This is a genomic window from Streptomyces sp. NPDC018026, from assembly GCF_044327745.1.
GTDB classification, from domain to species: domain Bacteria; phylum Actinomycetota; class Actinomycetes; order Streptomycetales; family Streptomycetaceae; genus Streptomyces; species Streptomyces rubrogriseus.
Map to the genome: position 1 here is coordinate 1 of NZ_JBIRFY010000008.1, position 55229 is coordinate 55229.

Annotated in this window: 50 protein-coding genes and 3 pseudogenes; 29 read left to right on the forward strand and 24 right to left on the reverse strand. The window is 73.4% G+C overall.

The window, feature by feature from the left end; all coding sequences use genetic code 11:
• From ACH4D3_RS24125 to ACH4D3_RS24135, 3 genes and pseudogenes are all read right to left on the reverse strand, one after another.
• On the reverse strand, positions 1-208 hold a 208-nt coding region (locus tag ACH4D3_RS24125), incomplete at its 3' end, for a transposase family protein (RefSeq protein ID WP_398325372.1).
• A 154-nt stretch (positions 209-362) separates the two neighbouring features.
• Positions 363-911, reverse strand: coding sequence for a hypothetical protein (locus ACH4D3_RS24130; RefSeq protein ID WP_398325375.1), 549 nt, complete (start codon positions 909-911; stop codon positions 363-365).
• 22 nt (positions 912-933) lie between these two features.
• Positions 934-1109 (reverse strand): annotated as a pseudogene (locus ACH4D3_RS24135) (IS5/IS1182 family transposase); the annotation flags it as partial.
• Between the two features lie 232 nt (positions 1110-1341).
• On the opposite strand from ACH4D3_RS24135, the gene ACH4D3_RS24140 reads away from it, so the two are divergent.
• Together ACH4D3_RS24140 and ACH4D3_RS24145 are read left to right on the forward strand one after the other, a co-directional pair.
• A complete protein-coding gene (locus ACH4D3_RS24140; protein WP_398325378.1) occupies positions 1342-1722 on the forward strand; it encodes a VOC family protein in 381 nt (126 codons plus the stop codon).
• Between the two features lie 216 nt (positions 1723-1938).
• A complete protein-coding gene (locus tag ACH4D3_RS24145; RefSeq protein ID WP_398325381.1) occupies positions 1939-3333 on the forward strand; it encodes an MFS transporter in 1395 nt (464 codons plus the stop codon).
• Positions 3334-3376: 43 nt separating this feature from the next.
• Here ACH4D3_RS24145 and ACH4D3_RS24150 read toward each other — a convergent pair whose 3' ends face one another.
• The 4 genes from ACH4D3_RS24150 to lnt all read right to left on the reverse strand — a co-directional run bounded on the left by ACH4D3_RS24150 (position 3377) and on the right by lnt (position 8354).
• Positions 3377-5281, reverse strand: a complete 1905-nt coding sequence (locus ACH4D3_RS24150) for a helix-turn-helix domain-containing protein (protein ID WP_398325384.1) — start codon at positions 5279-5281, stop codon at positions 3377-3379.
• A gap of 56 nt (positions 5282-5337) precedes the next feature.
• Positions 5338-6138: a 3-hydroxybutyrate dehydrogenase gene (locus tag ACH4D3_RS24155; RefSeq protein WP_398325387.1), complete on the reverse strand. Its 801-nt coding sequence runs from the start codon at positions 6136-6138 to the stop codon at positions 5338-5340.
• 54 nt (positions 6139-6192) lie between these two features.
• Positions 6193-6672, reverse strand: a complete 480-nt coding sequence (locus ACH4D3_RS24160) for an NUDIX hydrolase (RefSeq protein WP_398325390.1) — start codon at positions 6670-6672, stop codon at positions 6193-6195.
• Between the two features lie 68 nt (positions 6673-6740).
• Positions 6741-8354 (reverse strand): apolipoprotein N-acyltransferase, encoded by a 1614-nt coding sequence (lnt, locus tag ACH4D3_RS24165; RefSeq protein ID WP_398325393.1) that lies wholly within the window; start codon positions 8352-8354, stop codon positions 6741-6743.
• Positions 8355-8644: 290 nt separating this feature from the next.
• Between lnt and ACH4D3_RS24170 the strand changes: the two are divergent.
• Positions 8645-9645 (forward strand): annotated as a pseudogene (locus ACH4D3_RS24170) (O-antigen ligase family protein).
• A 56-nt stretch (positions 9646-9701) separates the two neighbouring features.
• Here ACH4D3_RS24170 and ACH4D3_RS24175 read toward each other — a convergent pair.
• Together ACH4D3_RS24175 and ACH4D3_RS24180 are read right to left on the reverse strand one after the other, a co-directional pair.
• Positions 9702-10244, reverse strand: a complete 543-nt coding sequence (locus ACH4D3_RS24175) for a hypothetical protein (protein WP_398325396.1) — start codon at positions 10242-10244, stop codon at positions 9702-9704.
• 80 nt (positions 10245-10324) lie between these two features.
• A complete protein-coding gene (locus ACH4D3_RS24180; RefSeq protein ID WP_398325399.1) occupies positions 10325-11110 on the reverse strand; it encodes a glutamate racemase in 786 nt (261 codons plus the stop codon).
• Positions 11111-11149: 39 nt separating this feature from the next.
• Here ACH4D3_RS24180 and ACH4D3_RS24185 point away from each other — a divergent pair, with 39 nt between their 5' ends.
• Positions 11150-12412: a glycosyltransferase gene (locus ACH4D3_RS24185; protein ID WP_398325402.1), complete on the forward strand. Its 1263-nt coding sequence runs from the start codon at positions 11150-11152 to the stop codon at positions 12410-12412.
• A gap of 19 nt (positions 12413-12431) precedes the next feature.
• On the opposite strand, the gene ACH4D3_RS24190 is transcribed toward ACH4D3_RS24185, so the two are convergent.
• Positions 12432-13739 (reverse strand): TerD family protein, encoded by a 1308-nt coding sequence (locus tag ACH4D3_RS24190; RefSeq protein WP_398325405.1) that lies wholly within the window; start codon positions 13737-13739, stop codon positions 12432-12434.
• A gap of 295 nt (positions 13740-14034) precedes the next feature.
• Here ACH4D3_RS24190 and ACH4D3_RS24195 point away from each other — a divergent pair, with 295 nt between their 5' ends.
• The 4 genes and pseudogenes from ACH4D3_RS24195 to ACH4D3_RS24210 all read left to right on the forward strand — a co-directional run bounded on the left by ACH4D3_RS24195 (position 14035) and on the right by ACH4D3_RS24210 (position 18210).
• Positions 14035-14478: a DUF6643 family protein gene (locus tag ACH4D3_RS24195; RefSeq protein WP_385350639.1), complete on the forward strand. Its 444-nt coding sequence runs from the start codon at positions 14035-14037 to the stop codon at positions 14476-14478.
• A gap of 39 nt (positions 14479-14517) precedes the next feature.
• Positions 14518-14757: pseudogene (locus ACH4D3_RS24200) on the forward strand (MOSC N-terminal beta barrel domain-containing protein); the annotation flags it as partial.
• Positions 14758-15057: 300 nt separating this feature from the next.
• A complete protein-coding gene (locus tag ACH4D3_RS24205) occupies positions 15058-15666 on the forward strand; it encodes a hypothetical protein (protein WP_398325408.1) in 609 nt (202 codons plus the stop codon).
• Positions 15667-15774: 108 nt separating this feature from the next.
• Positions 15775-18210 carry a right-handed parallel beta-helix repeat-containing protein gene (locus tag ACH4D3_RS24210; RefSeq protein ID WP_398325411.1) on the forward strand — a complete coding sequence of 812 codons (2436 nt, stop codon included), beginning with the start codon at positions 15775-15777 and terminating at the stop codon, positions 18208-18210.
• Positions 18211-18294: 84 nt separating this feature from the next.
• On the opposite strand, the gene ACH4D3_RS24215 is transcribed toward ACH4D3_RS24210, so the two are convergent.
• Positions 18295-20652, reverse strand: a complete 2358-nt coding sequence (locus ACH4D3_RS24215) for a hypothetical protein (RefSeq protein WP_398325414.1) — start codon at positions 20650-20652, stop codon at positions 18295-18297.
• A gap of 257 nt (positions 20653-20909) precedes the next feature.
• On the opposite strand from ACH4D3_RS24215, the gene ACH4D3_RS24220 reads away from it, so the two are divergent.
• Together ACH4D3_RS24220 and ACH4D3_RS24225 are read left to right on the forward strand one after the other, a co-directional pair.
• Complete coding sequence (locus ACH4D3_RS24220) at positions 20910-21734, forward strand: DeoR/GlpR family DNA-binding transcription regulator (RefSeq protein WP_398325417.1); 825 nt, start codon at positions 20910-20912, stop codon at positions 21732-21734.
• A 131-nt stretch (positions 21735-21865) separates the two neighbouring features.
• Positions 21866-22339: an SRPBCC family protein gene (locus ACH4D3_RS24225; RefSeq protein WP_398325420.1), complete on the forward strand. Its 474-nt coding sequence runs from the start codon at positions 21866-21868 to the stop codon at positions 22337-22339.
• Positions 22340-22373: 34 nt separating this feature from the next.
• Here the strand turns inward: ACH4D3_RS24225 and ACH4D3_RS24230 are convergent, their stop codons facing one another.
• Positions 22374-23492 carry a PLP-dependent cysteine synthase family protein gene (locus ACH4D3_RS24230; RefSeq protein WP_398325423.1) on the reverse strand — a complete coding sequence of 373 codons (1119 nt, stop codon included), beginning with the start codon at positions 23490-23492 and terminating at the stop codon, positions 22374-22376.
• Positions 23493-23769: 277 nt separating this feature from the next.
• Here ACH4D3_RS24230 and ACH4D3_RS24235 point away from each other — a divergent pair, with 277 nt between their 5' ends.
• Both ACH4D3_RS24235 and ACH4D3_RS24240 read left to right on the forward strand, forming a co-directional pair.
• Positions 23770-24093, forward strand: coding sequence for a hypothetical protein (locus ACH4D3_RS24235; protein WP_361013119.1), 324 nt, complete (start codon positions 23770-23772; stop codon positions 24091-24093).
• Positions 24094-24278: 185 nt separating this feature from the next.
• Positions 24279-24827 carry an ATP-binding protein gene (locus ACH4D3_RS24240; protein WP_398325426.1) on the forward strand — a complete coding sequence of 183 codons (549 nt, stop codon included), beginning with the start codon at positions 24279-24281 and terminating at the stop codon, positions 24825-24827.
• A gap of 149 nt (positions 24828-24976) precedes the next feature.
• Here the strand turns inward: ACH4D3_RS24240 and ACH4D3_RS24245 are convergent, their stop codons facing one another.
• Genes ACH4D3_RS24245 through ACH4D3_RS24255 form a run of 3 tightly spaced genes read right to left on the reverse strand, consistent with a single transcriptional unit; the run spans position 24977 to position 28583 of the window.
• Positions 24977-27544, reverse strand: a complete 2568-nt coding sequence (locus ACH4D3_RS24245; RefSeq protein WP_398325429.1) for an ABC transporter permease — start codon at positions 27542-27544, stop codon at positions 24977-24979.
• Complete coding sequence (locus ACH4D3_RS24250; protein WP_398325432.1) at positions 27541-28302, reverse strand: ABC transporter ATP-binding protein; 762 nt, start codon at positions 28300-28302, stop codon at positions 27541-27543. The genes ACH4D3_RS24245 and ACH4D3_RS24250 overlap by 4 nt, the downstream gene beginning before the upstream one ends.
• The gene (locus ACH4D3_RS24255; RefSeq protein WP_102929345.1) at positions 28299-28583 is read right to left on the reverse strand and encodes an SHOCT domain-containing protein; all 285 of its coding nucleotides are present in this window, start codon (positions 28581-28583) and stop codon (positions 28299-28301) included. The genes ACH4D3_RS24250 and ACH4D3_RS24255 overlap by 4 nt, the downstream gene beginning before the upstream one ends.
• Positions 28584-28759: 176 nt before the next feature.
• Here ACH4D3_RS24255 and ACH4D3_RS24260 point away from each other — a divergent pair, with 176 nt between their 5' ends.
• The 5 genes from ACH4D3_RS24260 to ACH4D3_RS24280 all read left to right on the forward strand — a co-directional run bounded on the left by ACH4D3_RS24260 (position 28760) and on the right by ACH4D3_RS24280 (position 31744).
• Positions 28760-29347: a TetR/AcrR family transcriptional regulator gene (locus tag ACH4D3_RS24260; protein WP_398325435.1), complete on the forward strand. Its 588-nt coding sequence runs from the start codon at positions 28760-28762 to the stop codon at positions 29345-29347.
• 43 nt (positions 29348-29390) lie between these two features.
• Positions 29391-29978 (forward strand): DUF4865 family protein, encoded by a 588-nt coding sequence (locus ACH4D3_RS24265; protein WP_398325438.1) that lies wholly within the window; start codon positions 29391-29393, stop codon positions 29976-29978.
• Complete coding sequence (locus tag ACH4D3_RS24270; RefSeq protein ID WP_398325441.1) at positions 29975-30883, forward strand: phosphotriesterase; 909 nt, start codon at positions 29975-29977, stop codon at positions 30881-30883. The genes ACH4D3_RS24265 and ACH4D3_RS24270 overlap by 4 nt, the downstream gene beginning before the upstream one ends.
• A 67-nt stretch (positions 30884-30950) precedes the next feature.
• Positions 30951-31352 carry a tautomerase family protein gene (locus ACH4D3_RS24275; protein WP_398325444.1) on the forward strand — a complete coding sequence of 134 codons (402 nt, stop codon included), beginning with the start codon at positions 30951-30953 and terminating at the stop codon, positions 31350-31352.
• Positions 31346-31744 (forward strand): VOC family protein, encoded by a 399-nt coding sequence (locus ACH4D3_RS24280; protein WP_398325447.1) that lies wholly within the window; start codon positions 31346-31348, stop codon positions 31742-31744. The genes ACH4D3_RS24275 and ACH4D3_RS24280 overlap by 7 nt, the downstream gene beginning before the upstream one ends.
• Positions 31745-31787: 43 nt before the next feature.
• Here the strand turns inward: ACH4D3_RS24280 and ACH4D3_RS24285 are convergent, their stop codons facing one another.
• A complete protein-coding gene (locus tag ACH4D3_RS24285) occupies positions 31788-33026 on the reverse strand; it encodes an ROK family protein (protein ID WP_398325450.1) in 1239 nt (412 codons plus the stop codon).
• 37 nt (positions 33027-33063) lie between these two features.
• Positions 33064-33714 carry an alpha-ketoglutarate-dependent dioxygenase AlkB family protein gene (locus ACH4D3_RS24290; protein WP_398325453.1) on the reverse strand — a complete coding sequence of 217 codons (651 nt, stop codon included), beginning with the start codon at positions 33712-33714 and terminating at the stop codon, positions 33064-33066.
• 150 nt (positions 33715-33864) lie between these two features.
• Here ACH4D3_RS24290 and ACH4D3_RS24295 point away from each other — a divergent pair, with 150 nt between their 5' ends.
• The gene (locus tag ACH4D3_RS24295) at positions 33865-34998 is read left to right on the forward strand and encodes a methyltransferase (protein WP_398326375.1); all 1134 of its coding nucleotides are present in this window, start codon (positions 33865-33867) and stop codon (positions 34996-34998) included.
• Positions 34999-35121: 123 nt separating this feature from the next.
• Here ACH4D3_RS24295 and ACH4D3_RS24300 read toward each other — a convergent pair whose 3' ends face one another.
• A complete protein-coding gene (locus tag ACH4D3_RS24300) occupies positions 35122-36003 on the reverse strand; it encodes an SIS domain-containing protein (protein WP_398325456.1) in 882 nt (293 codons plus the stop codon).
• A gap of 128 nt (positions 36004-36131) precedes the next feature.
• On the opposite strand from ACH4D3_RS24300, the gene ACH4D3_RS24305 reads away from it, so the two are divergent.
• The gene (locus ACH4D3_RS24305; protein WP_398325459.1) at positions 36132-36911 is read left to right on the forward strand and encodes a DeoR/GlpR family DNA-binding transcription regulator; all 780 of its coding nucleotides are present in this window, start codon (positions 36132-36134) and stop codon (positions 36909-36911) included.
• Between the two features lie 40 nt (positions 36912-36951).
• Here the strand turns inward: ACH4D3_RS24305 and ACH4D3_RS24310 are convergent, their stop codons facing one another.
• Positions 36952-37956 carry a hypothetical protein gene (locus ACH4D3_RS24310; RefSeq protein WP_398325462.1) on the reverse strand — a complete coding sequence of 335 codons (1005 nt, stop codon included), beginning with the start codon at positions 37954-37956 and terminating at the stop codon, positions 36952-36954.
• Positions 37957-38146: 190 nt separating this feature from the next.
• Here ACH4D3_RS24310 and ACH4D3_RS24315 point away from each other — a divergent pair, with 190 nt between their 5' ends.
• The 3 genes from ACH4D3_RS24315 to ACH4D3_RS24325 all read left to right on the forward strand — a co-directional run bounded on the left by ACH4D3_RS24315 (position 38147) and on the right by ACH4D3_RS24325 (position 41595).
• Positions 38147-38380 carry a heavy-metal-associated domain-containing protein gene (locus ACH4D3_RS24315; RefSeq protein ID WP_398325464.1) on the forward strand — a complete coding sequence of 78 codons (234 nt, stop codon included), beginning with the start codon at positions 38147-38149 and terminating at the stop codon, positions 38378-38380.
• 81 nt (positions 38381-38461) lie between these two features.
• Positions 38462-40723, forward strand: a complete 2262-nt coding sequence (locus ACH4D3_RS24320; RefSeq protein ID WP_398325467.1) for a heavy metal translocating P-type ATPase — start codon at positions 38462-38464, stop codon at positions 40721-40723.
• Between the two features lie 194 nt (positions 40724-40917).
• On the forward strand, positions 40918-41595 hold the full coding sequence (locus ACH4D3_RS24325; RefSeq protein ID WP_398325470.1) for a phosphatase PAP2 family protein: 678 nt from the start codon (positions 40918-40920) through the stop codon (positions 41593-41595).
• Here the strand turns inward: ACH4D3_RS24325 and ACH4D3_RS24330 are convergent.
• Together ACH4D3_RS24330 and ACH4D3_RS24335 are read right to left on the reverse strand one after the other, a co-directional pair.
• Positions 41568-42020: a phospholipase gene (locus ACH4D3_RS24330; protein ID WP_398325472.1), complete on the reverse strand. Its 453-nt coding sequence runs from the start codon at positions 42018-42020 to the stop codon at positions 41568-41570. The two genes, ACH4D3_RS24325 and ACH4D3_RS24330, sit on opposite strands and share 28 nt — an antisense overlap.
• Positions 42021-42148: 128 nt before the next feature.
• Positions 42149-43264 (reverse strand): Gfo/Idh/MocA family protein, encoded by a 1116-nt coding sequence (locus tag ACH4D3_RS24335; RefSeq protein ID WP_398325475.1) that lies wholly within the window; start codon positions 43262-43264, stop codon positions 42149-42151.
• Positions 43265-43473: 209 nt separating this feature from the next.
• Here ACH4D3_RS24335 and ACH4D3_RS24340 point away from each other — a divergent pair, with 209 nt between their 5' ends.
• Both ACH4D3_RS24340 and ACH4D3_RS24345 read left to right on the forward strand, forming a co-directional pair.
• Positions 43474-44076, forward strand: a complete 603-nt coding sequence (locus ACH4D3_RS24340; protein ID WP_398325478.1) for a Dps family protein — start codon at positions 43474-43476, stop codon at positions 44074-44076.
• An 11-nt stretch (positions 44077-44087) separates the two neighbouring features.
• Entirely contained in the window at positions 44088-45161 is a 1074-nt protein-coding gene (locus ACH4D3_RS24345) for an ABC transporter permease (protein ID WP_398325481.1), read from the forward strand.
• Positions 45162-45173: 12 nt separating this feature from the next.
• Here the strand turns inward: ACH4D3_RS24345 and ACH4D3_RS24350 are convergent, their stop codons facing one another.
• Positions 45174-45410 (reverse strand): helix-turn-helix domain-containing protein, encoded by a 237-nt coding sequence (locus ACH4D3_RS24350; RefSeq protein ID WP_398325484.1) that lies wholly within the window; start codon positions 45408-45410, stop codon positions 45174-45176.
• Positions 45411-45540: 130 nt separating this feature from the next.
• On the opposite strand from ACH4D3_RS24350, the gene ACH4D3_RS24355 reads away from it, so the two are divergent.
• A complete protein-coding gene (locus ACH4D3_RS24355; RefSeq protein WP_398325487.1) occupies positions 45541-46743 on the forward strand; it encodes a cysteine desulfurase-like protein in 1203 nt (400 codons plus the stop codon).
• A 107-nt stretch (positions 46744-46850) separates the two neighbouring features.
• Here ACH4D3_RS24355 and yicI read toward each other — a convergent pair whose 3' ends face one another.
• The gene (gene yicI, locus ACH4D3_RS24360; RefSeq protein WP_398325489.1) at positions 46851-49121 is read right to left on the reverse strand and encodes an alpha-xylosidase; all 2271 of its coding nucleotides are present in this window, start codon (positions 49119-49121) and stop codon (positions 46851-46853) included.
• Between the two features lie 284 nt (positions 49122-49405).
• On the opposite strand from yicI, the gene ACH4D3_RS24365 reads away from it, so the two are divergent.
• Genes ACH4D3_RS24365 through ACH4D3_RS24380 form a run of 4 tightly spaced genes read left to right on the forward strand, consistent with a single transcriptional unit; the run spans position 49406 to position 53939 of the window.
• A complete protein-coding gene (locus ACH4D3_RS24365; RefSeq protein WP_398325492.1) occupies positions 49406-50692 on the forward strand; it encodes an ABC transporter substrate-binding protein in 1287 nt (428 codons plus the stop codon).
• A gap of 24 nt (positions 50693-50716) precedes the next feature.
• The gene (locus tag ACH4D3_RS24370; RefSeq protein WP_398325494.1) at positions 50717-51670 is read left to right on the forward strand and encodes a carbohydrate ABC transporter permease; all 954 of its coding nucleotides are present in this window, start codon (positions 50717-50719) and stop codon (positions 51668-51670) included.
• Positions 51671-51675: 5 nt separating this feature from the next.
• Positions 51676-52503, forward strand: coding sequence for a carbohydrate ABC transporter permease (locus ACH4D3_RS24375; RefSeq protein WP_102931575.1), 828 nt, complete (start codon positions 51676-51678; stop codon positions 52501-52503).
• Between the two features lie 56 nt (positions 52504-52559).
• Positions 52560-53939 (forward strand): GH1 family beta-glucosidase, encoded by a 1380-nt coding sequence (locus ACH4D3_RS24380; RefSeq protein ID WP_398325496.1) that lies wholly within the window; start codon positions 52560-52562, stop codon positions 53937-53939.
• Between the two features lie 46 nt (positions 53940-53985).
• Here the strand turns inward: ACH4D3_RS24380 and ACH4D3_RS24385 are convergent, their stop codons facing one another.
• Positions 53986-55227 (reverse strand): ROK family protein, encoded by a 1242-nt coding sequence (locus ACH4D3_RS24385; RefSeq protein ID WP_398325499.1) that lies wholly within the window; start codon positions 55225-55227, stop codon positions 53986-53988.
• Positions 55228-55229: the final 2 nt, after the last annotated feature.

Sequence of the window (55229 nt, forward strand, 5' to 3'; positions counted from 1 at the left end):
AGCGGCGCACGGAGAGAGTGATCAGCACCGGGCGTCCACCAGCAGCGACGTCGGCCAGTCTGCGGAGATACCGGCTGTGCACCCGAGCGGACTCACGCCCGCAGTCCGGACACGCAATCATCAAATCGCGGGTACGGGCGGCGATACGGACCACCCCGCCCGCCGACCACACCCGTTCCAGCCGCACCACATCCAGATGCGGAGCCATAGTTCGTACGAGGTCATCACACACTCGCCGACACTGCCGCTACCCGTGACGGTGCGTCACCGGCGCACGGAGGCACAACCCCGCTTCACGAAAATCTTGCCAGGGCCGTGAACGTACCCAGTCCGGTACAGACGAACGTGCCCGGCGCGGACCCTCAGGGGACCCGCCGGGGAGGCAGTCCCGCTTTGGCACGCCAGTGGTCGGCGTCGTGTGGATCGGCCAGCCAGCCGGTCAGACGTTCAGCTCCGGCCCGGAATGCCTCGGACAACGAGGTCCCCTCGCCAACCACTTGCCTTACGGCGTCGATGTCATGGGTGGCGTGATCGGTCTCGCACCAGCAGGCCACGTTCACGGCCGTGTCGACCGCGAGCCGGCCTGGATCGGTCCACACCACCTGGAGCAAAAGCTCCACCTGGTCGCCTCCCTCGGCGTGCTCGATGACATCCAGCCCAAGGACGACCGGAGTCCCCAGCTGTGTGGCCGGGAAGTCCGCGTGTTCCAGCGCCCACTCCCAATCCGCCGTGTCTCTACCTGCACGAGCCGTGTCGACCGTTCCAGCCGCCCGATTCAAGGAGTCCACATCCGCAGCCTTCAGGAGAGGGAAGAGTGCGGTCACAGGGACGTCGTCAAAGGCACCTCGCATCATGAGGTGATCATCCCTGTCTCGGGTTCGCACCACGATCCCTTCCGAGACCTCCCGCACAGCAGCTCACAGCTTGCCGCCTGAGCACGTTCATCCGTAGACGGTTGGGCAAGTGAACCTTCAATCCCAGCTTGCCACGATCGGTCGGATTCGGGCCCATCAGTGGATCCCTTTTGCAGCCCGGACGCTGACCGAGTCGATCGCGCACCGCGACCGGTCCAGCTCGCCTCGGGCGCCGAGCTCGTCAAGGACTACGCGAAGCGTCAGTAGACCGTGGGCCAGGCCGGCCCCAACACCGGTGCGCCCAGTGTTCGGCCCCCGTTCTGCGGACGCTTTAGCGTGCTCAGCCTTCTGCGCCGGGTCTCCCGGTCCCGTTCTCGGGCGGTCGGTAAGGTCCAGAGGTCAGCCTTGAAGAGGATCTGCGGCGGAGCATCCGGAGGTAGTTGGCGGTATGCGTGGACGACCCAGTCATGAGCCCGGTACTCCTCGCATGTCGAGACACGACTGGTGGGGCGTCGTACTTGAGGCGCCCGATCCGCCGGCGCTCGCCCACTTCTACTCGGATCTGCTGGGCTGGGAGATCACCAAGGAAGAGCCTGATGGGGCGACGGTCGCGCCCTCGGAAGGTGTGGGCTACGTAGCCTTCCAGCTCTCGGACGGCTACGTCCCTCCGGTCTGGCCCGCTCAGGAGAACTCCCAGCGGATCACGATGCACCTGGACTTCGAAGTCGTCGATCTGCGGGCCGCCGTAGCCCATGCCCTGGAACTCGGCGCGCGGGAGGCCGGGTATCAGCCGCAGGACAACGTCAGGGTGATGCTCGACCCCGCTGGTCATCCCTTCTGTCTCTATGTGGATGACGACAGCAGCTGACAGGGTGACCGAAGCTGGCGGTGCGTGATGAGGCAGCGGGGCGAGACTTCGCTCTACCGCCCACTGGTAGACGCCAAGTCAGCTGAGGACGCATGGGTACTGCGCGCATAGCTTGCCTCCGAACTATGGTGTCCCACCACATACGCCTCTGACCTGCGTCTTCCTACGGTGTGGCGACACGCAACCGTCCCCGCAGATCCCCAGGAAGTGGTGCCGATGTCGTCGCCCGCAGCCACCCCACCAGCACCGAACAATCTCAAGCGCATCGTCGCCGCGTCCCTCATCGGCACCACCATCGAGTGGTACGACTTCTTCCTCTACGGTTCCGCCGCCGCGCTCGTGTTCAACGAGCTGTTCTTCCCGGACTCCGACCCGCTGGTCGGGACGCTGCTGTCGTTCCTGACCTATGCCGTCGGGTTCGCCGCGCGACCGGTCGGAGCCCTGGTGTTCGGGCACTACGGTGACCGGCTCGGGCGTAAGAAGCTGCTGGTGCTGAGCCTGTTGATGATGGGCGGGGCGACGTTCGCGATCGGGCTGCTCCCCACCCACGCGACCGTCGGCACGGCCGCTCCCGTGCTGTTGACCGTGCTGCGGCTCGTCCAGGGTTTCGCCCTCGGCGGTGAGTGGGGCGGCGCCGTGCTGCTCGTGTCCGAGCACGGGGACGCGCGGCGGCGCGGGTTCTGGGCGTCGTGGCCGCAGACCGGGGCACCGGCCGGGCAACTGCTCGCGACCGGTGTGCTGTCGCTGCTCACGGCCGTGCTGTCGGACGCCGCGTTCAACAGCTGGGGCTGGCGCATTCCGTTCCTGCTCTCCGGGGTCCTGGTCATGGTCGGTCTGTGGATTCGTCTCTCTGTCGACGAATCGCCGGTCTTCAAGCAGGCCTTGGCGCAGGCGGAGTCGCGGAAGACGAAGGCCGAGCCGCTTCCGCTGGTCGCCGTGATGCGGCACCACTGGCGCGACGTGCTGATCGCCATGGGCGCGCGGATGGCGGAGAACATCAGCTACTACGTCATCACGGCCTTCATCCTCGTCTACGCCACGTCCGCGGCCGGCGTCTCCAAGCAGACCGCGCTCAACGCGGTGCTGATCGCCTCGGCCGTGCACTTCGCGGTCATCCCGGCCTGGGGAGCGCTGTCGGACCGGATCGGCCGGCGCCCCGTGTACCTGCTGGGTGCGGCCGGTGTCGGGCTGTGGATGTTCCCGTTCTTCATGCTGATCGACTCCGGTCGCTTCGGCGCTCTGCTGCTCGCGGTGACCGTGGGGCTGGTGCTGCACGGCGCCATGTACGCGCCCCAGGCGGCCTTCTTCTCCGAGATGTTCGCGACCCGGATGCGCTACTCGGGGGCTTCGATCGGCGCCCAGTTCGCCTCCGTGGCGGCCGGTGCTCCGGCGCCGCTGATCGCCACCGCGCTGCTGTCCGAGTACGACAGCTCGACGCCGATCTCCCTCTATGTCATCGCGGCGGCAGTGCTGACGCTGTTCGCCGTGGGCGTGGCCCGGGAGACCCGGCACCGGGACCTCGCGGAGGTGGATGCCGTCAACGCCGACGCCGACGTCGACGTCGACGCGCCGGTGTCCGACTCCCGTGGGCAGCAGGCGCGCACCGTCTGAGCCGCCTCCGTCACCGGCCCCCGTGCGCCCGTGCGTGCGGGGTTCAGGGCCGTGCCGGGGCCGACAACCGGTGGAGTCTGAGGGCCAGTTGTATCTCCAGCGCGCGGTCGGGGCTCTGCCAGTCGTCACCCAGGAGCCGGCCGACGCGCTCAAGGCGCTGGGCGACGGTGTTCACATGGACGTGCAGGGCCTCCTTGGTGCGGGCCGGGCTCATCCCGCAGGCGAAGTACGCGTCGAGGGTGCGCACGAGTTCCGTGCCGCGCCGCTCGTCGTAGGCGACGACCTGACCGATGGTGCGCTCGACGAACCCCGGCACGTTCTGGTCCCCGGCCAGCAGCAGGCCCAGGAAGCCGAAGTCCTCGGCCGCCGCGCCGTCCCCGCCACGGCCCAGCAGGCGCAGGGTGTCCAGGCAGCGTCCGGCCTCGGTGTAGGCGGCGGCCACGGCTTCGGGACGGGCGGCGAGATCCCGCACGGGCGCGGAGGCGCCGACGGTGACGGCCTCGTGGACCGCGCGGCCCAGGTGCCGGGCGGTGCGGCGGGCCAGATCGGTGGCACTGTCGCCGTCCGTCAGCGGGAGCAGCAGTACGGTGCCGCCGTCCCGGGCGGCGGCCAGGCCGTGCCGGGTCGCGGCGAGGTGGGAGGCCGCGGCCCACAGGCGCCGGCGCGCGTCCGCCTCCTGGTCCGCGTCGGCCTCGGTGGCGTCGAGGCGGGCGGCGAGGACGACGTGGGCGGCGGACAGGTCGGCGTGCAGCCGTCGGGCCCGGTCGTCCAGCAGGCGCGGATCGCGGTCGCGGGCGTCGAGCAGGTCGTCCAGGAGCTCGCCGCGGACCCGCTGTTCGGCCTCGGCGGCGGAGCGGCGGGCGAGCAGCAGCAGGGAGGTGACCATCGCGGCGCGTTCGAGGGTGAGCTGGTCGACGGGGTCGAGCCCGGGGTGGCCGCGCAGGACGAGGGCGCCGAACAGTTCGTCACCGGCGGCGACGGCGGCGATCCAGTCGTCCTTGTGCCGCACCACGTGTCCGTCGGCGCGGGACGCCTCCAGCGCGTGCTCAGGTGCCGCGGTGGCCTCGGTGAACTCCACGGTGCCGTCCAGGACCTGCGAGACGGCGGCCGCCACGTCGTGCACCCCGCCGCCGCGCAGGACGAGCTCGGCGAGCCGGTCGTGGACGTCGGAGGCGCGCTCGATGACGCCGCTGCGGTCCCGGATGATCTCGTTGGCCCGCTCCAGGCCCGCGAGGGCCGAGCGGGTCTCGGCGAGCAGGTTGGCGGTGTCGATGGCGGCGGCCGCGAGGGCGGCGAAGGAGCCGAGCAGGGCGATCTGCTCGCGTTCGAAGACCCTGGCCCGCCGGTCCGCGGCGAAGAGCACGCCGATGACGTGGTGGCCGAGCATGAGGGGTACGCCGAGGATGGCGACCAGGCCCTCGTCGCGCACCCCGGCGTCGATGGTGCCGGTGTGCCGGAAGCGGGCGTCCTCGAAGTAGTCGTCGGTGACGTAGGGGCGGGCGGTCTGGGCGACGAGGCCACCGAGGCCCTCCCCCATGCCGAGCCGCAGCTGCTGGAAGCGCGCGGCGACCGATCCCTCGGTGACCCGCATGTAGGTGTCGCCGCGGTCGGGGTCGTTGAGGCTGAGGTAGGTGACGTCGGTGCCGAGCAGGGAGCGGGCGCGCTGCACGATCGCGCGCAGTACCGCGTCCAGGTCCCGCAGTCCTGCGAGGTCGTGGGCGGTCTCGAACAGCGCGGAAAGCTCGGCCTCGCGCCTGCGCCGGCCCTCCAGCTCCGAGCGCACCCGCAGCGCGAGGTGCTTGGCCCGTTCGAGCGCGTCGGTACGCTCGGCCGGTCCGCCCTCGGCGCGGGCGCGCAGCACCGGCTGCTCGTAGGCGTCGGCCAAGGCGCCGCGAGCCAGCAGCTCTAGGAACGGCGTCTCGGCGGACTGCGCGTGATCGCGGGACATGCCCACAGGATTCCCCATCACCCGCTCGTCCCGGCAGCCCTGTGGAAAACCCCGGCTCAGTGCGCGGTCCAGCCGCCGTCCAGGACGAGTGAGGTGCCCGTGAGGCCGGCCGTGTACGGGCCGCACAGGTACGCCACCGCTTCGGCGACCTCGTCGGGTTCGATCAGCCGCCGCAGGGCGCTGTCGCGCAGCAGTACGTCGGAGAGCACCTGCTCCTCGGGGACCCCGTGGGCCCGGGCCTGGTCGGCGATCTGCCGCTCCACCAGCGGGGTGCGGACGTAGGCGGGGTTCACGCAGTTGGAGGTGACGCCGTGGGTGGCGCCTTCGAGGGCGGCGGTCTTGGACAGGCCCTCCAGCCCGTGCTTGGCGGACACGTAGGCGGCCTTGTAGGCGGAGGCCCGCAGTCCGTGGACGGAGGAGATGTTGACGATGCGGCCCCAGCCCTGCCCGTACATGTGGGGCAGGGCGCCGCGGATCAGCCGGAAGGGGGCCTCCAGCATCACGGTGAGCACGGTGTGGAAGACGTCCGGCGGGAACTGCTCCAGCGGCCGTACCAGTTGCAGTCCGGCGTTGTTGACGAGGACGTCGGTGCCGGCCGCGGCGCGTTCGGCGGCGTCCAGGTCGGTCAGGTCCAGGACCTGCGGCTCGACGCTGCCCGCGAGGTCCCCGCAGCTCCCGGCGAGCGCCTCGAGACCGGCCGCGTCCCGGTCGACCGCTCTGACCTCGGCCCCGGCCGCGGCCAGCCGCAGTGCGCAGGCACGGCCGATACCGCCGGCGGCGCCGGTGACGAGGGCGGTGCGGCCGTGCAGGTCGAGCGAGGAGGCGTGGGGGGCCTGGAGGACGCTGGGCGAGGTCATGTCCCGACCCTAGGCAGCGTCCGCCCCGTCCCCCATGTGGGCTCGCCCCATACTTCAGAAGGAACCAGTGGGTTCGAACCATGTGGGGGCGTCGGACAGGGCCTGCTTGACCCTGCTCTGTCCGAACTCCTTGATGTCCGGCAGCGCGTCCACCGCGAACCAGCCCACCTCGAGCGACTCGTCGTCGTTGACCCGGGCCTCGCCGCCCACGGCCCGGCAGCGGAAGGTGATGTCCATGAACTGGCAGATGTCACCGTTGTCGTAGGTGACCGGCTTCAGTGCCTGCACGAGGACCAGCCGCTCGACGACGCACTGGACGGCGGTCTCTTCCTCGACCTCGCGCACGGCGCAGGCGGCGGGCTGCTCGCCCGGCTCCGGAATGCCTCCGATCAACGACCAGCGCCCGTTGTCGGACCGCCGGCCGAGCAGCACTCTGCCCTCGTCGTCGAAGACGACGGCGGTGACTCCGGGGAGCCACAGAAGTTGGTGTCCGGCCGAGGCGCGCAGGTCGCGGATGAAATCGGGAGTAGCCATGCGTCCGACCCTAACGGGGCGGCCGGACCGCTCCCGCCGTCGTCACGGGGCGTGCACCGGGCGTACGGCTACACGTCGCGGGCGCGTCGACCGCGCACACCGGCGCCGACGGCCCAGCCGAGCCCACCGGCGGCGACCAGCACCAGGGCGATCTCGGGTGCGATGCCGAGCCGGGTGGCGGGCGTCTCGGAGGAGCGCAGGGGCACCTCCTGCACCAGGGAGTCGGCAACGAACATTCCGGTCTTCTGGGTGATCCGGCCGTCCGGCATGATGATCGCACTGACGCCGCTGGTCACCGGGACGGTGACGGTCCGGCTGTGCTCGACCGCGCGGATCCGGGACATGGCGAGCTGCTGGTAGGTCATCTCGCTGCGGTCGAAGGTCGCGTTGTTGCTGGGCACCGAGATCATCTGGGCGCCGTCGGTGACCTCGGAGCGCACGGCCCAGTCGAAGGCCGCCTCGTAGCAGGTCACCAGGCCCACCTTGGTGCCGGCCATGGTGAACACGCCGGGTTCGGTGCCCCTGCTGAAGTCCCGGCTGACCATGGAGGTCCACTCGTCGTTGATCGCCCCGATGAGCGAGCGCAGCGGCAGGTACTCGCCGAAGGGCTGGATCTGCCGCTTGTCGTACGTGTCGACGGGGCCCTTGTCCGGGTCCCACAGGATCTGCTCGTTGAGCAGTCTGCCGTCGCGTTCCACGACGCCGCCGACCGAGATGGGCGCGCCGATGGCCCGGGCGGCCCGGTCGATGACGAGGCGGGCGTCGGCGTTGGCGAAGGGGTCGATGTCCGAGGAGTTCTCCGGCCAGAGGACGAAGTCGGGGCGTGCCACCTTGCCCGCCTTCACCTCGTCGGCCAGGCGCTGTGTCTCGCGCGCGTGGTAGTCGAGTACGGCCCGGCGCTGGGCGTTGAAGCCGAGTCCGGCGCGCGGCACGTTGCCCTGGATCACGGCGACGGTCGCGGTGCCGTCCTCCGCCGTGTCACTGACCAGGGGCCGGGCGGCCACGGCGCCCACCACGGGTACGGCCACGCCGAGGAGTGCCACCGCCGCGGCACCGCGCCGCACCTCGTCGCCGCGGCGGGCCCGGACGGCCAGGCGCACGGCCTCGTGGAGGGCGAAGCCGCACAGGACGACCGCGAAGCCGAGAACCGGCGTGCCGCCGACCGCGGCGAGCGGCAGGAACACGCCGTCCGCCTGCCCGAACGCGATCTTGCCCCAGGGGAAGCCCTCGAAGGGCACACGCGCGCGTGCCGCCTCTCCGGCGATCCACAGGGCCGCCGCCCACACCGGCCACCCCGGCAGCTTCGACACGGCGGCGACGCCCGCGCCGACGGCCGCCACGAAGAGCGCCTCGATCGCGACCAGGGCGAGCCAGGGGCCGGGGCCGACCTCCACGCCGGTCCACACCAGCAGGGGCAGCAGGAAGCCGAGGCCGAAGAGGTAGCCGAGGCCGAGGCCCGCCTTCCAGCCGCGGCCGCGCAGCACCCAGCCGAAGACGGCGAAGGCGGGCAGCGCCAGCCACCACAGGGTGCGCGGCGGGAAGCTGATGTAGAGGAGCACTCCGGAGAGCGCCGCGGCGGCGGCCGGGAGGAGACGCGCGAGCCGCGAGACGGCCCGGGAGGCGGGCGTGGTCCGCGGTTGGGTCCGGTCCGGCTCGCCGACGGTGGTTGCGGTGGCTGTCACCCCCCGGAGTGTACGGCGGGTGACCTGGCCGTGGACAGGACGGTCCGAGGACCCCGACGGGCCGTGGCGATCCGTGCCGCATCGTTTCGCCACAACCGGGCGCCGACCGGTCCACAATCCGCCGACCGGCCGTTACGGTGTGGCCGAGCCCCGGTCGCCGGTCCGATTCCGCCGGGCGGCGGGGGCCCGTCAGGTCGGGGGCGACGCGGGCGGGGGACACGGTGGGTTCGAGGGGGACGGCGTCTGCGGCCGGTGCGGTCGCGGACGGCGGGAGACACGGCGGCGTCGACATGGCGGGGCTGGTGATCCTCGCCGCCTGCGCCTCCTGGTCGCTGATCACGGCGGCCGCGCGCGACGGACGCCCCGAGGGTGTGCTGCTCGCGGTGCTGGCCGTGACCGCCGGTTACGCGGCGGGGCGCTGCTGCCCGTTGCCGCGCCCTGTGCCGTCGCGCTGGCCGGGGTCGTCCTTGCGGTCGCCGTCCCGCACCTCGCGCCGGGGCCGCGGCTCACCGCACCGCTCGGGCACGCCGGTGCGACCGCCGCCCTGCTCGCGCTGTCGGCGGGCGCCGCGTGCTGCGGGGCGTGGGCGGGCGGAGCGTCGGCCGTGCGGGTCGCGTTACGGCTGCTGGCCGCCGGGATCGCCGTGATCGCGGCCGTACTGGGCTCGGTCGCCGGATGTGTCGCCTGTGCGGTGGTGCTGCTGTGCTCACTCGCCGCCGGCCGAGTGCGCCGCCGCGGCGTGGGCATCGCCGGGCTGGGTCTCGGCGCGGGTCTGGTGAGCGGCCTGAGCTGGGCGGTGCCGGGCGGCTTCGTGCCGGACGGGCTCGCCGCGGCCCTCGAGGGACAGCTGACCTCCCATCGCGTCCGGCTGTGGGCCGACGCGCTGGAGTTGCTGCGCGGGGACCCGGCCCTCGGCGTCGGACCGGGACGGTTCGGGGCGTCGAGCCCGACGGCCGCGGGGTCGCCGGTGCCGGACGGCCGCCCGCACTCCGCGGTGTGGCAGCAGGCGGCCGAACAGGGGCTGGTGGGGGTGGCGCTGCTGGCCGCGGCCTTCTGCTGGGTGCTGTACGCGCTGTGGCGCTCCCCGCGGCCCACTCCGGTCGTCCTCACCGCGGGCGCGGCGCTCACCGGGCTCGCGGCCATCGCCGTCGTCGGCAACGCGCTGAGCTTCACCGCGGTCCCGCTCGGCGCGGGGCTCCTCGCGGGGCTGGCCACGGCCCGCCCCTTCGCGGCGGAGTCACCGGCCCGGGGCACGGACGCAAGGCCGCGGAAGGGGGGACTGCCCCGCTGAGGCACCGCGGCTCGGACTCTCGCGCCGCGGGCCCAGCGGGCCGGGTCCGCCCGGTCTCAGTGTGCCGGGCCCGGTGTCTTCGGGCGCAGACGGTCCTTGATGACCTGGACGGCGGCCTCCGCGTCGTCCACGGTGATCGTGAAGGTGTGGCCGTCCAGCAGCCGCAGGATCAGGCCCTCCCCGCGCCGTACGACGACGGCCGTGCCCATCTCCGGCCGCCACCGGTAGCCCCAGCCGCCCCAGTGGCGCGGGGTGACGTGCGGCGCGAACTCGGCGCCCGCGACGAGGGAGAGGGGGATGCGGCGGCGGGGCACGCCGATGTGGCCGCAGCGCACTTCGAGACAGTCCTCGTCGACTCTCAGCGCGACGTGCACGAAGGCCAGCGTGCCGAACAGGACCAGCAGTCCGGCCGCGATGCAGCCGACGACGGCCATGGCGAGCGGGGCGACGCCGGACTCCCAGGCCGATTCGACGGCCAGGGCGATGCCGAGCGCCATGCAGGCGGCTCCGATGAGCGCCAGGAACCACTGGACCCGGCTGGTGGCACGGCCGGTCCAGACGTTGGGCTCGGGGACGGTCTCGCCGTGGCGATGCCTCATGGCTATGAGGTTACTCATGTTTCGCTGCGCGGGTACCTCGTCGCGCAGGGTGACTGGGCCGACCGGGCGGGGAGGGCCCGTCAGCCGGCCGGCGTGACCGCGCGCAGGAGCGTGCCCTCGTCGTAGGCCAGCGCGGGCGCGGGCAGGGTGCCCTCGCGTCCGCTCAGCAGCACGGTCAGGGTGCCCGTCGCCGGGGCGCCGGGGTCGGGGCGGGCGCCGATCCGGCGCAGCGCCTGGGCGGCCACGGCTCCGGCGGAGCCGTGCAGGACGAGCCGCGGGGCGCCGGGGCGCTGCACGGCGGCGCGGATGCGCTCGGCGACCAGTTCGTAGTGGGTGCAGCCCAGGACGACGGTCGTCACGTCGTCGGGTGTGCGGGCGGCCGCGGCGGCGACGGCCTCGGTGATCGCGGTCTCGTCCGCGTGCTCGACCGCCTCGGCGAGGCCCGGGCACGGCACCTCGGTGACCGTCGCGTCCCCCGCGAAGTCCTCGATCAGGCCCCGCTGGTAGGGGCTGCCCGTCGTGGCCGGCGTCGCCCAGATCGCCACCGGGCCGCCGCCGGCCGCGGCGGGCTTGATCGCCGGGACGGTGCCGATGACGGGCACCTCGGGCTCGAGCCGGGCGCGCAGCGCGGGCAGCGCGTGCACCGTGGCGGTGTTGCAGCCGACGATCAGGGCGTCCGGGCGGTGCGCCGCGGCGGCCTCGGCCACGGCGAGGGCGCGCCCGGTCAGGTCCTGAGGGGTCCGCGGGCCCCAGGGCATCCCGTCGGGGTCCAGGGAGAGGATGAGATCGGCGTCCGGTCGCAGCCGCCGTACCGCGGCGGTGGCCGCCAGCAGACCGATTCCGGAGTCCATGAGCGCGATCTTCACCCGGCCACCATAGACGATGCGCCGCCACCGGCCGGTGCCGTGCGGCAGACTGCGCACGTGAGCGCCGATGCGTGGACTTCCGCCGTGACCGCCGTGACCGTCGTGACCCTGGTGTCAGCCCTCTCCCTCGCCGCCTGGCTGTGGCTGCTGCTCGCCCGGGGCTTCTTCTGGCGCACGGACGTCAGACTCCCGGCCCTTGAGGAGCCCGGCGTCTGGCCCTCGGTGTGCGTGGTGGTCCCGGCGCGCGACGAGGCGGCGGTGCTGCCCGCGAGCCTGCCCTCGCTGCTCGCCCAGGACTACCCGGGGCGGGCCGAAGTCTTCCTCATCGACGACGGCAGCACCGACGGCACGGGTGAGCTGGCGTGCGAGCTGGCCCGGCGGCACGAGGGGCTGCCGCTGACCGTGGCCTCGCCCGGGGAGCCGCCCGCCGGCTGGACGGGCAAGCTGTGGGCGGTGCGGCACGGCATCGGCCTGGCACGCGCGCGTGAGCCCGAGTACCTGCTGCTGACGGACGCCGACATCGCGCACGCTCCGGACAGTCTGCGGGCCTTGGTGTCCGCGGCCGGCACCGGAGGTTTCGACGTCGTCTCCCAGATGGCCCGGCTGCGGGTGGAGAGCGTCTGGGAGCGGCTCGTGGTCCCGGCCTTCGTCTACTTCTTCGCCCAGCTGTACCCGTTCCGGTGGATCGGTGGTGGCCGGGCCGGGAGCGGGCGGAAGAAGGCGACGCGGACGGCGGCCGCGGCGGGCGGTTGCGTGCTGCTGCGGGCCGACGCCGCCGAGCGGGCGCGGATCCCGGACGCCATCCGGCACGCCGTCATCGACGACGTGGTGCTCGCCCGCGCGGTGAAGGGTTCCGGCGGCCGGGTCTGGCTGGGCCTGGCCGACCGGGTGGACAGCGTGCGCCCGTATCCGCGGCTGCACGACCTGTGGCGGATGGTCTCGCGCAGCGCCTACGCGCAACTGCGGCACAACCCCCTGGTGCTGGCCGGAACGGTGCTGGGCCTGGCCCTGGTGTATCTGGTGCCGCCCGCCGCGGTGCTCGTCGGAGCGGCGACGGGGCAGGGTGCGGCGGCCGCCCTGGGCGGCGCCGCCTGGCTGGTGATGGCGGGGACGTTTCTGCCGATGCTGCGCTACTACCGGCAGCCCCTCTGGCTCGCGCCGCTGCTGCCGTTCACCGCGTTCCTCTATCTGCTGATGACGGTCGACTCGGCGGTGCAGCACTACCGGGGGCGCGGCGCGGCCTGGAAGGGCCGCACCTACGCCCGTCCGGACGCGGTGCCCGAGGAGGGCCGGGCGGGCTGAGCGCCTCCCCTGGGGCGGTTCATTTGCGGCCGGGGGTCCAGTTCATGCCCCAGCCGTAGGCGTGGTCGACCGTCCGCTGCGGGCTCACTCCGCGGTCGGGCACCAGGTAGCGGGCCTCGCGCTGGACGACGAGGTCGTTTCCGGTGTTGGTGATCAGCGCGAGGGCGCACACAGTCGAGGGCACGGTGCACTCGTCGAGCGAGAAGTCGACCGCGGCGCCGTACTGCGGCTGGAGGGTGACCGTGGCGTGCAGGTCGGCGAAGGAGCGGGCGCCCTCGTAGATGGTGACGAAGACGAGGATGCGCCGGAAGTACTGCTTGTGGTCGAGGCTGATGGTGAGGTTCTCGCCGGTCGACACGGCGCCGGTGCGGTCGTCGCCGTCGAGGTGGATGAACGGCGGCTGGTGCAGCGCCCCGAATGCGTTGCCCAGTGCCTGGACGACGCCCTTGCTGCCGTCGCTCAGTTCGTACAGGCAGCACAGGTCGAGGTCGAGGTCGTCGTGCATGGCGACCGGGCGGCCGAGCTTGCGGGCCCAGCCCGAGAACTGCTTGCGCACCTGCCAGTTGAGGTTGACGCGCATGGCGCCGGAGGTGCCGCCCTGCTTGGTGAGCGAGACGGAGGGCGCCGCCTTGGTGAGCGTGACCTTGGTCAGCCGGACCGGCGCGGCGGCGGGCGCGGCCGGGGGCGGCGGGGGCGCGGCGGCCGGCCGTGCCACGGGAGGCGCGGGAGGCACCGGTGGGGGCATCGTGGCCGCGGGGGCGGGCGGGGCCGTCGGCGCCGGCTGGGCGGGTGGGGGCGGGGCGTGCTGCGGTTCGTCCACCGAGATGCCGTAGTCCGTGGCCAGGCCCTCGAGTCCGCTGTCGTATCCCTGTCCGACGGCGCGGAACTTCCAGGCGCCCTGGCGGCGGTAGAACTCGCCGAGCACGAAGGCGGTCTCGGCGCCGGCGCCCGGGTTGTCGAAGCGGGCCACGACGGTGTTCCGCGCGGTGTCGCGCACCTCGATGTACAGATCGGGGACCTGCCCGAACGCTCCGCCGTCCGAGGAGGCGGCGAGGATCACCGTGTCGATCGCGGGCTCCACGCGCGTGAGGTCGACGAGCAGGCTGTCGGTCACCCGGCCGCCGGCGTCCCGCTTGCCCTCGTGGCGGACCGAGCCGGAGGCGTGGGCCGGCTGGTTGTAGAAGACGAAGTCCGCGTCGGAACGGACCTTGCCGCCCACCAGCAGGAGGGCGGAGGCGTCCGCGTCGGGCACGCCGGGGCCGGATCGCCAGCCCAGTTCGACCCGCAGCGCCGTCGTCGGCACCGGGGTGTTTGATCCTTTCGACATTGACATGTCCGCCCCCATCACGTGTCACCGAGCCGAGTCTTGTCCCGGCGCATCGTCGAGTTTCTGACGCACAACCTATTCTCCGGGCCGCCCGCCACTGAAGAAGAGTCCGGCAGAAGGTTCCGTCAACCGCCGGTAACCCGTCCGGAACTCGGCCTTTACCGCAAAATCGCGTGTCGTGACGCCCTATTTTGCCAAGTTCGCTCGCATTGGGGATGCCCAGTCACTGCGGACACGGAAAACAACCCTCTTATCGGTCTCCCCAACCAGCACATCGTGGGCTTAACTTATGGCCATGACCTCCCCCCGCTCCACTTATGGCGGCGGCTACTACTCCGCCTCCTTCCCGGACACCCCGATCTACGACTCGCTCGTGGCCGAACGGGGCACACCGCAGATCGCCCCGATCCGGGTTCCCGCCGCGTACGACATGCCGAGCAGCAGCCATCTGCCCGCGCTGCCGTCCGCCCTGCCCGCCCTCCCGGCGGGCCCCTCGCAGCCCTCCTACGGATACCCGCAGCAGGCCCCGCAGCCCGCCCCGCTGCAGCAGGCGCCCGCCGCGTACATCCCGCACCAGGCGACCGCGCCCCGCGGCTACCCCGGCCCCCAGCAGCCGCAGCCGCCCCGCCCGGGCGCGCCCGGCCCCGCGGGGTACGAGGCGATGCGGCCCGCGGCTCCCCGGCCGGCGCCCGCGCCGTACCAGGACCCGTACAACCAGCAGCAGTACCGCGGCTACTGAGCCGTCCTCCGGGTTGTCGGTGCCACCTGGCACGATGACGTGGAGCCCGGGGGGCCGGCCGGAGACCGACGCTGGACGCTGATCGACGACGGGGGAAAGGTCGTCACGCAACGCCGGCCGCCGCACCTCGCCCCGGCCGCCGCCGAGCTTCTGCCCGGCGGCGGCGTACGGCTGTCCGCGCACGCCTGGTGCGGCACGCCGCTCGGAGCCGACGTCCGGCTGGTGCACCCGGACGATCCCGCCACCCGCAGGCCCGTGGACCCGGCCTGCGCGCTGCCGCCATGAACCGCTTCCGGCCGAACCGGTCGTCTCCGGCACCGAGCCCCTGCACAGCCTCGGTCGGCACCGTCGCGTCGACGGCAAGGTGGTTCAGGGATCAGGCTCCAGCCATCACCCTTCGGGGCTCGGCGTTCGGGGCTCGGCGTTCAGGTTTCGGACAAACGGCCCGGTAACGGGAACCCGGTCCGGGGTCCGCGCGTTGGGCTTTGTGAGAGGTTCATGAGAACCGGGCCGGGACGGGCCGCCCAGTGGGGACGGCTCGACGGGGAGGGTGGAGCGCAGCGGTAAGGGGGTGTGCGCGTGCGAGCGGTCAGAGGTCTCTGGCGCTGGAGGGGCAATCCGCTGCGCCGCGGGACCGACTTGGCCGAGGCCTGGGTGGCCCTGACGGCACTGCTGCTGATCCTGTCCGTGGCGCCCCTGATCGGCGTGCTCGTCGGCGCTGCGGCGCAGAACGCCCTGCAGCGGTCGGTGCGCGAACAGCACGAGTCGCGGCACCGGGTGACGGCCACCGTGCTCCGTGCCCTGGAGCGTTCGCCCCTGGCCGTCGACCCGGAGGGTGCCTCCTCCGGCGAAGAGCTGCGCAGCCGTGTCCTCGCCGCCTGGACCGGGCCGGACGGTTCGCGGCACGAGGGCCCCGTCCTGGTGGGCATCGACCGCCCGGAAGGCGGCGACCGGTTCGCGATATGGACGGACGCGCGGGGCCGTGAGGTGGCCCGCCCGCTGGACGCCGAGACCGCGACCACCCACGCGGTGCTCGCCGGGACGGGCACCGCGGTGGCGGTGGCGGCCCTCGTGGAGGCCGCCCGGCGCACGGTGGTCTGGCGCCTGGTCCGCCGCCGGTACGCACGCCTGGAGCAGGAGTGGGAGCGGGCGGGGCCGGACTGGGGCCTGACCGGCGCGGGCAGTTGACGGGCTTCCGCCTCCGGTCAACTCACCACCTGCGCGCACGCTACGGTGGACCGGCCGAACCGAATCGGCGACGACCCGCGTACGACGAGGTGGGGGCACAGCAACGCCATGGCACAGGGCACGGTCCAGGTGACGCACACCGGCACCTCGCGGTGGCGGCGCCGCACGGGGGAGTACGCATCGCTCGCCGCCGCCCTGGAGGCCGCGGCCGACGGTGACGTCCTCACCGTCGCCCCCGGGACCTACCGGGAGAACCTCGTCGTCCAGCGCGCGGTGACCCTGCGCGGGCCCGAGGGCGCCCAGGGTTCGGTGCGCATCGCGCCGGCCGACGGCGTCCCGCTGACCGTGCGCGCCTCGGCGGTGATCCAGGACCTGCACGTCGAGGGCCAGGACGCGGCGGCGCCCGCGGTCCTGGTGGAGGACGGTACGCCGGAGCTGACGGGCCTCAGGGTCGTCGCGCGGTCCGCCTCCGGGATAGAGGTGCGCGGCGCGCGTCCCACGGTGCGGCGCTGCACCGTCGACAATCCGGCCGGTGTCGGCATCGCCGTGCTGGACGGCGGGGGCGGCGTGTTCGAGGAGTGCGAGGTGGTCGCGGCCGGCCAGGCGGGCGTCGCGGTGCGCTCCGGCGCCCACCCCCGCCTCGAGCGCTGCCGGGTGCACCACGCGGCCGGTTCCGGACTGACGGCGACGGGCGAGGGCTCCGCGCTCGAGGCGGTGGGCTGCGAGGTCTACGAAGTGCGGGGCAGCGGCGTGCAGGTGACCGCCCGGGCCACGGCCCACCTGACCGACTGCGACGTGCACCGCACCACCGGCGACGGTGTCACGCTGGACACGGACGCGGTGCTCACCCTCGCCGACTGCCGCATCCACGACATCCCGGAGAACGCGGTCGACCTCAGGTCCCGCTCGGTCCTCACCCTGACCCGCACCACCGTGCGGCAGTTCGGGCGCAACGGCCTGTCGGTGTGGGACCCGGGCACGCGGGTGGACGCCAACCAGTGCGAGATCTTCGACAGCACCGGCGACTACCCGGCGGTCTGGGTCAGTGACGGTGCCACCGCGGTGCTCGACTCCTGCCGGGTGCACGACGTGCCGGACGCGCTGTTCGTCCTGGACCGCGGCTCGCGCGTGGACGTCGTCGACAGCGACCTCTCCCAGGTGCGCAACACCGCCGTGTCGGTGAGCGACGGCGCCACCGCGCAGCTCGACGACTGCCGCATCCGGGACGCCGCCACGGGCGCCTGGTTCCGCGACCACGGCAGCGGCGGCACCCTGAACAACTGCACCCTGGACGGCAATCGCACCGGGGTGATCGTCACCAAGGGCGCCGACCCCACCATCGAGCGCTGCACGGTCGACTCCCCCTCCGAGGCCGGCGTCTATGTATCGGCCGGCGGCCGCGGCAGCTTCCTGAACTGCCGTGTCACGGGCAGCGCGGGCTACGGCTTCCACGTGATCGACGGCTGTCGTACGACGTTGCGGAAGTGCCGCACGGAGCGGTGCGCGCGCGGAGGTTACGAGTTCGCGGACGGCGGCCCCGACACGGCGTACGACTCCGGGCCGCTCGTCGAGGACTGCACCGGCGACGAGAGCACCGGCCTGACGGCACCCTCCGCGCCCGAGCCGGTGGTGCAGACGGCGGCCCAGTCCCCCGGTCTGCTGGGCTCGATCCCCGGGCAGCGCACCACCGAGCAGGAGCCGCTGATCGCGGCCGCCGCACCACCGGAGCCTTCCCGGACCTCGAAGGCCGTCCTGGGCGAACTGGACGCCCTGGTGGGCCTGGACAGCGTCAAGCGCGAGGTACGGGCGCTGACCGACATGATCGAGGTGGGCCGGCGCCGGCAGCGGGCGGGCCTGAAGGCCGCGTCGGTCAAGCGGCACCTGGTCTTCACCGGCTCGCCCGGCACCGGCAAGACGACCGTCGCCCGGCTGTACGGCGAGATCCTCGCCTCGCTCGGCGTGCTGGACAAGGGCCACCTGGTCGAGGTGTCCCGGGTGGACCTGGTGGGCGAGCACATCGGCTCCACGGCGATCCGCACCCAGGAGGCGTTCCAGCGGGCGCACGGCGGCGTGCTGTTCATCGACGAGGCGTACGCGCTCTCCCCCGAGGACGCGGGCCGGGACTTCGGCAAGGAGGCCATCGACACGCTGGTCAAGCTGATGGAGGACCAGCGGGAGTCCGTCGTCGTGATCGTCGCGGGGTACACGGCGGAGATGGAGCGCTTCCTGTCCGTCAACCCCGGTGTGGCGTCCCGCTTCTCACGCACCATCACCTTCGGGGACTACGGTCCCGGGGAGCTGCTGCGGATCGTGGAGCAGCAGGCCGACGAGCACGAGTACCGGCTGGCGCCGGGCACGTCCGAGGCGCTGACGAAGTACTTCACGGAGATCCCCAAGGGCCCGGCCTTCGGCAACGGCCGCACCGCCCGCCAGACCTTCGAGGCGATGGTGGAGCGGCACGCGAGCCGGGTCGCCCAGCTGGCCGACCCCAGCACGGACGACCTGACGCTGCTGTACCCCGACGACCTGCCCGGCCTGCCGTAGCAGAGCCGGAGCGGGGCGCCGGGCCGGGTACTGGGAGTCTCCCGCGCACTGGCGTCCCCCCACGTATTGGCAGTCCCCCGCGTACTAGCAGTCCCCTGCCGTGCCGTCGGCCGCCGGGACGGTGACGGCGGCGCCTCCGGTGTGGCGCGGTGCCGGCAGCTCCGGGCGCAATCGGGCCAGCAGCCGTCCGCGTTCCTCGGCGAAGACCGGGTCGGCCTGGTAGTCGGAGTGGCCGAGGATCGGCGCCGGCAGCGGGTGGAGTTCGGTCCGGCCGTACGTCAGCGGGTCCCTGAGGGGTGCGCGGTCCACCGCGGGGCCCGCGTCGCCCGGCAGCCGCATCGGGCCGCCGATGGGGTCGGTGCGCCGGTAGAGGTTGCGCCAGCAGTCGACCTCCTCGTGCAGCGAGGCGAGCGCGTCGGGACCGAAGTGGGCCGGGAACCAGCGGCCGTACAGCCGCTCCAGCGGGGAGCCGTAGGTGAGCAGGGCGACGCGCCCGCGGGCGGACGGTTCGAGCTGCCAGGACGCGGCGGCGGCGAGGACGCTGCCCTGCGAGTGCCCGGAGATGACCAGCCGGCCGCCGGTGGCGCGGGTCCAGGTCGCCATCCGCCAGGTCAGGTCGGGCACCGCGCGCTCGGCGTAGCAGGGCGGTGCGAAGGGGTGCGCGGCGCGCGGCCAGAAGGTGCCGACGTCCCACAGGATGCCGATGGTGCGCCGCGCGGAGGCGTCCTTGTAGGCGCGCCTGCCCCAGGTGACGAACAGTATGAAGCCGAGGCCGATCAGCCAGGACCCCAGATCCTGCGCGGTCTGCGCGGCCCCCTGGACGACGGCGTACGTGCCGCGCGCGGCCTCGCCGGGCACCTGGCCGGTCGTCAGGGCGCCCACCAGGGCTCCGGCGCCGAGGAGCAGGGTGGCGGCGGAGGTGATGGCGACGATGAGGGGCGCCCGGTCGGTGAGGGTGGCCATGGCGCGGCTGAGGGCGATGCGCCGGGTGCGCCCCGGGTCTCCGGCCTCCCCCGGGTGGTCGCCTTCCACGGCGTCCCGTTCCGCGCGGGCGAGGCGCAGGGTGTGCAGGGCGAGCGCGGCGCACATCAGCAGGACCACGACGAGCAGCGGCGGGATGACGGACGCCTGCCAGGTCAGCAGGACGGGCGGGCCGTCGAGGGAGGTGCCGGTGCCGTCCATCCAGTCGGCGACGCGCTGGGCGACGCCGCCGGACATCACGCCGCCCAGCGCGCAGGCCAGCATGGCGACGGCGGGGCCGCCGAGGCCGCGGATCGCGGCGCGGGCGTCGGGGCGGCTGCGGTGGAGCAGGTGGGCGACCACGGCCAGGGCGACGACCAGCAGACCCTGGACCAGGGCGATGCCGCCGAAGGCGGTGTTCCCGGACAGCCGGCCGCCCGAGGTCCAGTCCGGGCGGGCCCAGCCGGCGTAGAGCAGGGCGAGGACGAACAGGAGGAGGGCGGCGAGCGGCAGGCGGCGGACGAGGTGCTCGTCGAGTGTCCGGTCGATGAGCCGCTCACTGCGGCCGCGTCGGCACACCGCCGCGACCACGGTCACCGCCCCCGCGGCCATCGCTCCCAGCAGCGCCCATCCGAGCGTGTCGAGCAGCGCGGGCCCGCCCGGCCGGCGGTCGAAGCGGGCCGCCGGGGCGGCCACCGCCACGGCGACGGTCAGCAGACCGGCGGCGGTGTGCGCGGCGCGCAGCCGGGCCACCAGGCGGCGCCCGTACCAGAACCCGGGGCGGCCCAGCGCGGCGCGGCGGGGGTCCTCCTCGGGGCCGGCCTCGCGGTCCATCGGCTGCTGGGACTCGTACGCCCGCCAGGTGCGCAGCGAGAGGTACCACAGCAGCCCGGTCAGGGCGGCGGGCACCGCGGCCGCGAGGGCGAGCCTGCGGCCGGGCGCGCTCCACCAGCCGCCCTCCGACAGTGCCGGTGACAGGAAGCCCAGCCAGGAGTGCCGCTCGGCGCACGGGCGCGAGCCCGCGCACTGCCAGGCCACGAGGTCGAGGGCGACCTCGCAGGCGGCGGCGACCAGCAGCACCGTCAGGGTCAGGCCCGCGAGCCGCAGCAGCAGTCCGTAGAGGCGGACCGTGCGGATCCGGCCGTGGGCGGCGGGCCGCATCCAGTGGGCGATGTTGACCACCATGAAGGGCAGGAGCAGCAGCCACAGGGCGCGGGCGCCGTTGCCGGAGGTCAGGTTGCACCAGACGTAGGCCTCGGGGACCGGCCGGCCCCGGTAGTCCTCGGGCCGGGACTCGGCGTCGGCGTCCTCGGTGCGCCGGAAGACGGCCGCGACGTGGTCGCCGGTGATCCGCACGGTGCGCGGATCGTCCAGCATCTCGGCGGGTGTCGTGCCGCCCACTCCGTGGACCAGGAGTTCCAGGGCGGTGCCGCTCCTCGCGTCGAGCCCGGCCGTCCCGGCCCGTTCCTGCGCCTTCTTCACTGTCCGCACTCCCCCGTGACGTGCCGTCGGCTCTGTCTGTGCGGGCACAAGGATGTCCCGTCCGCGGACGCCGCACACCCTTCGGCACGGAATCTCCCCGATCCGTGTGCCCGATGGTGGCCGGGGCGGGCGGTGGCGCGGGTCGCGGCGGGGCGTGCGAGGATGGAACATCCGCGCACGGGTGCGAGGAGATGTCCTCATCAGAGCGCGTGCGGCGGCGTGTCGGACGGTTTTGCGGCGAAAGGACCGGGGCGTACGTGAGTGAGAATCCGAACCTCCTCGCGGAGCAGCGGCGCGCCCTGATCCTCGACGAGGTGCGCCGCCGGGGCGGGGTCCGGGTCAACGAGCTGACCCGGAAGCTCGGCGTGTCGGACATGACGGTCCGCCGCGACCTGGACGCGCTGTCCCGGCAGGGCGTGCTGGAGAAGGTGCACGGCGGCGCGGTCCCGGTGGCCGAGGCGAGCACGCACGAGCCGGGGTTCGAGGCCAAGTCGGGTCTGGAGCCGACCGCCAAGGAGGACATCGCGCGGGCCGCGGCGGAGCTGGTCGCGCCGGGCGCCGCGATCGCCCTGTCGGGCGGTACGACGACGTACGCGCTGGCGCACCGGCTGGTGGACGTGCCGGAGCTGACGGTGGTCACCAACTCGGTGCGGGTGGCCGACGTGTTCCACGTGGCGCAGCGCACTTCGGGGGCGCGGCAGGGCGGGGCGACGGTGGTGCTCACCGGCGGTGTGCGCACGCCCTCCGACTCGCTGGTGGGCCCGGTCGCCGACCAGGCGATCGCGACGCTCCACTTCGACGTGCTGTTCCTGGGCGTGCACGGGATATCGGCCGAGGCCGGCCTGTCCACGCCGAACCTCGCGGAGGCCGAGACGAACCGGCGGCTCGTGCAGTCGGCACGGCGTGTCGTGGTGGTCGCGGACCACACCAAGTGGGGTGTCGTGGGCCTGAGTTCGTTCGCCGCGCTGGAGCAGGTGGACACGCTCGTCACCGACTCCGGCCTGTCGGCGGATGCCCGCGCGGAGGTCGCCGAGCACCTCGGGCTGGTCGTGGCGGGCGAGCCGGAGCCGGAGGCCGAATGACGTCGGCGCCGGCCGTGCGCGGGCCCGCCGTGGGGGGCCCGCCCCGCTGACACCCGGCGCGCCCGGGTCTATCGTGGCGCCACCCAGCCGATCGTCCGCCGTGCGCGGCTTCGCACCAGGGGGTGGTGTCCATGGCTCGCCGTCTGCGTCCGGTGGGTCTCGACTTCGTCGAGACGGCGCCGGTGCGCCTGGTCTTCGCGCGCGAGGTCGCCGCCGCTCCGGACGCCGTCTTCCGTGCCCTGGCCGAGGACGTGCCGGGCTGGACCGCGTGGTTCTCGGCGGTGACGTTCGCCCGGCCCATCGGTGACGGCGCGGGGCGCGAGATCCGGCTCAGGGGCGGTGCGCGCTTCGTGGAGACGGTGCTGGCGGCCGAGCGGTCCGACGTGTACGCCTACCGTGTCGACGTCACCAACGTGCCGGGGGCCCGGGCCATGCTCGAGGAGTGGCGCCTGACACCGGCCGGGACCGGGACACGGGTGCGCTGGACGTTCGCGGCGGACGGTACGGCGCCGTTCCGTTTCGTGCTCGACCGGGCGCGTCCGGGACTGGGGCGGGCGTTCCGGAGCGCGGTCACGTCGCTGGACCGTCGGCTGCGGCGGCCGTAGCCGGGCGACCGGCGACCGGCGACCGGCGACCGGCTCAGTCGAGCAGGCTGCCGGTGCGCAGCAGGGACTCGATCGCCGCCGTGTACGGCTCGATGTCGAGGCCCTGTTCGGCGAGCCAGGCGTCCGAGTAGTACTTGTCGAGGTACCGGTCCCCCGGATCGCACAGCAGTGTCACGACGCTGCCCCGGTCCCCCGCGGCCACCATCTCGGCGACGATCTTCAACGCGCTCCACAGCCCGGTGCCGGTGGAGCCGCCCGCCTTGCGGCCGATGGCCCGCTCCAGGGACCGTACGGCCGCGACGCTCGCCGCGTCCGGCACCTTCATCATGCGGTCGATCGCGCCGGGTACGAAGCTCGGTTCCATCCGGGGCCGGCCGATGCCCTCGATGCGGGAGCCGCGGTCGCAGGCCACGTCGGGGTCGCCGGTGGTCCAGCCCTCGAAGAAGCAGGAGTTGTCCGGGTCGGCGACGCAGACGCGGGTGTCGTACTGCATGTAGTGGACGTAGCGGGCGAGGGTGGCCGAGGTGCCGCCGGTGCCGGCCGTGGCGACGATCCAGGACGGCTCGGGATACCGTTCCAGCCGCAGCTGACGGAAGATCGACTCGGCGATGTTGTTGTTGCCGCGCCAGTCGGTGGCGCGTTCGGCGTAGGTGAACTGGTCCATGTAGTGGCCGCCGGTCTCCGCCGCGAGGCGGGCCGACTCCTCGTACATCCGCCGGGAGTCGTCCACGAAGTGGCACCGTCCGCCGTGGAACTCGATCAGCCGGATCTTCTCGGTGCTCGTCGTCCGGGGCATGACGGCGATGAAGGGGACGCCGACCAGCTTGGCGAAGTAGGCCTCGGAGACGGCCGTCGAGCCGCTGGACGCCTCGATCACCGGGCGGTCCGGCCGGATCCAGCCGTTGCACAGGCCGTAGAGGAACAGGGAGCGGGCGAGCCGGTGCTTGAGGCTGCCGGTCGGGTGGGTCGACTCGTCCTTCAGATACAGGTCGATGCCCCAGTGCTCGGGGAGCGGGAACAGGAGCAGATGGGTGTCGGCCGAGCGGTTGGCGTCGGCCTGGACCTTGCGGACGGCCTCTTTCAGCCAGGCACGGTAGGAGGCGTCGCTGTGGTCGACGTCGAGGGTGGTGCCGGTCTGTCGGTCAGTGCTCACTTCGGGGCTCCTTACGCTGCGCGCCGACGGCGGACAGCGCGGCCGACACCTGGATCATAAACACCTTGCACACGCTTCTCACCTGCATAAACGCCCCTTTGGGGGTCTCAAAGGCACCCCTGGGGTAGGGGGGCGACGCGGCCGGGGCGCGACGGGGGGGCGCATTCACGCGAGTGCTCCGGTCGCCTCCGGAAAGGACCGGCGCGTACTGGTGCTCGGAGCGTGGTGCGGGCAGACTGCCAGCGGCGGAACCGACACGCACGAGGGGGCGACGGCCATGACGGAGCCGGAGTTCAGGGCCACGGGGGTGCGGATCGGCAAGCGGCTGCGTTCGCTCACCCGGGCCGGGACGGTCCGGATCAGCGGTGGCCGGGTGGAGTTGCTGACCAGTTACGGCAGTGAGATAGACAGCGCGCCGGTGCAGGCGGTGCGCGCCTCCCGCCCGTGGTTCGCGCCGCAGGACCGGGCGCTGGCCGACCTCGACGGGAAGCGGTACCTGCTGACCCTCGGCGAGCGCGACCCCGCCCCCGGGGAACCGGGGCCTCCCGCGGCCCGCCGCTTCATCGAGGCGGTGCGCAGGGCGGCCGGACGCCGCGCCTGAGAGATGTCCGTAACTTGCGGTGCCGCACCCCTTGCGTCACGCTGGTCTCACGTCACTCTGGGTTTACCGGCGATAACGCTGCGAACCAGCCCGCCGGCCATGACAGCGGGCGACGTGCGCCACGTGCGGCTCGCTGGATCCGAACTCCGTGTTCTTCCGGACCTCTATGTCGGGGAGTCGCAGCCGTGATCACTCACCCAAGCAGACACTGCACGGTGGAGCTCCAAGCCCTGCCGTCGCGGATCGGCCAGGTCCGCAGAATCGTATCTGCGCAATTGCGCTACTGGCATATGGATCTCCTGATCGACCGTGCGGTGCTCGGCGTGACGGAGTTGCTGACCAATGTCCACCTGCATGCGCGGCCCGACAAGACGTGCACCGTGGAGATAGAACTGCTCCTGGACCGGCTGACGGTCTCGGTGCGCGACCACGATGCGCGACTGCCCGTCGTGGACGACGCCGAGCCCCTCGCCACGTGTGGGCGCGGGCTCGCCATGGTGGCCGCGATGAGCGAGAGCTGGGGCGCCCGGCCGGACGGCGAGTCCGGCAAGGTCGTCTGGTTCACGCTCCCGACGGCCGTGACCGCCGCGCCGCCCGCCGCACCACCCGTGTCGGCCCGCCCGCCGCGCCGTCTGGTCGAGGAGGTGCCGGCCGCCGCGTTCACCGAGGTCGAGCACGAGGTCGGCCTCGGCAGCCCCCAACCCGCTCCCGCCCGGTCGGCCGTTGCCGGCTGACCGGGCGGTGACCGTCCGCTGCCGCGGACCGTGCGCCGCGGTTCCGGCGCCGTCCGGAAGGACGCGGTGCGGGGCGGGCGGTGGCACGCGGCGGGGCGGGTGCCGCACCGGCGGCCGGGTTCGCCGGGGGTTCGCCGGTCCGGCGCTGGCTACTCCGTGGCGACGGCGCGCAGTACGTCCAGGCGGGCCGCCCGCCGGGCCGGGCGCAGGCCCGCCAGGGCACCGGCCGCGAGGCCGACCAGGGCCACCACCGCGAGCTGCGCGGGCGGCACGGCGAAGGCGAAGGCGCTGTCCGAGGCCCCGTCGGAGGCCGCCACGAGAACCCAGCCGAGGAAGGCGCCCAGGCCGAGCCCGCCGACCGTGCCGAAGGCGGCGACCAGGACGGACTCCCAGCGGACCATGGCCCGCAACTGGGCCCGGGTCTGCCCGACGGCGCGCAGCAGGCCGAGTTCACGGGTGCGCTCGTGGACCGCCAGGGTGAGGGTGTTGGCGATGCCGAGCAGGGCGATGAGCACCGCGAGGGCGAGCAGCGCGTAGACGAGGGTGAGCATCATGTCGATGCCGCCCGCCGAGGACTCGGCGTACTCGTCACGGGTCTGCACCTCCGGGTTGCCGTACTGGCCGGCGACCTTCTCGACCGCCGTCTTGCCGTCCTCCGCGCTCACACCGTCCGCGAAGGCGACGGCGACCAGGGTGTCGGAGTCCTGGGTGCGGTGCGGGGCCCAGGCCGCGCGGGTGATGACGTAGTCGCCGGCGAGTTCGGACTGCCCGTAGACCGCGCGGACGGTGAAGGTCGCGCTGCGCCCGTCGGTGAAGGTGAGTCGCGTGGTGTCGCCGGTGGTCAGGCCCTGCTGGTCCGCCTGGCTCTCGGTGACCGCGATGCCGTCGGTGCCGAGGTCGTCCAGTGAGCCGTGGACGGCGCCCAGGTCGAAGGTGCGGTTCAGGGCGACCGGGTCGGTGACGGTCAGCGCCCGTCCCTCGCCGTCCACTTCCGCGACGCCCCGGCCCAGGCCGACGGCGGTGTCCACCTCGGGCAGTTCCTGGACCGCGCCCGCCAGCCGCGGGCTGAGGCCGCTGCCGCCCGCGCCGAAGGACGGCGCGCTGACGGCGACGTCGCCCGCGAAGGACCGGGAGACGGTCTGGTCCATGGTCGCCTTGAGCGAGGCCCCGAACACGGTGAACAGCGACACGACCGCCACGCCGATCATCAGTGCCCCGGCGGTGGCCGCCGTGCGCTTGGGGCTGCGCAGGGCGTTGCGCCGGGCGAGGACGCCGGTGACGCCGCGCAGCCGGTCCAGCGGGGCGCCGAGGACGCGTACGGCGGTGGCGGAGGCGACCGGGCCGAGCACCACGAAGGCGGCCAGGGCGAGGACGGCACCCAGTCCCGCCAGCCACACGGACGGGGAGAGCAGCACCCCGACGAGTGTCACCGCGAGGGCGAGGGCCAGCAGCGCCGTGCCGGTGACCGCCCGCGCGCGGGAGGCGCCGGAGGTGTCGACGGCGGTCTCGCGCAGCGCGGCCAGGGGTGCGGTGCGGCCGGCCCGGGCGGCGGGCAGCAGGGCGGAGCCGAGGCAGACCACGACGCCGACGGCGAGCGGGAACAGCAGCGACAAGGCGCTGATCACCAGGGCACCTTCGGGGAAGGGGAAGCCGATCGCCGGGAAGAGAGCCTGGAGTCCGGCCGCGATACCGATGCCGCCCGCGAGCCCGGCGGCGGACTCGGTCACGGCCACGACGGCCGCCTCGACGAGGGTGGCGGCGGTGACCTGGCGGCGGGAGGCGCCGAGGGCGCGCAGCAGGGCGTTCTCGCGGGTGCGCTGGGCGACCACGATGGCGAAGGTGTTGTGGATCGAGAAGGTCGCGACCAGCAGGGCGATGCCGGAGAAGACGAGCAGGAAAGTCGTGAACAGGGTCAGGAACTGACTGGAGATCATGTCGGTGTTCTCCGCCGCCGACTCCTGCCCCGTGATGGCCTCGACGCCGTCGGGCAGTACGGGGGCGAGCCGGTCGACGAGTTCCCGCTGGCCGACGCCCGGTCCGGCCCGCACCTGGATGCTCGCCGCTTCGCCCGGCCGCGCGGTGAGGTACTTCTCGGCGTCGGCCCGGGTCATGCCGGTGAACGTCACCTGGGCCATGCCGTCCTCGCCGCCGAAGGTCGCGAGACCCACGACGGTGACCTCGACGGGGTCGGGCGTGCGCAGCGTGGTGGTATCGCCGATCGCCAGGCCGCCCTTGTCGGCGGCGCCTCGGTTGACGACGACCTCGCCGGACTTCTGCGGGGCGTGGCCCTCGGCGAGACGGTACGGGTTCAGCTCCGGGTCGGTGATCCAGTTGCCGGCCAGGGTGGGCGGGCCCTGGCCGCCGATCGGGTCGCCGTTCGCGCCGACGAGCTGGCCCGCGCCCTGGATGCTGGGGGCGGCGGCCGCGACGCCGGGCACCCGCTCGACGGTCCGCACCAGGTCGGTGCCGACCGGCTGCCGTACGCCCTGGCTCTCGCCCGGTGTGGTGATGGCGTCGGCGCTGCGCACCACGGCGTCGGTGCCGCCGGCGGCGTTGCCGAACATGGTGTCGAAGCTCGCGCGGAGCGTGTCGCCCATGACCAGGGTGCCGGCCAGGAAGGCGACCCCGAGGACCACGGCGAGGAACGTCCCGGCGAAGCGGCGCTTGTGGGCCCGGAGCGAGGAGACGCTCAGCCGGACGGGGACGGAGGCGTTCATGACGGCACCTCGAAGGCTTTCATCCGGTCCAGGACCTTGTCGGCGGTCGGCGCGTCCATGCGGTCGACGAGGCGTCCGTCGGCGAGGAAGACGACCTCGTCCGCGTGGGCGGCGGCGACGGGGTCGTGGGTGACCATGACGACGGTGCGGCCGGTCTGGCGGACGGTGCGGCCGAGGAGGCCCAGCACCTCGCCGCCGGAGCGGGAGTCGAGGTTGCCGGTGGGCTCGTCGGCGAAGACCACGTCCGGCCGTCCGGCGAAGGCGCGGGCCACGGCGACGCGCTGCTGCTGCCCGCCGGAGAGTTCGGCGGGCCGGTGGTGGAGGCGGTCGCGCAGTCCGACGACGTCGATCAGCGCGTCGACCCATTCGGTGTCGCCCCGGCGGCCGGCGAGGTCGAGGGGGAGGGTGATGTTCTCGGCGACGGTCAACGTCGGCACCAGGTTGAACGCCTGGAAGACGAAGCCGACGCGGTCGCGGCGCAGCAGGGTGAGCCGGCGGTCGTCGAGGGTGCTCAGGTCGGTGTCGCCGATGCGGGCGGTGCCCGAGGTGAGCGTGTCGAGGCCCGCGGCGCAGTGCATGAGGGTGGACTTGCCGGAGCCGGAGGGCCCCATGATGGCGGTGAAGCGGCCGGCCGGGAAGTCGACGCTGACGCCGTCGAGGGCGCGTACGGCGGTGTCGCCACCGCCGTACACCTTCACGGCGTCCACGACCCGCGCGGCGGCCCCGGCGGCGGCCCGGGTGACGGTCGTCGTGGTCATGCCGCACCGCCCCTGCCGGTCCGGCCGAACTGCTCGTCCAGCACGGACAGTCGCCGCCAGTACTCGTCCTCGTCGATCTCGCCGGAGGCGAAGCGGTGGCCGAGCACCGTGATGGGCGAGTTGTCCTCGACCGCGCCGGGCCGCCCGGGTCCGCGGCGCCCGCGCCACACCGTGCGGCGCAGCAGGGTGATGCCGCCGCCGATGACCAGTGCCCAGATCACCGGGAAGAGCAGGATCCACGGGCCGGGCCCGCCGTCGCCGAACTGTGCCAGGGTCTCCATGTCGTCCAACTCCTCGGTCGCGATGTCCCTTGTGTCGCTTCCGAGCCTCGCCCCGGGAGGGGGTCCGGGTCGTCGTACGGCCAGCGGCAGTGTGCGTACGACGCGGGGAGTACTGCGGTGGCCCAGGTCTGCTTCCTCCGCTTCCCTCCGCGCACTCGACTTCTGTAACTACTAGTATGTACAGTGCGTGCATGAGCACCTCGGAACGGCTGATCGAGTCCACCCGCGAGCTGCTGTGGGAGCGCGGGTACGTGGGCACGAGCCCCAAGGCGATCCTGGAGCGGGCCGAGGCCGGGCAGGGCAGTATGTACCACCACTTCAAGGGCAAGCCCGACCTCGCGCTCGCCGCGATCCGGCGCACCGCCGAGGAGATGCGGGCCGCCGCCGGGGCCGTGCTCGCCGGTCCGGGGACGCCGTACGAGCGCATCGAGGCGTATCTGCGGCGCGAGCGCGACGTGCTGCGCGGGTGCCCGGTCGGGCGTCTGACGATGGACCCGGACGTGATCGCCGACGACGCCCTGCGCGCCCCGGTGGACGAGACCCTCGACTGGCTGCGCGAGCAGATCGCCCAGCTGGTGGAGGAGGGCCGGGAGCAGGGCGAGTTCGCGCCCTCGCTGGACGGCGAGGAGATCGCGGCGGCGGTCGTCGCGACCGTGCAGGGCGGCTACGTGCTGGCCCGTGCCTCCGGCTCGCCGGCCGCCTTCGACGCGGGCGTCCGGGGACTGCTCTCGCTGCTCGCCCCGCCGAAGTCCCGCGCCCGGTAGCGGGGTTCGCACCCACCCGAGAAGACCGGAGGAGCCACCAACCGTGCATGCCATGCAGTACGCCTTCACCCTGCCCGCCGACTATCGGATGGACGTCATCAGGGAGCGGGTGGCCCGCACCGGGCACCTGCTGGACGACTGGCCCGGTCTCGGGCTCAAGGCGTATCTGATCCGCGAGCGGGGCAAGGACGGTTCGCCGGTCAACCAGTACGCGCCGTTCTACCTGTGGCACACCGTGGAGGGCATGAACTCCTTCCTCTGGGAGGGCGCCTTCCAGCGGCCCACCGACGACTTCGGCCGGCCCGCGGTCCGGCAGTGGACGGGCCTGGCCCACGAGGAGGGCGGCGCCGCCGGCAGCCCGGCGCGGCACGCGGTCCTGCGACGGCACCGGGTGCCGGAAGGGGTGCCGCTGTCGGAGGTGGCGGCGGACGCGGTGCGGCGGACCGGACGGCTGGCGGACATGGACGGGGCGCTGCTCGCCGCGGCGGTCGTGGACACCGGGCGCTGGGAGCTGGTGCACTTCTCGCTGCACGCGGGCGACGCGCCCGACGGGGTGGAGGGCGAGGTCTTCCAGGTCCTGCACCTGTCCGCACCGGGGCGGGCCCTGCTGCCGAGGGGGCGCCAGTGGTGAGCGCCGTCCGCACGGTCCTCGGGGACGTGCCCGGCGGGGAGTTGGGGGTGTGCGACGCCCACGACCACCTGTTCTTCGCCAGCCCCCGGCTGCCCGGCGAGGAACTGCGCGACGCCGCGGCGGCACGGGCGGAGCTGGCCGCCTTCCGGGAACGGGGCGGCGGCACGGTGGTGCAGTGGACGCCGTACGGACTGGGCCGGCGGGCCGCGGATCTGCCGGCCCTGTCCCGGGAGACCGGCGTCCACGTGGTGGCCGCCACCGGGCTGCACCAGGACGTCCACTACGGCCAGGACACGCTCGCCGCGCTGCGGGGCCGGGCCGCCGACGTCTTCGTGGCCGAACTGACCCGGGGCATCGGGACGTCGGGCGTCCGGGCCGGGCTGATCAAGGTGGCGGGCGGCTTCCACGCGCTCGACGCGCACGCGCGGTGGACCATGTCGGCGGCGGCCGAGGCACACCACGCGACGGGGGCGCCGATCGCCGTGCACCTGGAGCTGGGCACCGGCGCCCTGGACGTACTGGAGCTGCTGTGCGGCGAGTCGGGCGTCCCGCCGCACCGGGTGATCCTCGGTCACCTCAACCGCTCCCCCGACCCCGTGACCCACCGACAGGCCGCCGGGTCGGGATGCTGGCTGGCCTTCGACGGGCCGTCGCGGGCCCACCACGCCACCGACTGGCGGATGCCGGACGCCGTGCGGGACCTCGCCGAGGCGGGTTTCGGCGACCGGCTGCTGCTCGGCGGCGACACGACCACGGCGTCCGCCCGGTCGGTCGCCGGGGGCCCGGGGATGCCGTACCTGCTGCGCCGCGTGGCTCCCCGGCTCGCGCTCGCCGTGGGCGACGAGCTGGTGCGGCGCGTCCTCACCGAGAACCCGGCGCGGGCGTTCGCCGTCGACTGGCACTGACACTCCACGTTGCCGCAGCCCCCGTCCCGCAGCCCCCGCCCCGGTCCCGTCCGACAGGAGATCCCGCATGCCCTTCGTCCGCATCGACGCCCATGGTGGCGGCCCCGACGACGGCCGGCTCGACGCGCTCGGGCGGGCCGTGCACGACGCCCTGGTCGAGACCCTCGGCATTCCGCCCGACGACCGCTTCCAGGTCCTGAGCGCGCACGACGCCGCCCGCGGCACCCTGCGCTACGACGACTACCCGGGCGTGCGCCGCGACGCGGGCATCGTGTTCGTGGCGATCACGCTGCGGGCGGGCCGGACCACCCGGCAGAAGCAGGCGCTGTACGGCCGGATCGCCCGACTCGCCGAGGAGTACGCGGGGACGGACCCCCGCAACGTCTTCGTCACCCTGACCGAGAACACCTCCGCGGACTGGTCGCTGGGCAACGGGCTGGCGCAGTACGTAGGGTCGGGATCATGCTGAGGCTCGGAATCCCCGTCGTCGGTGTCACGGATCTCCCCCGCGCGGTGGCGTTCTGGACGGCCGCGCTGCCGCTGGTGGCCGCGGCGGAGTGGCAGAGCGAGACCTGGCGCACGCTGGAGTACGCGGACGGTTCCGGGCGGGCCCTCGGGCTCCTGCGCAGTGACTCGCCGCCCGAGCCCCGGCCCCGGCTCCACCTCGACCTGTTCACGGACTCGGCGAAGGAGCAGCGGGCGGAGGTGCGGCGGCTGATCGGCCTCGGCGCGCGGGCCGTCGAATGGGACCTGTACCCGCCCGACCCCGACTTCGTCGTCCTGGCCGACCCGGACGGCAACATCTTCTGCGTCGTCGACCTCAGCCACGCCCCGAGCGGCGGGGACCGGCCCGCGCCCTGAGCCGCGGGCACGTCCGGTCGCCGTCGCGGGCACGCCCGGTCGCCTACGCCGGCACGCCGAGCGGGTCGTCCAGGACCGGCTGCCAGGCCAACTCGGCCGCGCCGACCAGGCTGTTGTGGTCGAGGCCGCAGGGCAGGATCGGCACCCCGCCGCTCTGGCCCCACAGGCTGCGCCCGGCGACGACCGCGCGCAGCCGCTCGGGGTCGGCGCCGAGGAGCGCCAGGTGGAGTCCGCCGAGGATGATGCGGTCCGGGTTGAGGATGTTCACCAGGCCCGCCAGGCCCAGGCCGAGGCGGTCGATGAGGGTCTCGGTGGCGGTGCGGACGGCCGGGTCGGCGTAGTGCTCGCGGATCAGGTCGTAGGACTGCTGGAGCAGGGACACCTCGGGTCCCGGTTCCCGCCCGGCCGCCGTGAGGAAGGCCAGCGGGTCGGTCTCCACGTCCAGGCAGCCGCGGCTGCCGCAGTGGCAGGGGCGGCCTTCGGGGTTGACGGCGAGGTGGCCGACCTCCAGGGCGAGCCCGGAGCTGCCGGTGTGCAGGCGGCCGTCCAGGACCAGGGCGCCGCCGACCCCGCGGTGGCCGGTGGCCACGCACAGCAGGTCGCGGGCGCCGCGTCCGGCACCGTGGCGGTGCTCCGCGAGGGCGGCGAGGTTGACGTCGTTGCCGGTGAAGGCGGGGCCCTGGATTCCCGCGGCCCGCACCTGCCGCGCGAAGATCTCCCGCACGGGTGCGCCGGCCGGCCAGGCCAGGTGCAGCGGGTTCAGGGCCAGGCCCTCCGGTTCCGCGACGGCGGACGGCACGGCGAGCCCGGCGCCGACGCAGCGCCGTCCGGTCTGCCCGAGGAGTTCAGCGCCCGCCTCGACGACGGAGCCCAGCACCTTCGCGGGGTCGGCGTCGACGACCTCGCAGCCGGGCGCGGTGGCGACGATCCGGCCCCCGAGGCCAACCAGGGCCGCGCGGAAACCGTCGGCGTGGATCTGGGCGGCGAGGGCGACGGGCCCGTCCTCGGCGACCGAGAGACGGTGCGAGGGGCGGCCCTGGGAACCGGCCGCCGCGCCGGGCCTGGCGTCCACCCGGATCAGGCCGAGCGCCTCCAGTTCGGCGGCGACCGCGCCCGCCGTGGCCCGGGTCACGCCCAGTTCCGCGGTGAGGACGGCCCGGGTGGGGGCGCGTCCGGTGTGCACGAGCTCCAACGCGGGTCCGAGCGCACCGCGCCCCCGGTCCAGCCGCGTCCTCGAGGTGGTCCCTTCCCCCGCCGCCCGGGGGTCCGCCTTGCCGCTCATGAGGGCGAGTCTCCCATGATCCGTCCGCGCGGGGTGCCTAGAGGCCGCTGACCCGGAGCGTGATGTTCAGCCGCCCGTCCAGTCCCAACTCCGGCGGCGCGGTGCCCGGGTACACCCTCGGCACCCCGTGGTACGCGAGCCGCGAGGGGCCGCCGAAGACGAACAGGTCGCCGCTGCGCAGCTCGGTGTCGGTATAGGGGCGGTTGCGGGTCTCGGGGTTGCCGAAGCGGAAGACGCAGGTGTCGCCGAGGCTCAGGGAGACCACGGGGGCGTCGGAGCGCTCGTCGGCGTCGCGGTGCATGCCCATGCGGGCGTCGGCGTCGTAGAAGTTGATCAGGGCGATGTCGTACGGATCCGGTGCCACCGCCTCGGCACCGAGCGCCTCGGTCACCGCGCGACGGGCGAGGTCGTCGAGACGGGCCGGGAAGGGCTTGACCGGGGCGCCGTCGCCGTCGACGGCAGTGGCGGCGTAGCCGTACGGGTACCAGTGCCGGCCCAGGCAGACCTGCCGGGCGGTCATGGTGCCGCCGCCGGGGGTGCGTACCGTGCGCAGTCCGGCCGGTGGGCGGGCCCACGCGCGGCAGGCGTCCAGCAGTTCGCGCTGCCGTTCTGGGGCCAGCCAGTCCGGCACGTGGACGGCGCCGGGCGCGGTCTCGGCGCGGCTCCTGGGGAACAGCTCGGCGTCCATGTCCCCATCCTGCCCCCGCGCCCCGCTCCTCGGGCGACCGGCACCGATCTGCGGCTCGGCTAGCCTGGACACACGATGAACGACCGCAGCACGAACGACCGCAGCACGAACGACGGCAGCACGAACCACCGCGACGACCGCGGCGACCGCATGACGACTCCGTGGGGCGAACGCGTGCTGTCCCGCTTCCCCGAGGACCCGCGCGACCGGCTCCGCGCCTGGGACGCCTCCGACGAGTACCTGCTGGGGCACCTTGCGGAGCGGGAGGTCCCGCTGTCCGGCACGGTCGTGGTCGTCGGCGACCGGTGGGGAGCGCTGGTGACGGCGCTGGCGGCGCACCGTCCGGTGCAGATCACCGACTCCCACCTCGCGCGGGAGGCGACGCGGGTCAATCTGGAGCGCGGCGGTGTCGAGCCGGGCTCGGTGCGCCTGCTCACCACGCAGGACCCGCCGCCGGACCGCGTCGACGTGCTGCTGGTGCGGGTGCCGAAGAGCCTCGCCCTGCTGGAGGACCAGTTGCTGCGGCTGGCGCCCGCGCTGCACGAGGGCACGGTCGTGGTCGGCACCGGGATGGTGAAGGAGATCCACACCTCGACGCTCCGGCTGTTCGAGCGGATCGTCGGCCCGACCCGGACGTCCCTGGCCGTGAAGAAGGCCCGGCTGATCTTCGCGGAGCCCGATCCCGCGCTGAAGCGGCCGGCCAACCCCTGGCCGCTCGGCTACCGGCTGCCCGACGACGTCGGGCAGCTCTCCGGTCGCCCCGTCGTCAACCACGCCGGTGTCTTCTGCGCCGACCGGCTCGACATCGGCACCCGCTTCTTCCTCCGCCACCTGCCGGACCCCGGGCGCTTCCGGCGGGTGGTGGATCTGGGCTGCGGCAACGGCGTGGTCGGTACGGCGGTGGCGCTGGCCGATCCGGACGCGGAGCTGCTGTTCACCGACGAGTCGTTCCAGGCCGTGGCCTCGGCCCGGGCGACGTACCGGGCCAACGAGGTCGCGGGCCAGGCGGAGTTCCGGGTCGGCGACGGGCTGGCCGGGGTGCCGGACGGCAGTGTCGACCTGGTGCTGAACAACCCGCCGTTCCACTCCCACCAGGCGACGACCGATGCCACGGCGTGGCGGATGTTCACCGGGGCGCGGCGGGTGCTGCGCCCCGGCGGCGAACTGTGGGTGGTCGGCAACCGGCACCTGGGCTACCACGTCAAGCTGCGGCGCCTGTTCGGCAACAGCCGGCTGGTGGCGGGCGACCGGAAGTTCGTGGTGCTGAAGGCGGTCAGGGAGTAGCCGAGGGCGGGGGCACGGCGGCGGCGAGGGCGGCACGCACGGCCGACGAGGTCGCCGGTGGTGGCCAGGGGCACGGTCTGTTCCTCCCCCAGGCGTCGGAGAGCGGGCGTCGGAGAGCGGGCGTCAGGGGGCGAGGATCACCGAGCGGGTCAGGTGGCGCGGGCGGTCCGGGTCCAGGCCACGCGCGGCGGCGACGGCGACGGCGAGCCGCTGGGCACGCACCAGTTCGGCCAGCGGGTCCAGCCCGCCGGGCACCCACAGCGCGCCGGTCTCGCGGACCTGCTCGGCCAGCCCGTCGGGTGCCTCGCCGAACATCCAGGTCGCCGTGCCCGCGGTGCTGATGCTGATGGGGCCGTGCCGGTACTCCATCGCCGGGTAGGCCTCGGTCCAGGACAGGGAGGCCTCGCGCATCTTCAGGCCGGCCTCGTTGGCCAGTCCGACGGTCCAGCCCCGGCCGAGGAAGGTGAACTGGGTGCGCTCGACGAGCTCTTCGGGCAGCTCGGCGGCGAGCGCGGTGCGCGCGTCGGCGACGGCGGCCTCGGTGTGCAGGCCCAGGTGGGCGCGGAGCAGGGTGAGCGCGGTGGTCGCGAACCGCGTCTGCACGACGGACCGTTCGTCGGCGAAGTCGAGGACGACGACGTCGTCGGCGGCGGCCATGACGGGCGTGTCGGGATCGGCGGTGAGCGCGACGGTGCGGGTGCGCCCCTTCAGCTCCGTGAGCAGCTCCAGTACCTCGGTGGTGGTGCCGGAGCGGGTGAGGGCCACGACCCGGTCGTACGTCCGCCCGCGCGGGAACTCGGAGGCGGCGAACGCGTCCGTCTCACCCTGCCCCGCGTCCTCGCGCAGCGCCGCCGCGGACTGCGCCATGAAGTACGAGGTGCCGCAGCCGACGACCGCCACCCGCTCCCCCGCCGCCGGCAGTGCCGCCGTGTGGCGCGCCGCCTCGGCCGCGGCGCGCGTCCAGCACGCGGGCTGGCTGTTCAACTCGTCCTCGACATACGTCATGCCGCACACTCCCCTTCATACGGACTGCTTGTTTCTGCAAGATATAGCGAGTTTTCGATCACTACCAAGCAATTCGAGGGAAGGGTGGGTGCGCTAGGGTCGGCGGGGATCGAGGAACGGAGGCGCGGATGTCGCGCGACGCCCGCTGGAAGGCGCTGCTGGAACTGCTCGTCGAGCGCGGCCGGCTGGACGTCGAGGAGGCGGCGACCGAGCTGGAGGTCTCGGCCGCGACGATCCGCCGCGACTTCGACCGGCTCGCCGAGCAGCAGATGCTGGTGCGCACGCGCGGTGGCGCGGTGGTGCACGGGGTGTCGTACGAACTGCCGCTGCGTTACAAGACCGCCCGCCGCGCCTCGGAGAAGCAGCGCGTCGCGCAGGCGGTCGCCGCCCTGGTGGCGCCCGGCGAGGCGGTGGGACTGACCGGGGGCACGACCACCACGGAGGTGGCGCGCGCCCTGGCCGTGCGCGCCGACCTGGCCTCCGGCACCCCCGCACTGACCGTGGTGACCAACGCGCTCAACATCGCCAACGAACTGGCCGTTCGCCCGCAGTTCAAGATCGTGGTGACCGGCGGGGTGGCCCGGGCGCAGTCGTACGAGCTGATCGGCCCGCTCGCGGACGGCGTACTGGGGCAGGTGACCCTCGACGTGGCGGTCCTGGGCGTCGTCGCCTTCGACGTCGCGCACGGTGCCGCGGCCCACGACGAGGCCGAGGCCGCGATCAACCGGCTGCTGTGCGAGCGCGCCGAGCGGGTCGTCGTGGCCGCCGACTCCAGCAAACTGGGCCGGCGGGCGTTCGCCCGGATCTGCGCGACCGGGTCGGTGGACACGCTGGTGACGGACGGCGCTGCCGACCCGGAGCTGGTGGGGCGGTTCGAGGAGGCCGGGGTCCGGGTGGTCACGGCCTGAACGGCCCCTGAGGTGCGCCCGGCCCCGGCGGTGGCGCCCGTCAGTGCCCGTGTCCGTCGGCGTGTTCCGGCGTGCCGCTCGGGTCGGCCTCCGTCGTCGCACCGGTCGGCGCGCCCGTCGCCGATCCGGCCCGCACGGTGAATGCCGCGGTGTGGACCTCGCCCTGGTGCCGGAAGTCCAGGAAGAGGCGGTAGGTGCCGCCGCTGGGCGCGGTGGCGGTGAACGAGATCTCCGGGCCCGGCCTGGTGGCGCCGTCGCCGGGTTCGCCGTTCGGGTGGACGTGGAGGTAGGCGAGGTCGCCGGAGCGCAGGGCGACGAGGTGGCCGTAGGCGCCCAGGTAGGGCTGGAGGTCGTCCACGGGTTCGCCGTCGCGGGACACCTTCAGCTTCAGCTCGCTCGCCTTGCCGGGACGCAGGGAACCGTCGAGTTCGACCTCGTAACCGTCGGTCCGGGCGGTGCCGTTCGGGGCCGGGAGCCGTGCGGGCTCGTACCGGCCGGAGGCGGCCAGGTCGGCGCCGAGGGTGAGGTTCTCCGCCCCCTCGTCGGCCGGGGTGAAGTCGGCGAAGACGCGGTAGCCGCCCGCGGCGGGCAGGTCGACGGGGGTGCTCCAGGTCCCGTCGGCGGCACGGGTGGGGTGCAGGTGGCGGTAGGTGACCAGGTCGCGTGAGGCCAGGACGAGGTGGAGTTCCTTGTCGTGCTCGCGCTGGTACGCGGTCACGGCCGCGCCGCTCGCGTCCCGGACCGTGAAGCGCAGTTCGGTGCGCTGACCGGCGGTGACGCGCGAAGTGGCGAGGTCGAGGGTGTAGCCGCCCTCGGAGATCTGCAGGCCGCCGGGCGGGGTGCTCTCGTGCCCTGCGTGGCCGCCGCCCTCACTCGGCCGCGGCGTCGGTTCACGCGGCCCGTCCGGTTCGCCGTGCTCGTCGTGGGACGCGGGCGCGGCGCCGTCCGCGACGATCGGGTCCACCCCCGTGCCGACGCCGTAGGCGGTGCCGAAGGTGGCGGCCAGCGCGGCGGCGAACGCGGCGATCCTCAGTCCGGTGTGCATGACGGTCGTCTCCTCGGTCCAGGGGCTCCGGCTCGTTCGGAGGCCCTTTCCATGCACCTCACCATACCCCCGGGGGGTAATCAGTCAAGCGGTGGAGACACTTGCGTCAGGTACCCCCTAGGGGTATACATGGACTCGTCGGGGCGGATACCCCCGCCCCGTATTCACGATCACTCTTCCGGAGGAAGCAATGTCCTCGAACGTCACCGCCCCCGTCACCACCGCCTACGCCGTCGCCGGCATGAGCTGCGGTCACTGCAGCGCGACCCTCACCCGGGTGATCGGCGAGCTGGACGGTGTCATCGGTGTCGACGTCCAGCTCGACACCGGCCGGGTCACCGTCACCGCCGACGCCGAGCCGGACGACGCCGCGATCGCCCAGGTGGTCGACGAGGCCGGGTACGAGCTGACCGGCCGCGTCTGACCGACCCGCACTCCTCCCCCGCCGCACCGCCGGGACCCGCGACGCCGGGTCCCGGCCGACGACCCCGCATCAGGAGCAGCCATGACCACCAGTACGACCAGCGCACCAGCCGAGGTGGAACTCGCCATCGGCGGCATGACCTGTGCCTCGTGCGCCGCCCGGATCGAGAAGAAGCTGAACCGGATGGAGGGGGTCACCGCGACCGTCAACTACGCGACGGAGAAGGCGAAGGTCAGCTATGCCGGCGACGTGTCCGTCCCGGAGCTGATCGCCACCGTCGAGGCGACCGGCTACACGGCCCGCGAACCCGAACCGGTGCGCACCGACGCCGGGTCCGGGCCGGGGGACGCCGAGACCGTCGACGAACTGCGGCCGCTGCGGCAGCGGCTGGTGACGTCGGTGGTGCTGGCGGTCCCGGTGATCGCGATGGCGATGGTGCCGGCGCTGCAGTTCGAGTACTGGCAGTGGCTGTCGCTGACGCTGGCGGCGCCCGTGGTGACGTACGCGGCCTGGCCCTTCCACAAGGCGGCGTTCACCAACGCCCGGCACGGCGCGGCCACCATGGACACCCTGATCTCGGTCGGCACCTCGGCGGCGTTCCTGTGGTCGCTGTGGGCGCTGTTCCTCGGCACCGCGGGCACGCCCGGCATGACCCACCCCTTCGAGCTGACCATCGCCCGCGGCGACGGCTCCGGGAACATCTACCTGGAGGCCGCGGCGGGCGTGACCGCCTTCATCCTCGCCGGGCGCTACTTCGAGGCGCGGTCCAAGCGCAAGGCCGGTGCCGCGCTGAAGGCGCTGCTGGAGCTGGGCGCCAAGGACGTCACGGTCCTGCGGGGCGGCCGCGAGGAGCAGATCCCGGTGGGGGACCTGAAGGCCGGGGACCGGTTCCTGGTCCGTCCCGGCGAGAAGATCGCGACCGACGGCACGGTCGTCGAGGGCACCTCCGCGGTCGACGCCTCGATGCTCACCGGTGAGTCGGTGCCGGTCGAGGTCGGCGCGGGCGACCCGGTCACCGGGGCGACCGTGAACGCGGGCGGCCGGCTGGTGGTCGAGGCGACGCGGGTCGGCGCGGACACCCAGCTGGCGCGGATGGCCAGGCTGGTGGAGGACGCGCAGAACGGCAAGGCCGCGGCCCAGCGGCTCGCCGACCGCATCTCCGGCGTCTTCGTCCCCGTCGTGATCGCCCTCGCGCTGGCCACCCTCGGCTTCTGGCTCGGCAACGGCTCCGGACCGGCCGCCGCGTTCACCGCCGCCGTGGCCGTCCTGATCATCGCCTGCCCCTGCGCGCTGGGCCTCGCCACCCCGACCGCGCTGATGGTCGGCACCGGGCGCGGCGCCCAGCTCGGCATCCTCATCAAGGGCCCCGAGGTCCTGGAGTCCACCCGCAAGGTCGACACCATCGTCCTGGACAAGACCGGGACCGTCACCACCGGCCGCATGACGCTGCTGGCCGTGCACACCGCCGACGGCACCGACGAGGCGGACGTGCTGCGGCTGGCCGGAGCACTGGAGCACGCCTCGGAGCACCCGATCGCGCAGGCGGTGGCCGCGGGCGCCACCGAACGGGTCGGCGCCCTGCCCACCCCCGAGGACTTCGCCAACGTGCCCGGTCTCGGCGTGCAGGGCGTCGTCGAGGGCCATGCGGTCCTGGTCGGCCGCGAGAAGCTGCTCGCCGAGTGGGCCATGGAACTGCCCGCCGAGCTGGCGCGGGCCAAGGCCGATGCCGAGGCGGCGGGCCGCACCGCGATCACCGTCGCCTGGGACGGCGAGGCCCGGGCGGTCCTGGAGGTCGCCGACGCGGTCAAGGACACCAGCGGCGAGGCCGTCACCCGGCTGCGGGCGCTGGGCCTGACGCCGGTCCTCCTCACCGGGGACAACCGGGCCGTCGCCGAGGCGGTGGCCGCCGAGGTCGGCATCGCTCCCGAGCACGTGATCGCCGAGGTCATGCCCGAGGACAAGGTCGCCGTCGTCAAGCGCCTCCAGGGCGAGGGGCGTTCGGTGGCGATGGTCGGCGACGGGGTCAACGACGCCGCCGCGCTCGCCCAGGCCGACCTCGGCCTCGCCATGGGCACGGGCACCGACGCCGCCATCGAGGCGGGCGACCTCACCCTCGTCCGCGGCGACCTGCGCGCCGCCGCCGACGCCATCCGGCTGGCCCGCAGGACGCTCGGCACCATCAAGTCCAACCTGTTCTGGGCCTTCGCCTACAACGTCGCCGCCCTGCCGCTCGCCGCCGCCGGACTCCTCAACCCGATGATCGCCGGAGCCGCCATGGCCTTCTCCTCCGTCTTCGTCGTCGGCAACAGCCTGCGCCTGCGCGGTTTCAAGGCCGCGGACTGACCCGTCGCCGCCGCACCGGGCCGCCGGCCGACTCCACGAGGGCCGGCCGGCGGCCCCGTCTCCCTGCCCGCCGTCCCCCGGACCGGAACCGTCTTCCCCGCCCGCCGTCCCCCGGACGGGCCCCGCCCACGCGCCGCCGGGTCCGCGGGCGACCAGGATGGCCGGGATCCCGTCTCCCCGCGGAGCAGGAGCCCATGACCGAACCGACCGACACCAACTCCGACACCGACTCCGACGCCGACGGCGGCACCCGCGGCCCGCTCGGGCCGCCTCCCGGCCCGGGATCCGCGCGCAAGGCGGCCCTCACCGCCGTACTCGGGGATCTGCGGGCCGTGGACGGCGCGCTGTACGCGGCGGTGGCCGCCACGTCCACACCCACGCTCGACCGCGCGCTGCGGCGCCTGTCCCACGCCGCGGACCATTCGAAGGTCTCGCTGGGGATCGCCGCCGCGCTCGCGCTGAGCGGTGCGCGGGCGCGCCGGGCGGCCCTCGTCGGCGTCGGGGCGATCGCCGTGGCGTCGGCCTCGACGAACCTGCTGGGCAAGCGTCTGGTGCGCCGGGCGCGCCCGGACCGGGAGGCGGCGCGGGTGACGGTGGACCGGTACGTCCCCATGCCCGCGTCGGCGTCGTTCCCCTCGGGCCACACGGCCGCGGCGGTCGCGTTCGCCACGGCCGTGGGCGTCGTCCTGCCCGAGGCGGCCCTACCTCTGGGCGTGCTGGCGACCGCCGTCGGCTACTCCCGGGTCCACACCGGCGTGCACTATCCCGGTGACGTCGCCGCGGGCGCCGTCCTCGGCATCGCCGGCGCGGCGGCCGCGCTGGCGGCGGCGCCTGCCCGGGTTCGTCAGCCGAACACCTTCACGGCCTGGTAGTAGGTCCAGGCCGTGCTGTTGCAGGCGGTCTTGGTGACGCCGCCGTAACCGGCGCAGACGCGCTTGAGGTCCTCGTAGAAGGCGCTGTCGAGACGGGACTTGTTGGCGCTGAAGGTGCCCGCGTCCTTGTAGTTGCGGTAGCCGAAGTCGTGCCGTGCGCAGGAGGTGCTGAAGGGGAAGCCGAACGGGTTGTCCGGCGAGGAGGAGCAGTAGTCGGTGGTCCAGTCGAAACCGTAGGCGGACCAGGCGGACTTGTTCGCCCGTGCCGCGGTCCACGCGCTGTAGCTGGACGCGCTGGTCTGCGTCCAGCTCGCGAGGACCTGCGCCTTGTCGGCGGGAGCGGCGTCGGCGGCCGCGGCGGTGGCGACGACGGTGGTCACGGCCAGGGCCGCGGCGCCGAGTCCGGTGGCGAGTCTGCGGTGCATGCCCACACCTCCATGAGGACGCGGCCCGCCCCTCGGACCGCGGGTTCATGTCAAGATGATGCGCATCTCCACCACCCGTTCACACCTCCCGCGGCCCAACTCGCTGTGAACATCTCGATTTTGGGCCGCTACGCGCGCTCTCCGGGGGCCCAGTCGGGGTGGTCGCCGTGCATCGCGGAGTAGAAGGGGTCACCGGCGGCGATCTCGCCCGCGTACACCGGCCGTCCGGTGAACGCCGCCTTGTACAGGGCCGCGGCGAACTCCAGCGTGGCGCGCGCCTCCTGGCCGCTGCCGGGCGGTCGGGCCCCGGCGTCCCAGGCGTCCAGTACGGCGCCGAGCTGCGCGGTGTGGGAGCTGGGCACGTCGGCGCCCGGGGTGCGCCAGGCGGCGGCGCGGGCGGGCGCGACGTGCCGGGCCGGGGTGTAGGTCCAGTCGTCGTTGCGGTGTCCGTACAGGTGCGTCAACTCGACCGTCGCGTCGGCGCAGTCGACCCGTATCCGGCTCACCTCGTCCGGGGAGAGCACGCTGTTGACGACGGTGGCAAGGGTGCCGCTCTCGAACCGCACCAGGGCGGTGGAGACGTCCTCGCTCTCGGTGTCGTGCACCAGGCGCGAGGCCATGGCCCGTATCTCCGCCCAGGGGCCGAGCAGATGCAGCAGCAGGTCGTACTGGTGGATGCCGTGGCCCATGGTCGGGCCGCCACCCTCGGTGGACCAGCGGCCGCGCCAGGGCACCGCGTAGTAGGCGGCGTCGCGGTGCCAGGTCGTCTGGCAGTGCGCGACCAGCGGGGCGCCCAGCTCACCGCTCGCGATCAGTTCACGGGCGTGCGCCGCGCCGGAGCCGTACCGGTGCTGGAAGATCACCGACGCGTACGCCCCGGACGCCTCCTCGGCCGCCGCGATGTCGTCGTACTCGGCGAGGGAGAGGCACAGCGGTTTCTCGCACAGCACCCAGGCACCGGCCTTGAGCGCGGCCACCGTCTGCTCCCGGTGCAGCGACGGCGGCGTGCCGACCAGGACGAGGTCGGGGCGTACGGCGTCCAGCATGGCGCCCGTCGACGCGTACCCGGCGACGTCGCCGGGCGCCTGCGCGCGGAAGGCGTAGAGCCGCTCGGGGTCCACGTCGACGGCGGCGACCAGTTCGGTGCGGTCGGCGTGGGCGGCGAGGGCGGGCAGGTGGCCGCCGGTGACGATGGCACCGGTGCCGACCACCGCGACCCTGCGCCGGGCGGGACGTGGGGACATGCGGTCCTCCTCGGACGGCGGCGCGGTCGCACGCGCCCGTCGGCTAGAAAGCGCTTTCAGACTGGGCCGACCCTAAGCGGGGACGGATGGCCCGGACAACCCCCACCGTTTGCGGGCCGGGCGTAGGGCTGGTCGACTGGCGCGGGGGGACCGGGACCGGCGGTATCGCGTCGGCCCGCTCTTCAGTCCTCTCCGGAAGGAGTCCAGGCGTGAGTTCCCCGAAGCCGAATCCCTCGTCGTCCGTGGAGCACCGGTCGGACGGCAGCCAGCCCTGGCTGCACCAGAAGGGCCGGACCATTCAGGAGTTCGGCACCGTCAAGCAGTTCCCCGTGGCCCTGACCATGGACACCCGGCTCTACTCCTGCCAGCGGCTCAACAAGGTCCTGGCGGACACCCGGATCCTGCACGATCTGTACAAGAAGTACCACTGGCTGATGCGCGGGGCGACGTTCTACCAACTGCACCTGCTGCTGGACAAGCACGCGGGTGAGCAGCTGGAGCTGATCGACACCGTCGCCGAACGCGTCCAGACGCTCGGCGGCGTCGCGATCGGCGACCCCCGGCACGTCGCCGAGATCACCACCGTGCCGCGCCCGCCGGACGGGGTGGAGGAGGTGCCGTCGATGCTCTCGCGCCTGCTGGAGGCGCACGAGCTGATCCTGACCGAGTGTCACGACGCGGCGGCCCGCACCCAGGAGTACGGGGACGACGGCACCAACGACCTGCTGGTCTCCGAGGTCCTGCGGACCAACGAACTCCAGGCGTGGTTCGTGGCGGAACACCTCGTGGACACGCCGCTGGTCCACGCCTGACCCCGTCGGACATGGCGCACACGTCGCAGGACGCCGAGGGCGACGCGCCGGCGCGCGGGCGGTGGTCCGCGTTCCGGCAGTCGCCGTTCTGGCCGGCCACCGTGCTGGTGCTGATCCTCGCCGCCGCGGCGGGCTTCTTCGCGGGCTCGTACACCTACTCGATGGCGAACCCGACGCCGCGCCTGATCCCCACGGCCGTGGTCGGCTCCTACGAGAAGGCGGGCGGCCGGGCCTTCCTGCGCGGCCTGGAAGAGGCGCTGGACACCTCGGTGCGGGTGCATCCCTACGAGACCCGCGCCGCGGCCCACGAGGCGATCGAGCAGCAGGAGGTCTTCGCGGTCTTCGAGCTGCGCGACGACGGGCGGGAGGCCGCACTCGACGTGTCCGGCGCGTCCGGCGCCTCGGTCGCCGAGCTGCTCGCGCAGACGGCACCGGCGGTGGGGAAGAAGCTCGGCGTCCAGGTCACCGTCCGGGACGTCAACCCCCTCCAGCGGGGCGACCCGCGCGGGCTGGCCATCTTCTACATCTCCCTGGCCGCCGTGATCATCGGCTTCGTCGGGGCGATCCAGCTCAGTGTGCACGCGCGGGCGCTCACCCCGGTGGAGCGCATCCTGTTCACGGTGGCCTACGCGCTGCTCGGCGGGTTCGTCGTCGCGGCCACGGTGGACTGGCTGCTGGGCGCGGTGGACCTGCCGTTCGCCGAGTCGTGGCTGATCCTGGCGCTCACCATGTTCGTGTCCGGCATGGTCTTCACCATGTTCAACACCATGTTCGGCCGGTGGGCGATGCTGCCGACCTGGGGCCTGATGGTGATCATCGGCAACCCCTCCTCGGGCGGCGCGGTGTCCTGGCCGCTGCTGCCGTCGCCGCTGGGGGTGATCGGCCGATGGCTGCCGCCCGGGGCCTCGGTCAACGCCCAGCACACCGCGGTGTACTTCCAGGGCCACCAGCACGCGTTCCCGTTCCTGGTGCTGGGCGGGTGGGCGCTGCTGTCCTGCACGGTCTTCTGGGTGTGGCGGCACCGGCATCCCGGTGGACGTGACAAGGAGCCGCCGGAGGCCGAGCCGGAAGCCGCGGTGTCCTGACCTCCCCCGGTCTCAGGGGGAGGTCATGGCGCGGCAGGCCATCTGGAGGGCGAGCCGGTTGCTGGGGTCGTCCAGCGGGACGCCGAGCCGTCCGCGGACCTGACGCAGCCGGGCGGCGACGGTGTTCCGGTGCAGGCCGAGGGCGCGGACGGTGGCGGCGGCGGGTCGGTGCGGTGCTCGCCCCGCGGACCAGGCCGAGGCGGGCGGTGCGTTCGTCCCTGTCGTCGACCCCACGGGGGCTGCGATCATGTGGCTGGAGTCGCAGGTGCGGCTCGGGGTGCGGCCCAGCCGTACCACCTACCTGTCGCCCCGGCCGAAGGACCGCATCGCCTGACGACCATCCCCCGTCCGCCTGGCCCCACGACCCTGGAGTTGCACCATGGCCCTCGACGTCGCCGCGATCCGCGCGCACGTGCCCGCCCTGAAGTCCGGTACCGCACGGTTCGACGCGCCGGGCGGTACGCAGACCCCGCAGCCGGTGATCGACGCCATCGCGACGGCGCTGACCGCCCCGCTCGCCAACCGGGGGCGCAACACCGAGGGCGAGCGCAACGCGGACCGGATCGTCGACGAGGCACGGTCCGCGCTCGCCGACCTCCTGGGCACCACGCCTGGGACGGTCGTCTTCGGGCGCAGCGCCACCCAGCTCGCCTACGACCTGTCGCGGACGCTGGCCAAGGGCTGGGGACCGGGTGACGAGGTGGTGGTCACCCGGCTCGACCACGACTCGAACATCCGACCCTGGGTGCAGGCGGCCGAGGCGGCCGGGGCAGACGTGCGGTGGGCGGACTTCGACCCGGCCACCGGCGAGCTGCGTCCCGAGCACCTCGCGGCGGTGCTGGGCCCGCGCACCAAACTGGTCGCGGTGACCGCCGCGTCGAACCTGATCGGGACCATGCCGGACCTGCCGGCGCTGGCGCCCCTCGTCCACGCGAACGGGGCGCACTTCCACCTCGACGCGGTGCACTACGCCTCGCACGCCGTGGTGGACCTGGCGGCGACGGGCGCGGACACGCTGGTGTGCTCGCCGTACAAGTTCCTCGGCCCGCACCTGGGCGTGCTGACCGGCCGGGCCGAGCTGCTGGAGTCGCTGCGCCCGGACAAGCTGCTGCCGTCCGCCGACACCGTGCCCGAGCGGTTCGAACTGGGCACCCTGCCCTACGAGTTGCTGGCCGGGGCGAGCGCGGCGGTGGACTTCCTGGCGGGGCTCGACCCGGCGGCCGGGGGCTCTCGGCGGGACCGGCTGGTCGCCTCGTTCGCGGCGCTGGAGGCGCACGAGGACGCGCTGCGCGAGCGGCTCGAACGGGGGCTCGCGGAGCTCGGCGGGATCACCGTGTACTCGCGGGCCGCGCGGCGCACCCCGACCCTGCTGTTCACCGTGGCGGGCCTGCGCCCGGCCGACGTCTACCGGCAGCTCGCGGAGCGGGCGGTCGACGCGCCGGCCGGTTCCTTCTACGCCGTGGAGGCCGCGCGCCGGCTGGGCCTCGGCGACGAGGGCGGCGTACGCGTGGGCCTCGCACCGTACACCAGCGCGGAGGACGTGGACCGGCTGCTGACGGCGCTCGGCGCCCTGGAGCGCTGAGACACACCCCGGCGCCCCCGCGGAACACCCCGCAGGATGCCCCGCAGAGCGAAGCGGCACGCGCCCCCGCGTGCCGCTTCGCCGTATGGTCCACCCGCTCGCCGGGGTCAGGTCAGCGGCACGGTGACCTCGCCGGTGCCTTCCGCGCTCGCGCCGCCCGCGACCCGGACGGTGAAGGGGCGGTCGGTGCCGCTCGCGGTGACCCGCAGGACGTCCCCGTCGCGTCGCACGCGGAAGGTGGCGGCCGGTGTGCCCAGCAGGTCGGGCACGGTGACCTCGGCCGCGTAGTCGGCGTCGGCGGTGGGGTGGACCAGCAGGGTCGGGGCGTCCAGCCAGTCGCCGTCGGGGCGCTGGTCGTCGGAGCCCAGCGGCAGGACGGCGCCCTCCCGGACGTACAGCGGCAGGCTGTCGTAGCCGTGCCGTTCGGTGCGCCAGGCCGGGCCGGTGACGCGCTCGCCGGTCAGCAGGTGGGTCCAGGTGCCCTCGGGGAGGTAGACCTCGACCTCGCCGTCCTCGGTGAAGACCGGGGCGACCAGGACGTCGGAGCCGAGCATGTACTGGCGGTCCAGCGGACGGCACGCCGGGTCGTGCGGGTACTCCAGGACCATCGGCCGCATCATGGGCACGCCGGTGCGGTGGGCCTGGGCGGCGACGCCGTACAGGTAGGGCATCAGGCGGTGCTTGAGGAGGGTGAAGCGGCGGGCGACGTCGACGGCCTCCTCGCCGAACTCCCACGGCACCCGGTACGACGAGGAGCCGTGCAGCCGGCTGTGCGAGGAGAGCAGGCCGAAGGCCAGCCAGCGCTTGAAGACCGCCGGGTCGGGCGTGCCCTCGAAGCCGCCGATGTCGTGGCTCCAGAAGCCGAAGCCGCTCAGCGACAGGGACAGGCCGCCCCGCAAGGACTCGGCCATCGCCTCGAAGGACGACCAGCAGTCGCCACCCCAGTGGACGGGGTACTGCTGGCCGCCCGCGGTCGCCGAGCGGGCGAAGAGGACGGCCTCGCCCTGGCCGCGCTCCTTTTCGAGGAGTTCGAAGACGGTGCGGTTGAACAGGTGCGTGTAGTAGTTGTGCATGCGCTCCGGGTCGGAGCCGTCGTGCCAGACCACGTCGGTGGGGATGCGCTCGCCGAAGTCGGTCTTGAAGCAGTCCACGCCCTGGTCGAGCAGCGGCTTGAGCTTGCCGGCGTACCAGTCGCGGGCGGCGGGGCTGGTGAAGTCGACCAGGCCCATGCCGGCCTGCCACAGGTCCCACTGCCAGATGTCGCCGTCCGGCCTGCGCACCAGGTGCCCGAGGGCGGCGGCCTCGTCGAAGAGCGGGGACTTCTGGGCGATGTAGGGGTTGATCCAGGCGCTGACCCTGAGCCCCTTGGCCTTGAGCCGGGCGAGCATGCCGTCCGGGTCCGGGAAGACGTCCGGGTCCCATTCGAAGTCGCACCACTGGTACTCGCGCATCCAGAAGCAGTCGAAGTGGAAGACGGAGAGCGGGATGCCGCGCTCGGCCATGCCGTCCACGAACGAGGTCACCGTCTGCTCGTCGTAGGAGGTGGTGAAGGAGGTGGTGAGCCACAGGCCGAAGGACCAGGCCGGCGGGAGGGCGGGGCGGCCGGTGAGGGCGGTGTAGCGGGTGAGGACGTCCTTGGGGGTGGGCCCGGCGACGACGTAGTACTCCAGCGTCTGGTCCTCGACGCTGAACTGGACCTGGCCGACGGATTCGGAGCCGACCTCGAAGGAGACCGCGCCGGGGTGGTTGACGAAGACGCCGTAGCCGCGCGAGGAGAGGTAGAACGGGATGTTCTTGTAGGCCTGCTCGCTGCTGGTGCCGCCGTCGGCCTGCCACATGTCGACGACCTGGCCGTTCTTGACGAACGGGGTGAAGCGCTCGCCGAGGCCGTAGATCTGCTCGCCGACGCCGAGGGCGAGGCGGCTGAGCATGTGGTGGGCGCCGTCGCCGGTGGTGGCGAAGGCGGTGCCCTTGGCGTTGGCGCGGGTCAGCTCGCGTCCGTCCGCGTCGTGGAAGGTGAGGCCGAAGGGGCCCTCGCGGTCCAGGCGGAGGGTGAGCGGGCCGCTGGTCAGCTCGGTGACGGTGCCCTCCTGGCGCACCTCGCCGGCGCCGTCCGCCGCCTCGGTGAGCGCGAAGTCGGGGCCCGGCCGACGCTTGCCGGCGTGGTGGGTGACGCGGACGCCGATGACGCCCTCGGCGGGTGAGAAGCACTCGACCGTGAGGAGCGGCGCGTTGAGCGTGTCCCCCCTCCGCGTCACCTTCTTCACGGCGGCATGGGCGGTGAAGCGCTTCGATTGGGGGCGTACATCTCGTACCTCGGTGGCGTACGAGAGATGCACGCCCTCGCGGATGAGCCAGAAGCCGTCGGTGAACTTCATGATCTTCCTTGGGTGGGGCGGGAGCTGTCGGGGTGGGAGCACGGAGGCCGTCTCACAGCGTTTTGATCGTACACAAAACAAAATCCGACGCCGAGGTGTTCAGATCGGCTTCAGCGCGCTGAACTGGCATTATTACGCAAGAGAACGACCTCCTCACCCCGCGGAACGGAGAGAGCGAGGCCACTTTGCTCTAGCGCGGAAGCGGGTTCGTGACGTATTAGTCATCACATCAAACAAAACAGTCCGGCGAGGAAGCCGGACGGTACGACAGCAAGGGCCGCACCATGTCGAAGCGCTTCACCTCGCTCGCCTTGACAGCACACCCCCCGGCTGCCACGCGCCGCGGGCGAGGACGCACACGCCGAGTCGTCGCCCCGTTCACCGCGGTGTCCGTGCTGGTCGCCGGGGCCGCACTGGCCGGCTGCGGACAGCAGCGCGACGCCGACACGTACACCGTGATGAACTCCTCGACCGACGAGTCGTACCACCGCTGGGACGCGGAGGCGATGGCCCGCTGCGGCAAGGAGCTGGGCGTCACCATCGAGCAGCAGAGCGTCCCGGCGTCGCAGGTGATGACGAAGGCGCTGCGCATGGCCTCGTCCAAGTCGCTGCCCGACATCGTGCAGTTCGACGCGTCCGAGATGCCGACCTTCGCCGACGCGGGCGGCCTGGTCGACCTCCGTACCCTCGGGCTGAGCACCGACGACATCCCCGACGGGATCGTGGACTTCGGCTCGTACAAGGGCACGTACTACGGCGCGGCCCGCTCCGTGAACACCCTCGCGCTCTTCTACAACAAGGACGTCCTCGACCGGGCGGGCCTCAAGGTGCCCACCACCTGGGCCGAGCTGCGGGAGACGGCGAAGAAGCTCACCCGGGGCAAGCAGTACGGCCTGGCGCTCAGCGCGGGCGGCGCGGAGGACGGCGTCTTCCAGTTCACACCGTTCATGTGGTCCAACGGCGGCGACGAGACCGACCTGGACGGCCCGAAGGTGGTCGAGGCCCTGGACTACTGGAAGGGCCTGCTGAAGGACCGTTCGCTGTCGAAGTCGACGGTCAACTGGACCCAGGCCGACGTCAACGACCAGTTCATGGCCGGGAACGCGGCGATGATGATCAACGGCCCGTGGCAGGTGGAGACCCTCAACGGCGACAAGTCGCTGCACTGGGGCATCGCGCCGATCCCGGTGCCCGAGGCCGGGGACGACTCGGTCGGCCCGCTCGGCGGCGCCGTCCTCACCGTGCCCAACACCGGTGACGAGGCCCGGGAGAAGACGGCCGGCAAGATCGTCGCGTGTCTGGCGAGCGAGAAGGAGCAGCTGACCTACGCGCTCAACAGCTGGATGGTCCCGGCCAACGCCAAGGCCGCCGCGGCCTGGCGCGAGAAGGTGCCCGAGCTGGACTCCCTCGCCGACCAGGTGGCCGTCGCCCGGTCCCGGACGGCGAAGCTCGGCGCGGGCTGGTCGAGTGTGTCGCTCGCGCTGCAGAGCGCCTTCCAGTCCGCCCTGACCGGCCAGTCCAGTGAGACCGCCCTGAAGCGCGCCCAGCAGCGGGCCACGAGCGGGAACTGAGGTACGACCCCCATGAGCACTCCCATGCCCACTTCCGCCGTCGGCGCGCAGACGCCCGCCAAGGCGTCCGAGCCGGCCTCCGCTCCCGACCCCCGCCGGATCGCGCGCCGTCGCAGGCTCGCGCAGTGGGGGTTCGTCGCCCCCGCCGTCGTCTTCATGCTGCTGTTCTTCGGCTACCCGCTCGTGCGCAACGTCGTGATGAGCTTCCAGGACTACACGCCGAAGACGTTCTTCACCGGTGAGGCGCCCTTCAACGGTGCCGACAACTGGTCCAACGTGTTCCAGGACGCCCTGTTCGGCAAGGCGCTGTGGCACACGCTCGTCTTCACGGCGGGCTCCCTGCTCGGCCAGTTCTGCATCGGCCTGGCGCTCGCGGTCTTCTTCAGCCGCCGCTTCCCCCTCAACGGGGTGCTGCGCTCGCTGATCCTGCTGCCCTGGCTGGTGCCCATGGTGGTGTCCGGCATCGTCTGGCGGCGCATCCTCGACCAGGACACCGGCGTGCTCAACTCGTTCCTGGACACGCTCGGGATCGGCGGCCACACGCCCTGGCTGACCAGCCCGGAGATGGCCCTGCTGTCCGTGATCCTGGTCAACATCTGGATCGGCATCCCGTTCAACATGGTCATCCTGTACGGCGGTCTCCAGGAGATCCCGAAGGAGCTGCACGAGGCGGCCGCGCTGGACGGCGCGTCGGCCTGGCGGACCTTCCGTTCGGTGACCCTGCCGATGCTCAAGCCCGTCGTGACGGTCGTCCTCGTGCTGGGCTTCATGTCGACGGTGAAGATCCTCGACCTGATCCTCGCCCTGACCGACGGCGGTCCGGCCGACGCGACCCAGACGCTCGGCACCCTGACCTACCAGAACTCCTTCGTCCAGCTGGACTTCGGCGCGGGCGCCGTGGTCGGCAACGTACTCATCCTGATCTCCGCCGTGTTCGCGGTGTTCTACCTGCGGGCCAACCGCACCGAGGGGAAGTGACGTCCATGGCCTCCCACACGCCCACCGCCTCCCGGCGCCGCTGGGGCTCCACCGTCGCCGGCGTACTCATCCTGTGCGTGATGCTGTTCCCGCTGTACTGGATGCTCAACACCGCGCTCCAGCCCGACTCGGGGCTGCTCCAGGTCGACCCGGTGCCGGGCAGCCTGGACTTCTCCGGCTTCTCCAAGGCGATCAGCGACCAGGGCGGGCACCTGCTGACGTCGCTGGCGGTGTCGCTCGGCGCGGTCGCCATCTGCCTGGCGATCTCGGCGCCCGCCGCGTACGGTCTCGCGCGGTTCGGGCTGCGCGGCTCGCGCACCATCGTGTTCGGCACCCTGATCACCCAGATGGTGCCGGGCATCGTCATCGCCAACGCGCTCTACAACTCCTACGTCGACCTCGGGCTGGTCAACTCCTACTTCGGCCTGATGCTGGCGGACGCCTCACTGGGCATCCCGTTCTCCATCGTGCTGATGCGCTCCTTCATGGTGTCGATCCCCGGCGAGGTGATCGAGGCCGCGCAGATCGACGGCGCCGGTCCGGTGCGCACCTTCGTGCGGGTGGTGCTGCCGATGAGCCGCAACTCGCTGATCACGTCGGGGCTGTTCGCGTTCCTGTTCTCGTGGAGCGACTTCATGTTCGCGCTCACCCTGAACACGACCGACGACGTCAAGCCCATCACCCTGGGCATCTACCAGTACATCGGCGCGCACGTCGGCGACTGGGGCTCGGTGATGGCCGCGTCGGTGCTGTCCGCGGTGCCCGCGGCGATCCTCCTCGTCCTCGCCCAGAAGTACATCGCCGCCGGGATCACCGGCGGTTCCGTCAAGTGAACCCCGCACACCCCTGAACCCGCACGCCCCGCAAGCACGGAGATGAGCAGCACAGCATGAGTGACTATCCCGGTTTCCCGCCCGGCTTCGTCTTCGGCGCCGCGACCGCCTCGTACCAGATCGAGGGCGCGGCGACCGAGGACGGCCGCGGACCGTCGATCTGGGACACCTACAGCCACGCTCCCGGCCTGGTGGTGAACGGCGACACCGGTGACGTGGCCTGCGACCACTACCACCGCTACCCCGAGGACGTGGCCCTGCTGCGCGACCTCGGTGTGGACTCCTACCGCTTCTCGATCGCCTGGCCGCGCATCGTGCCGGACGGCTCGGGCTCGGTGAACCCCAAGGGGCTCGACTTCTACTCCCGCCTGGTCGACGAACTGCTCGCGGCGGGCATCGAGCCGGCCGCCACCCTGTACCACTGGGACCTGCCGCAGGCCCTGGAGGACCGGGGCGGCTGGCGGGTGCGCCAGACGGCGGAGCGGTTCGCCGAGTACACGGCGGTGGTCGCGGAGCACCTGGGCGACCGGGTGCCGCGCTGGATCACCCTCAACGAGCCGTGGTGCAGCTCCTTCCTCGGCTACTCCATCGGCCGGCACGCGCCCGGTGCCCAGGAGGGCCGGGGCGCGCTGGCCGCCGCCCACCACCTGCTGGTCGGCCACGGGCTGGCGGTGAAGGCGCTGCGCGCCGCCGGGGTGCGCGAGGTCGGCATCACGCTCAATCTGGACCGCAACCTGCCGGCCACCGACTCCCCTGCCGACCTGGCGGCGGTGGTCCGCGCGGACACCCAACACAACCTGGTGTGGACCGAGCCGATCCTCGCGGGCCGTTACCCGGCCACCGAGGAGGAGACCTGGGGCGAGCTGATCACCGGCGAGGACTTCCGGCGGGACGGCGACCTGGAGGTGATCTCCCAGCCCCTGGACTTCCTCGGCATCAACTACTACCGGCCGATCGTGGTCGCCGACGCCCCGCACCGCGAGAGCGACCCGGCCCGCCGGGTGGCGACGGACAACCGGTACGAGGAGGTGCGGCACCCCGGAGTGCGGCACACGGCGATGGACTGGCCGGTCGTGCCGGACAGCTTCACCGACCTGCTGGTCGCCCTGCAGAAGCAGTACGGCGACGCGCTCCCGCCCGTCCACATCACCGAGAACGGCTCGGCGGAGGACGACGCGGCCGCCGCCGACGGCACGGTGCACGACACCGACCGGGTCGGCTACCTGCGCGACCACCTCACCGCGCTGCGGGCGGCGATCGACGCGGGCGTGGACGTACGCGGGTACTACGTGTGGTCGCTGCTGGACAACTTCGAGTGGGCCTACGGCTACGACAAGCGCTTCGGCATCGTGCGGGTCGACTACGACACGCAGGAGCGCACGCCCAAGGACAGCTACCGCTGGTACCGGGAGATGATCGCCGCCAACCGCGGGTGAGCGCGGCGGGCCGATGCGGAGGGCTGCCGGGCGGCCGCCCTCCGGGTCAGCCCGCGTCCCGTTCCGCGTACGCCGCCGGGTCGGCCAGTACCTCGCGGACGATCGCGCCGGCCGCGCCCCGGGCCGCGTCGCCGAGCGGGGACGCGGCCCGCAGCCGTTTGCCGTCCTCGCTCCACAGCCCGGAGACCACACGCCGGGCCAGTTCGCGGTCGACGGCCGGGGCGAGCCAGTCCATCAGCTCGCGGTAGACGCCGCCGAGCATCACCGCCTCGGGGTCGAAGAGGTTCACCGCGCCCGAGAGCACCACGCCCAGTTGCCGTCCGGCGCGTTCGATCGCCGAGAGCGCGGACGGGTCGCCCCGCCGGGCCCGGCGTTCGAGTTCGGCGACGCCCCGCGCGCCCGCGGCCGCGTCGATGCCGGCGGCGGTGAGCAGCGCGGCCTGTCCGGCGTACTGCTCCAGGCAGCCGTGGGCGCCGCAGCGGCACTGCGGGCCGTCGGGGTCGACGACCATGTGCCCGATCTCCCCGGCGAAGCCGTGCGCGCCGCGCAGCAGCTCGCCGCCGAGCACCAGGGCACCGCCGACGCCGATCTCGCCGGTCAGGTAGAGGAAGCTGCGCACGCCCCCGGTACCGGCGCCGAACCACAGCTCGGCGAGGGCGGCGGCGTTGGCCTCGTTGTCGGAGCTGACCGGCAGCGGCCGGTGGGCGGGGCGCAGGGCGAGGAGCGCCTGGGCGAACAGCCCCTCCACGGCGACCCGCTGCCAGCCCAGGTTGGGTGCCTGGCGTACGGTGCCGCCGGTCACCAGGCCGGGCAGCGCGACATGGACGCCGGCCGGTGCGAGGTCCTGTTCCGCCGCCGAGCCGACGGCGCGCGCCGCCAGCCGGGCCGCGCGCGCCAGGACCTCGGAGGGCTCGACCCCCCGGTTGTCGACGTGCTCGACGAGCCGCACCCGGTCGGTGCCGGCGAGGTCGACGACGCACACCGCGATGTAGTCGATGTTGATCTCGACGCCGAGGCCCGCCGGGCCCGAGCGGGAGACCTTCAGTACGGTGCCGGGCCGTCCCGCCTGGCCGCTGCTGGTCTTGCCCCACTCGGAGACGACGCCGTACTCCAGCAACTGCTCGACCAGGGACGACACCGCCGCGCGTGTCAGTCCGACATGCGTGGCGACACCGGCCCTGGTCGCCTCCCCCGCGTCGTGCACGGCCCTCAGGACCAGGCTGAGGTTGTGCCGTCTGACCGTGGCCTTGTCGGCCTTCGGCTCCAGGGGGATGAGGTTGTTCATCATGG

Excerpts from the sequence above, each read along its gene's own strand:
- ACH4D3_RS24345 (WP_398325481.1), top strand. The coding sequence starts at position 44,088 with ATGGCGCACACGTCGCAGGACGCCGAGGGCGACGCGCCGGCGCGCGGG.
- ACH4D3_RS24175 (WP_398325396.1), bottom strand. The coding sequence starts at position 10,244 with ATGAGGCATCGCCACGGCGAGACCGTCCCCGAGCCCAACGTCTGGACC.
- ACH4D3_RS24260 (WP_398325435.1), top strand. The coding sequence starts at position 28,760 with ATGTACAGTGCGTGCATGAGCACCTCGGAACGGCTGATCGAGTCCACC.
- ACH4D3_RS24300 (WP_398325456.1), bottom strand. The coding sequence starts at position 36,003 with ATGACGTATGTCGAGGACGAGTTGAACAGCCAGCCCGCGTGCTGGACG.
- ACH4D3_RS24375 (WP_102931575.1), top strand. The coding sequence starts at position 51,676 with ATGGCCTCCCACACGCCCACCGCCTCCCGGCGCCGCTGGGGCTCCACC.
- ACH4D3_RS24255 (WP_102929345.1), bottom strand. The coding sequence starts at position 28,583 with ATGGAGACCCTGGCACAGTTCGGCGACGGCGGGCCCGGCCCGTGGATC.
- ACH4D3_RS24330 (WP_398325472.1), bottom strand. The coding sequence starts at position 42,020 with ATGCACCGCAGACTCGCCACCGGACTCGGCGCCGCGGCCCTGGCCGTG.
- ACH4D3_RS24235 (WP_361013119.1), top strand. The coding sequence starts at position 23,770 with ATGACGGAGCCGGAGTTCAGGGCCACGGGGGTGCGGATCGGCAAGCGG.
- ACH4D3_RS24280 (WP_398325447.1), top strand. The coding sequence starts at position 31,346 with ATGCTGAGGCTCGGAATCCCCGTCGTCGGTGTCACGGATCTCCCCCGC.
- ACH4D3_RS24295 (WP_398326375.1), top strand. The coding sequence starts at position 33,865 with ATGACGACTCCGTGGGGCGAACGCGTGCTGTCCCGCTTCCCCGAGGAC.
- ACH4D3_RS24225 (WP_398325420.1), top strand. The coding sequence starts at position 21,866 with ATGGCTCGCCGTCTGCGTCCGGTGGGTCTCGACTTCGTCGAGACGGCG.
- ACH4D3_RS24355 (WP_398325487.1), top strand. The coding sequence starts at position 45,541 with ATGGCCCTCGACGTCGCCGCGATCCGCGCGCACGTGCCCGCCCTGAAG.
- ACH4D3_RS24310 (WP_398325462.1), bottom strand. The coding sequence starts at position 37,956 with ATGCACACCGGACTGAGGATCGCCGCGTTCGCCGCCGCGCTGGCCGCC.
- ACH4D3_RS24275 (WP_398325444.1), top strand. The coding sequence starts at position 30,951 with ATGCCCTTCGTCCGCATCGACGCCCATGGTGGCGGCCCCGACGACGGC.
- ACH4D3_RS24250 (WP_398325432.1), bottom strand. The coding sequence starts at position 28,302 with ATGACCACGACGACCGTCACCCGGGCCGCCGCCGGGGCCGCCGCGCGG.
- ACH4D3_RS24210 (WP_398325411.1), top strand. The coding sequence starts at position 15,775 with ATGGCACAGGGCACGGTCCAGGTGACGCACACCGGCACCTCGCGGTGG.
- ACH4D3_RS24365 (WP_398325492.1), top strand. The coding sequence starts at position 49,406 with ATGTCGAAGCGCTTCACCTCGCTCGCCTTGACAGCACACCCCCCGGCT.
- ACH4D3_RS24145 (WP_398325381.1), top strand. The coding sequence starts at position 1,939 with ATGTCGTCGCCCGCAGCCACCCCACCAGCACCGAACAATCTCAAGCGC.
- ACH4D3_RS24305 (WP_398325459.1), top strand. The coding sequence starts at position 36,132 with ATGTCGCGCGACGCCCGCTGGAAGGCGCTGCTGGAACTGCTCGTCGAG.
- ACH4D3_RS24245 (WP_398325429.1), bottom strand. The coding sequence starts at position 27,544 with ATGAACGCCTCCGTCCCCGTCCGGCTGAGCGTCTCCTCGCTCCGGGCC.
- ACH4D3_RS24155 (WP_398325387.1), bottom strand. The coding sequence starts at position 6,138 with ATGACCTCGCCCAGCGTCCTCCAGGCCCCCCACGCCTCCTCGCTCGAC.
- ACH4D3_RS24320 (WP_398325467.1), top strand. The coding sequence starts at position 38,462 with ATGACCACCAGTACGACCAGCGCACCAGCCGAGGTGGAACTCGCCATC.
- ACH4D3_RS24315 (WP_398325464.1), top strand. The coding sequence starts at position 38,147 with ATGTCCTCGAACGTCACCGCCCCCGTCACCACCGCCTACGCCGTCGCC.
- ACH4D3_RS24190 (WP_398325405.1), bottom strand. The coding sequence starts at position 13,739 with ATGTCGAAAGGATCAAACACCCCGGTGCCGACGACGGCGCTGCGGGTC.
- ACH4D3_RS24350 (WP_398325484.1), bottom strand. The coding sequence starts at position 45,410 with ATGATCGCAGCCCCCGTGGGGTCGACGACAGGGACGAACGCACCGCCC.
- yicI (WP_398325489.1), bottom strand. The coding sequence starts at position 49,121 with ATGAAGTTCACCGACGGCTTCTGGCTCATCCGCGAGGGCGTGCATCTC.
- ACH4D3_RS24140 (WP_398325378.1), top strand. The coding sequence starts at position 1,342 with ATGTCGAGACACGACTGGTGGGGCGTCGTACTTGAGGCGCCCGATCCG.
- ACH4D3_RS24290 (WP_398325453.1), bottom strand. The coding sequence starts at position 33,714 with ATGGACGCCGAGCTGTTCCCCAGGAGCCGCGCCGAGACCGCGCCCGGC.
- ACH4D3_RS24195 (WP_385350639.1), top strand. The coding sequence starts at position 14,035 with ATGACCTCCCCCCGCTCCACTTATGGCGGCGGCTACTACTCCGCCTCC.
- ACH4D3_RS24370 (WP_398325494.1), top strand. The coding sequence starts at position 50,717 with ATGCCCACTTCCGCCGTCGGCGCGCAGACGCCCGCCAAGGCGTCCGAG.
- ACH4D3_RS24160 (WP_398325390.1), bottom strand. The coding sequence starts at position 6,672 with ATGGCTACTCCCGATTTCATCCGCGACCTGCGCGCCTCGGCCGGACAC.
- ACH4D3_RS24335 (WP_398325475.1), bottom strand. The coding sequence starts at position 43,264 with ATGTCCCCACGTCCCGCCCGGCGCAGGGTCGCGGTGGTCGGCACCGGT.
- ACH4D3_RS24285 (WP_398325450.1), bottom strand. The coding sequence starts at position 33,026 with ATGAGCGGCAAGGCGGACCCCCGGGCGGCGGGGGAAGGGACCACCTCG.
- ACH4D3_RS24385 (WP_398325499.1), bottom strand. The coding sequence starts at position 55,227 with ATGATGAACAACCTCATCCCCCTGGAGCCGAAGGCCGACAAGGCCACG.
- ACH4D3_RS24380 (WP_398325496.1), top strand. The coding sequence starts at position 52,560 with ATGAGTGACTATCCCGGTTTCCCGCCCGGCTTCGTCTTCGGCGCCGCG.
- ACH4D3_RS24325 (WP_398325470.1), top strand. The coding sequence starts at position 40,918 with ATGACCGAACCGACCGACACCAACTCCGACACCGACTCCGACGCCGAC.
- ACH4D3_RS24150 (WP_398325384.1), bottom strand. The coding sequence starts at position 5,281 with ATGTCCCGCGATCACGCGCAGTCCGCCGAGACGCCGTTCCTAGAGCTG.